41 protein-coding genes and 2 tRNA genes (1 of these 43 running past the window's edge) are annotated in these 57671 nt (G+C 62.2%); 13 read left to right on the forward strand and 30 right to left on the reverse strand.

Annotated features, from left to right (window positions below; genetic code table 11):
• From ACERK3_00005 to ACERK3_00020, 4 genes are all read left to right on the forward strand, one after another.
• The coding region (locus ACERK3_00005) for a hypothetical protein (GenBank protein MFA9476664.1) at nt 1–271 on the forward strand (271 nt) is incomplete at its 5' end.
• Nucleotides 268–1446: a galactonate dehydratase gene (gene dgoD / locus ACERK3_00010; protein ID MFA9476665.1), complete on the forward strand. Its 1179-nt coding sequence runs from the start codon at nt 268–270 to the stop codon at nt 1444–1446. The genes ACERK3_00005 and dgoD, both read left to right, overlap by 4 nt.
• On the forward strand, nt 1446–2255 hold the full coding sequence (locus ACERK3_00015) for an SDR family NAD(P)-dependent oxidoreductase (GenBank protein ID MFA9476666.1): 810 nt from the start codon (nt 1446–1448) through the stop codon (nt 2253–2255). Before dgoD ends, ACERK3_00015 begins: the two co-directional genes overlap by 1 nt.
• Entirely contained in the window at nt 2252–3694 is a 1443-nt protein-coding gene (locus ACERK3_00020; protein ID MFA9476667.1) for a hypothetical protein, read from the forward strand. Before ACERK3_00015 ends, ACERK3_00020 begins: the two co-directional genes overlap by 4 nt.
• A gap of 77 nt (nt 3695–3771) precedes the next feature.
• Here ACERK3_00020 and ACERK3_00025 read toward each other — a convergent pair.
• A tRNA-Thr gene (locus ACERK3_00025) sits at nt 3772–3844 on the reverse strand.
• Between the two features lie 194 nt (nt 3845–4038).
• On the opposite strand from ACERK3_00025, the gene ACERK3_00030 reads away from it, so the two are divergent.
• Entirely contained in the window at nt 4039–4677 is a 639-nt protein-coding gene (locus ACERK3_00030; GenBank protein MFA9476668.1) for a hypothetical protein, read from the forward strand.
• Nucleotides 4678–4839: 162 nt separating this feature from the next.
• Here the strand turns inward: ACERK3_00030 and metG are convergent, their stop codons facing one another.
• The gene (metG, locus tag ACERK3_00035; GenBank protein MFA9476669.1) at nt 4840–6522 is read right to left on the reverse strand and encodes a methionine--tRNA ligase; all 1683 of its coding nucleotides are present in this window, start codon (nt 6520–6522) and stop codon (nt 4840–4842) included.
• Between the two features lie 192 nt (nt 6523–6714).
• Here metG and ACERK3_00040 point away from each other — a divergent pair, with 192 nt between their 5' ends.
• The gene (locus ACERK3_00040; GenBank protein MFA9476670.1) at nt 6715–7890 is read left to right on the forward strand and encodes a DegT/DnrJ/EryC1/StrS family aminotransferase; all 1176 of its coding nucleotides are present in this window, start codon (nt 6715–6717) and stop codon (nt 7888–7890) included.
• Between the two features lie 43 nt (nt 7891–7933).
• Nucleotides 7934–8926, forward strand: coding sequence for a Gfo/Idh/MocA family protein (locus ACERK3_00045; GenBank protein ID MFA9476671.1), 993 nt, complete (start codon nt 7934–7936; stop codon nt 8924–8926).
• Between the two features lie 56 nt (nt 8927–8982).
• Here the strand turns inward: ACERK3_00045 and ACERK3_00050 are convergent, their stop codons facing one another.
• Both ACERK3_00050 and ACERK3_00055 read right to left on the reverse strand, forming a co-directional pair.
• Nucleotides 8983–9555 carry an NADH-quinone oxidoreductase subunit C gene (locus ACERK3_00050; GenBank protein ID MFA9476672.1) on the reverse strand — a complete coding sequence of 191 codons (573 nt, stop codon included), beginning with the start codon at nt 9553–9555 and terminating at the stop codon, nt 8983–8985.
• Nucleotides 9556–9750: 195 nt separating this feature from the next.
• Nucleotides 9751–10347, reverse strand: a complete 597-nt coding sequence (locus ACERK3_00055; GenBank protein ID MFA9476673.1) for a hypothetical protein — start codon at nt 10345–10347, stop codon at nt 9751–9753.
• A gap of 169 nt (nt 10348–10516) precedes the next feature.
• Between ACERK3_00055 and ACERK3_00060 the strand changes: the two genes are divergently transcribed.
• Nucleotides 10517–12952 (forward strand): alpha-L-rhamnosidase C-terminal domain-containing protein, encoded by a 2436-nt coding sequence (locus tag ACERK3_00060; GenBank protein MFA9476674.1) that lies wholly within the window; start codon nt 10517–10519, stop codon nt 12950–12952.
• Nucleotides 12953–12963: 11 nt separating this feature from the next.
• On the opposite strand, the gene ACERK3_00065 is transcribed toward ACERK3_00060, so the two are convergent.
• The 21 genes from ACERK3_00065 to ACERK3_00165 form a co-directional block, all read right to left on the reverse strand.
• The gene (locus ACERK3_00065; GenBank protein ID MFA9476675.1) at nt 12964–13188 is read right to left on the reverse strand and encodes a hypothetical protein; all 225 of its coding nucleotides are present in this window, start codon (nt 13186–13188) and stop codon (nt 12964–12966) included.
• Between the two features lie 571 nt (nt 13189–13759).
• Nucleotides 13760–15103: an FAD-dependent oxidoreductase gene (locus ACERK3_00070; protein ID MFA9476676.1), complete on the reverse strand. Its 1344-nt coding sequence runs from the start codon at nt 15101–15103 to the stop codon at nt 13760–13762.
• 47 nt (nt 15104–15150) lie between these two features.
• The gene (locus tag ACERK3_00075) at nt 15151–18738 is read right to left on the reverse strand and encodes a hypothetical protein (protein MFA9476677.1); all 3588 of its coding nucleotides are present in this window, start codon (nt 18736–18738) and stop codon (nt 15151–15153) included.
• 55 nt (nt 18739–18793) lie between these two features.
• Nucleotides 18794–19576 (reverse strand): DUF1559 domain-containing protein, encoded by a 783-nt coding sequence (locus ACERK3_00080; protein MFA9476678.1) that lies wholly within the window; start codon nt 19574–19576, stop codon nt 18794–18796.
• A gap of 166 nt (nt 19577–19742) precedes the next feature.
• Entirely contained in the window at nt 19743–21191 is a 1449-nt protein-coding gene (locus ACERK3_00085; GenBank protein ID MFA9476679.1) for a PEP-CTERM sorting domain-containing protein, read from the reverse strand.
• A gap of 85 nt (nt 21192–21276) precedes the next feature.
• Nucleotides 21277–22398, reverse strand: a complete 1122-nt coding sequence (locus ACERK3_00090; GenBank protein ID MFA9476680.1) for a LacI family DNA-binding transcriptional regulator — start codon at nt 22396–22398, stop codon at nt 21277–21279.
• Between the two features lie 124 nt (nt 22399–22522).
• Nucleotides 22523–24316, reverse strand: a complete 1794-nt coding sequence (locus ACERK3_00095; GenBank protein MFA9476681.1) for a fibronectin type III domain-containing protein — start codon at nt 24314–24316, stop codon at nt 22523–22525.
• 560 nt (nt 24317–24876) lie between these two features.
• Nucleotides 24877–28095: a hypothetical protein gene (locus ACERK3_00100; GenBank protein ID MFA9476682.1), complete on the reverse strand. Its 3219-nt coding sequence runs from the start codon at nt 28093–28095 to the stop codon at nt 24877–24879.
• Nucleotides 28092–29654 carry an ADP-ribosylglycohydrolase family protein gene (locus tag ACERK3_00105; GenBank protein ID MFA9476683.1) on the reverse strand — a complete coding sequence of 521 codons (1563 nt, stop codon included), beginning with the start codon at nt 29652–29654 and terminating at the stop codon, nt 28092–28094. Before ACERK3_00105 ends, ACERK3_00100 begins: the two co-directional genes overlap by 4 nt.
• A 90-nt stretch (nt 29655–29744) precedes the next feature.
• Complete coding sequence (locus tag ACERK3_00110; GenBank protein ID MFA9476684.1) at nt 29745–30590, reverse strand: type II secretion system protein; 846 nt, start codon at nt 30588–30590, stop codon at nt 29745–29747.
• 123 nt (nt 30591–30713) lie between these two features.
• Nucleotides 30714–31604 (reverse strand): PEP-CTERM sorting domain-containing protein, encoded by an 891-nt coding sequence (locus ACERK3_00115; GenBank protein ID MFA9476685.1) that lies wholly within the window; start codon nt 31602–31604, stop codon nt 30714–30716.
• Nucleotides 31605–31676: 72 nt separating this feature from the next.
• On the reverse strand, nt 31677–32927 hold the full coding sequence (locus ACERK3_00120) for a hypothetical protein (GenBank protein ID MFA9476686.1): 1251 nt from the start codon (nt 32925–32927) through the stop codon (nt 31677–31679).
• A gap of 237 nt (nt 32928–33164) precedes the next feature.
• Complete coding sequence (locus ACERK3_00125; GenBank protein MFA9476687.1) at nt 33165–34235, reverse strand: LacI family DNA-binding transcriptional regulator; 1071 nt, start codon at nt 34233–34235, stop codon at nt 33165–33167.
• A 382-nt stretch (nt 34236–34617) separates the two neighbouring features.
• The gene (locus ACERK3_00130) at nt 34618–35688 is read right to left on the reverse strand and encodes a glycoside hydrolase family 130 protein (protein ID MFA9476688.1); all 1071 of its coding nucleotides are present in this window, start codon (nt 35686–35688) and stop codon (nt 34618–34620) included.
• Nucleotides 35689–35849: 161 nt separating this feature from the next.
• A complete protein-coding gene (locus tag ACERK3_00135; protein ID MFA9476689.1) occupies nt 35850–38762 on the reverse strand; it encodes an FAD-dependent oxidoreductase in 2913 nt (970 codons plus the stop codon).
• 31 nt (nt 38763–38793) lie between these two features.
• Nucleotides 38794–40530: a hypothetical protein gene (locus tag ACERK3_00140; GenBank protein ID MFA9476690.1), complete on the reverse strand. Its 1737-nt coding sequence runs from the start codon at nt 40528–40530 to the stop codon at nt 38794–38796.
• A 99-nt stretch (nt 40531–40629) separates the two neighbouring features.
• The gene (locus ACERK3_00145; GenBank protein ID MFA9476691.1) at nt 40630–41355 is read right to left on the reverse strand and encodes a prepilin-type N-terminal cleavage/methylation domain-containing protein; all 726 of its coding nucleotides are present in this window, start codon (nt 41353–41355) and stop codon (nt 40630–40632) included.
• Between the two features lie 4 nt (nt 41356–41359).
• Complete coding sequence (locus tag ACERK3_00150) at nt 41360–42526, reverse strand: LacI family DNA-binding transcriptional regulator (GenBank protein MFA9476692.1); 1167 nt, start codon at nt 42524–42526, stop codon at nt 41360–41362.
• A 194-nt stretch (nt 42527–42720) separates the two neighbouring features.
• Nucleotides 42721–42793, reverse strand: a tRNA-Asn gene (locus ACERK3_00155).
• 154 nt (nt 42794–42947) lie between these two features.
• The gene (locus tag ACERK3_00160) at nt 42948–44108 is read right to left on the reverse strand and encodes a PfkB family carbohydrate kinase (GenBank protein ID MFA9476693.1); all 1161 of its coding nucleotides are present in this window, start codon (nt 44106–44108) and stop codon (nt 42948–42950) included.
• An 84-nt stretch (nt 44109–44192) separates the two neighbouring features.
• The gene (locus tag ACERK3_00165) at nt 44193–45728 is read right to left on the reverse strand and encodes an alpha-glucosidase/alpha-galactosidase (GenBank protein ID MFA9476694.1); all 1536 of its coding nucleotides are present in this window, start codon (nt 45726–45728) and stop codon (nt 44193–44195) included.
• A 132-nt stretch (nt 45729–45860) separates the two neighbouring features.
• On the opposite strand from ACERK3_00165, the gene ACERK3_00170 reads away from it, so the two are divergent.
• Nucleotides 45861–46712 (forward strand): helix-turn-helix transcriptional regulator, encoded by an 852-nt coding sequence (locus ACERK3_00170; protein MFA9476695.1) that lies wholly within the window; start codon nt 45861–45863, stop codon nt 46710–46712.
• A 36-nt stretch (nt 46713–46748) separates the two neighbouring features.
• On the opposite strand, the gene ACERK3_00175 is transcribed toward ACERK3_00170, so the two are convergent.
• Both ACERK3_00175 and ispG read right to left on the reverse strand, forming a co-directional pair.
• Complete coding sequence (locus ACERK3_00175) at nt 46749–47852, reverse strand: PEP-CTERM sorting domain-containing protein (protein MFA9476696.1); 1104 nt, start codon at nt 47850–47852, stop codon at nt 46749–46751.
• A gap of 172 nt (nt 47853–48024) precedes the next feature.
• Entirely contained in the window at nt 48025–49311 is a 1287-nt protein-coding gene (gene ispG, locus ACERK3_00180; protein ID MFA9476697.1) for a flavodoxin-dependent (E)-4-hydroxy-3-methylbut-2-enyl-diphosphate synthase, read from the reverse strand.
• Nucleotides 49312–49672: 361 nt separating this feature from the next.
• On the opposite strand from ispG, the gene ACERK3_00185 reads away from it, so the two are divergent.
• Nucleotides 49673–51772, forward strand: coding sequence for a sodium-translocating pyrophosphatase (locus ACERK3_00185; GenBank protein ID MFA9476698.1), 2100 nt, complete (start codon nt 49673–49675; stop codon nt 51770–51772).
• Nucleotides 51773–51870: 98 nt separating this feature from the next.
• Entirely contained in the window at nt 51871–53085 is a 1215-nt protein-coding gene (locus ACERK3_00190; GenBank protein ID MFA9476699.1) for a hypothetical protein, read from the forward strand.
• Nucleotides 53086–53154: 69 nt separating this feature from the next.
• Here ACERK3_00190 and ACERK3_00195 read toward each other — a convergent pair whose 3' ends face one another.
• Together ACERK3_00195 and trxA are read right to left on the reverse strand one after the other, a co-directional pair.
• Complete coding sequence (locus ACERK3_00195) at nt 53155–54393, reverse strand: M16 family metallopeptidase (protein MFA9476700.1); 1239 nt, start codon at nt 54391–54393, stop codon at nt 53155–53157.
• A 106-nt stretch (nt 54394–54499) separates the two neighbouring features.
• Nucleotides 54500–54832 carry a thioredoxin gene (trxA, locus tag ACERK3_00200; protein ID MFA9476701.1) on the reverse strand — a complete coding sequence of 111 codons (333 nt, stop codon included), beginning with the start codon at nt 54830–54832 and terminating at the stop codon, nt 54500–54502.
• A gap of 137 nt (nt 54833–54969) precedes the next feature.
• On the opposite strand from trxA, the gene ACERK3_00205 reads away from it, so the two are divergent.
• Entirely contained in the window at nt 54970–55734 is a 765-nt protein-coding gene (locus ACERK3_00205) for a YqjF family protein (protein MFA9476702.1), read from the forward strand.
• 15 nt (nt 55735–55749) lie between these two features.
• Here the strand turns inward: ACERK3_00205 and ACERK3_00210 are convergent, their stop codons facing one another.
• Nucleotides 55750–56784, reverse strand: coding sequence for a cation diffusion facilitator family transporter (locus ACERK3_00210; GenBank protein ID MFA9476703.1), 1035 nt, complete (start codon nt 56782–56784; stop codon nt 55750–55752).
• 100 nt (nt 56785–56884) lie between these two features.
• On the opposite strand from ACERK3_00210, the gene ACERK3_00215 reads away from it, so the two are divergent.
• Nucleotides 56885–57671, forward strand: partial view of a proteasome assembly chaperone family protein gene (locus ACERK3_00215; GenBank protein MFA9476704.1) — the 5' portion only. It continues 80 nt past the right edge of the window; the window shows 787 of its 867 coding nt (coding positions 1–787); it begins with the start codon at nt 56885–56887; its stop codon lies beyond the right edge, outside the window.

Consider the following 57671-nt stretch of genomic DNA (forward strand, 5'->3'; position numbering starts at 1 on the left):
CGAACTGGCGGACGAGTTTGAGCATCCGCGCTGGAAGCAGATGGGCGAAAAGGCTTCGGCGGCGGGCCACGGCGGAGGCGACTTTTTCGTGCTCGAAGACTTCGTGCTTGCCGTGCAGGGTGAGCGTGACAACCCGATCGACGTGTACGACGCGGTGACGTGGAGCAGCATCATCTGGCTCAGCGAGCAGTCGATTCGCACGAAGCAGGCGGTCGCCGCACCGGACTACCGCCTGGCCGAGGTCGCCGCGCCGGTGGAGGTAAGAGCTTGAAGATCACCGCCATTGAAACACACGTCTGCCATGCGCGGATGCGCAACTGGATCTTTGTGAAGGTGCTCACCGACCAGCCGGGCCTGTGGGGCTGGGGCGAAGCGACGCTGGAGTGGCACACGCGTGCGGTGGTGGGCGCGATCGAAGATATCAGCCATTTGCTCGTCGGCGAAGACCCGAGGCGTGTCGAGCACCTCTGGCAGATGATGTACCGCCAGCACTTCTGGCACGGCAACGGCATCGTTCGTGGCACGGCCATCAGTGGCATCGACCTGTCGCTGTGGGACATCGTCGGCAAGGCGCTGGGCGTGCCCTGTCATCAGCTCTGGGGCGGGCCGGTGCGCGATTACGTTCGGCTGTATTGCCACCTCGGCGGCGGCCGGATGGAAGACTTTTACGAGACAGCGCCGGACGATGCGAAGCGGTTTGCTGACCTTGCGCGGCAGGCAGTGGCGGACGGGTTCACTGCGTTCAAGAGCATGGCGGTGCCGGAGACGATGCCGCTGGAAGGTTTGAAGCCGGTGCGTTACGCCGAGGCGTGCGTGGCGGCGATGCGCGAGGCGGTAGGCGATGGCATTGACATCATGGTGGATTGTCATGCCCGGCCGTCGCCGGCGATGGGCATGCGCTTTGCGCGGGCGATGGAGCCCTATGGCTTGTACTTTTTCGAAGAGCCCTGCTGGCCGGAGTCGATTGACAGCATAGCCGACATTCAGCGGGCCGTCGGTACACCGATCGCCACGGGTGAACGACTGATCAGCCAGCATGCGTTTCGCGAGCTGTTGGAGAAGCGAGCCTGTCGCGTGCTTCAGCCGGACATTACACATTGCGGCGGCTTGAGCGAGGCGCGGCGCATCGCCGCGATGGCCGAGGCGTACCGCGTGGCGCTCGCCCCGCACAACCCGCAGGGCCCGGTGAGCACGGCCGCAAGCCTGGAACTAGGTTTCGCCACGCCGTCGTACATCATCTGCGAATCGGTGCATGGGGATGTGCCGTGGCGGGCGGACGTGGTCAGCGAAGGTTTTACGGTTGAAAAGGAGGGCCGACTCGTTCGGCCGAGCTCGCGGCCGGGTCTTGGTGTGGAGATTGATGAAGCTGAGGTGAAGAAGCATCCGTTTGAGCAGGAAGTATTGCAGCGGACGTTCTACCCCGACGGCAGCGTGGGAGACTGGTAATGGCGATCAATCTGACAGGCCAGGTGGCAATGATCAGCGGCGGGCTTGGTGACATCGGCCGAGCCACCGGCGAAGCGCTGGCCGAGGCGGGCGCGGCCGTGGCCGTGTCGGACATGGCCGATCAGCCTAAGGGCGAAGCGTGGTGTGATTCGATGGCGACGCTCGGACGGCGATGCCGCTACGACCGCGTCGACGTCACCGATTCGCAGGCGGTGCACCGGTGGGTCGACCGGGTAGAGCAGGCGCTGGGGCCGCCGACGCTGGCCGTGGTGAACGCGGCGGTGGTCGAGCCGGCCGATAGTTTGACGATCGATTCGGCGTCATGGGGACGACAGTTGGCGGTCAACCTCGACGGCGCGTTTTACATGGCACAGGCGGCGGCGAAGCGTCTGGTCGCGGCAAAGCGGCCTGGCGGAATCGTGTTCGTCGGCTCGTGGGCGGCACACCGGCCGCACCCGGATATCGTCGCCTACAGCGTGGCGAAGGCCGGGCTGCGCATGCTCATGCAGTGCATGGCGCTCGAACTCGCTCCGCACGGCATTCGCGTCAACGAGATCGCACCGGGCTACGTTGATGCCGGCCTCAGCGGCCGCCTCTTCAAACAGGAGCCGGCGAAACGCCAACGTGCTGTCCGGCAGACGCCCACCGGGCAGCTTATCGACGCGACCGAGGTTGCCCGGCAGATCGTGTGGTTGTGTGACTCGGCAAACCGACACCTGACTGGCCATGCGCTTGTGATGGATGGCGGTCTTTCGCTGGTCTCCTCCGCAACCGGCAATACGGCGACGAAGCCAGAAACACAAGAATGAATACGACCACAAGCAGTCGTTCCGACCCTTCTTCGACACCCGTGTGGCAACCCAGGGCGGCGGCGGTGCATGCGGGCGTGGCGCGATGCGACATCACGCCGCCGACGGGCATTTACGCGCGCATGTGGGGCGCTGCGGAACATGACTGCGCGGAAGGCGTCCACCAGCCGCTGACCGCAACGGTGCTGGCGATTCGTGGCAACGACGGCGGAGAGCCCTTGCTGCTGATCTCGCTCGACTGGGTCTTTGTGACGGGTGAGGAGGAACTGAGCCTGCTTCGCACGCCTCTATTGGAACTGCTCGGCGGCGATCCGGCAAGGCTGATCATCGCCTGCACCCACACCCACGCCGCAGGCATGATGACCCTCTCGCGTAGCAACCTGCCCGGCGGCGCGTTGATTGCGCCCTACCTCCAGCACACAGCCGAGCAACTCCGACGCGCCAGTGAACAGGCGTTGCAGTCCAGCCAGACTCAGCCGTGCACCTTGACCTGGTCTACCGGCCGATGCGATCTGGCGGCGAATCGCGACCTGCCCGCTGCGGATGGATTGCGTGACTTATGCGGGTTCAACCCGGCAGCCAAGGTGGACGACACATTGCTGGTCGGTCGGTTGACGCGCCAAGCCGACGACAGCATGCTGGCGACGGTGGTCAACTACGCCTGCCATCCGACGACGCTGGCGTGGGAGAATCGCCTGCTTTCGCCGGACTACGTCGGCACGATGCGCGAGGTGGTCGAGTCTGCCACCGGCGGAGCGCCGTGCCTGTTTCTCCAGGGCGCATCGGGCGAGTTGGCGCCACGCTTGCAGTATGTCGCCGACCTCGCGATCGCCGAGGGGCACGGACGTCAGCTCGGTCATGCGGTGCTCAGCACGCTGGCGGGCATGCTTCCGCCGCGTCGAAAGCTGGTGATGGAACAGGTGGTGGAATCGGGCGCACCGCTGGCGGTATGGGGGACAGCGGCGGATGAGCCGAGTGATGCCGTGTCGGCGATCTGCTTCCAGGTCGATCTGCCGACGAAGCCCATGCCGACGGTCGAACAACTGTGTGCGAAGCTCGCGGGCTGCACGGATCGGGCGCAATCGGAGCGGTTGCGTCGTCAACTCCGATTGGTCGAGCAGTTCCGCATGAACAAGGCGTTCGCCTGCTCGGTCTGGGCGTGGCGAATCGGCGACGCGCTGTTCGTGGCACAGCCCAATGAGGCCTACTCCGACCTGCAACAATGTTTGCGTTCCGCGTTCCCGCAACAGGCAGTGCTCGTGATGAACGTGGCGAACGGTTCGTGCGGCTACCTGTATCCGCGTCATCTGGCTGGACGAAATCGCTACGCCGTCTGGCAGAGCCCTTACACGGGCGAGGCGCTGGATGTGCTGGTAAACGAATGCCAGCGGCACTTGACCAATCTCGTTGTCGGCCCCGATGCAAGCACACGATATTGAAGCCAATTCGAGAACTCAGGCCAGCCCCATGCTGAGAAGCGATCGCCAACGTGTGTTCTGCCAGCAATCGAATTCAAAGCCACCGACCGGAGTCGAACCGGTAACCGCTGGTTTACAAAACCAGTGCTCTGCCAATTGAGCTACGGTGGCGAGGTGCCGGGCATTTCACCCGTTGCCGTCCATGTGGGCCAGCAGGAAGACGGCGAAGGCGCGGTTGGCGGCGTAGGGGCCGACTTGTCCCTTGCATGACGTGCCTGTCGCGTTACAGTGCGGACGTCGGGCCGATAGAGGATCGGCCTTCAGCGAAAACCGGTGGGGCGGTAACGAGTTTGGAGGCGTGAAGCATGAAGGGTTCTGTTCTGCGTAATGTCGGAATGTTGTTCGGATGGATGATTGCGGCCACGCTCATGGTCGGATGCACCGCCGACGAGGGCGGGGATGGCGCCGCGGCGGCCGGCGGGGATGTGCAAAGTGATGTGCAATTCGACCTCAGCGAGGTCGGCCTTCGCGGGATGCGGTTTGATGAAGGTGAAGCGGTGCTGCTGGAGGATGGCTTGACGTTCCCCGGCGCGCGGGTGGAGATCGCTGGGGTGGGCATCATGACGCTTGCCACCGAAAGCGTGAGCCTCGAGTCGTTTGACGACCCGGCGATCGAGTTCCGAGGTGAGCCGGTGCGGATGCTCTTTCGCATGCGTGGCGAGGTCAGCCAGGACGAGGCCGGCCAGCTTCTGTGGACGGTCGATCGTGTCACGCCGCGCATGCTCGACGGCGACGATCAGGCCTTGGGGACGAATACTGCCGAAGAGGCGCTCGAAGCGCTCCGCGCCAACGGCGTGAACGTGCCCGAGGTTGGCGATGACGGCAGGGAAGTCACGTTGACCGTCGAGGTCAGCGACGAGGATTACAGCGAACTCTCATTCACGTCCGACTGGGAGGCGTTGCAGCGTTTCACGGGCACGCGCAATACGGATCGCAACTTCTGATACGCGAATGCGGGGTCACATTTAGCCGCGGGGCTTGACCCGCGCTTTCGGCCCGCAGCGTCGAAGAAGGCGGTGCAAGCACCGCCGCTAAATGGTTCAAATGCAGAACCCGCGTTGTCGTCCTAACGTGTCGCCCGTGTCGCAGCGGCAAACGCCGACGGGTCAGGCCTTCGCCGGCTGGTGGCGGGGGAAGAGGGCGTCGCCCTTTTCGATCGGCGTGCCGGGGGCGAGTTGGCCCCAGACGATCCACTTGTCGAAATCACCTCGGCCGGTCTCGCTGAGCTGGTCGACGTAGTGGCCGCAGCCGATGCGCTGCCACAAGGCTTCGACCTTGTGCGGGATCACCGGCCAGAGCAGCACGGACGCGATGCGCAACGCCTCGGCACAGTTGTAGAGAATCGTTGCGACCTGCGGCAGGTTGTTCGGATCTTTCGCGAGCTTGAAGGGTGCGGTCTTTTCGATGTAATTATCGACCACCCGGATTATCAACATCGCCTCGCCTATTGCATCGAATAGATCCATTTGATTCATTGATGCGGTCAAGGCCAATGCACGTGTTTCCACCCATGGTCCATTCGGCTGCATAGTTGCACCCTTGGCCATCGTGGGATCAAGTTGAGCGAACGCCAATTCAATTTCAGGCCCCGCCGCCGGCAGCTTGCCGTCGAAGTATTTGGCGCACATGTTCGACACGCGGCTGAAACAGTTGCCGAACGTGTTGGCGAGGTCGCTGTTGTAGACGTCGATGAACTTGGCCTCCGCGAAGTCGGAGTCGGTCGTGCCCATCGGGCCGTTGGAGGCGAGGAAGTAGCGCAGCGCGTCGAGGCCGAAGGTTTCGACGTAGCTGTCGATCTTTTCCAGGTCGATGAAGTTGCCCAGGCTCTTGGACATCTTCTGGCCTTCCGCGATCCAGAACGAGTGGGCGTAGACGAGTTTGGGCAGGTCGATCCATTCGCTGCCTTGCTGACGGCGGAGGGCGAGCAGCAGGGCGGGCCAGATGACCGCGTGGAACCAGAGGATGTCTTTGGCGATCAGGTGTACGTCGGCGGGCCAGTACTTGCGGCGGTCGTCGGGGTCGTCCACATCGATCGTGCTCAGGTAGTTGAACAGTGCGTCGATCCAGACGTAGATGGTGTGCTTCTCATCGCCGGGCACGGAGATGCCCCACTTGGCGGCGGCATCGTCGACGGCATGGCGGGAGATGGGGACGTCGTTCAAGCCTTCGCGGATGCGGGCGGCGACTTCGTTTTTGCGGGCAACGGGTTGGACGTCGAAGGTTTGGCCAGCCACTTCGCCGCCATCGAGCAGCTTCAAGAGATCGTCTGCGTAGGCGGAGAGTTTGAAGAAGTAGTTCTGCTCTTTCTTTTTGACGAGCGGCTTGCCGTTGATGGGGCTTTTGAAGTCGTAGTCTTTGGCTTTGTTTTCGGGGACGTACTCTTCCTGGCCGGCGTCGTACCAGCCTTCGTAGTCGCCGAGGTAGACGTCGCCGGAGTCGAGCAGTTGCTTGACGTATTGCTGGACGCGTTGGGTGTGGCGTGGCTGACTGGTGCGGATGAAGTCGTCGTGGGTGAGGCCGAGGCGTCGGAAGGTGGATTCGAATTCGTCGGCGTTGCGGTCAGCCCACTGCTGGGCGGTGAGGCCGCGCTCGGCGGCGGCGTCGACGACCTTCGCGGCGTGTTCGTCGGTGCCGGTGAGGAAGAAGGTGTCTTCACCACGGAGGCGGTGGTAGCGGGCGACGACGTCTGCCACGGTGGTGGTGTAGACGTGGCCGATGTGTGGCCGATCGTTGACGTAGTAGATCGGGGTGGTGACGTAGAACGGCTTGTTGGTGGCGTGCTGTGGCATGATTCGGGGCATTGTAGGGGATTGCGCGTCCGCGGTGGAGCGAAGGGGGCACGGGGCTGCACACCGCTGGGCGATGGTGTGGGGGATGCTGCGGATTCCCACAGGTGGGGATCGCCACTAAACTGTTCGCCGTGTGTGTGAACCCGCTGGCTGTGCTTCGGGCAGTCGGCCATTGCCAATCGGAAATTGAATATGAGTGAAATTCCACTGAGTCAACCCGACATCACCGACGCCGAGATCGAGGCGGTGACGTCGGTTTTGCGGTCGGGTCGGTTGAGCATCGGGCCCCGGCAGGATCTGTTCGAGCAACTGGTTGCCGAGCGAGCCGGTCGGCAGCACGGTATTGCGGTGTCGTCGGGCACGGCAGGGCTGCACCTGGCGATGCTGGCCTTGGGCGTGGGGCCTGGTGATGAGGTGATCACCACGCCGTTTTCGTTTATCGCGAGCGCCAACTGCATTTTGATGGCGGGGGCGGTGCCGGTGTTTGTGGATATTGATCCGCAGAGCATGAACCTCGACCCGGCTCGGCTGGAGGCGGCGATCACGCCGAAGACCAAGGCGATCATCGCGGTGGAAGTGTTCGGCAATCCGAGGCATATGGAGAAGATCGAGCAGATCGCTCAGCAGCACGAGATTCCGCTGGTGGAGGATGCGTGCGAGGGGATGGGGGGCATCTGCCACGGTCGGCCGGTGGGCAACTTCGGGCGGGTGAGCGTGTTCGGCTTTTACCCCAACAAGCAGGTGACCACCGGGGAAGGCGGCATGATTGTGACCGACGACAGTCGTTTGGCCGAGGCCTGTCGCAGCCTGCGCAACCAGGGTCGGCCGAGCGGGAACTACCAGTCGCACGGCACGCTGAACCGAGGCGGCGTCTGGCTGGAGCACGAATCGCTGGGCTATAACTATCGGCTGAGCGAGATCGCCGCGGGGCTGGGCATCGCGCAGATGAATCGGCTGGACGAGATGCTCGACGCCCGCAGGCGGGTGGCAGGGATGTATATGCGTCGGCTGATGGACTGGGACGACCTGGTCATCCCCACCGTCGAGCCGAACTGCGAAGGCGATATGTCGTGGTTCGTGTATGTCGTTCGCCTGAACAGCTCGTATGGCAAGACCGAGCGCGACCGCATCATCACGGGCATGCGCCGGCACGAGGTGGGGGCGAGCAACTATTTCCCGTGCATTCACCTTCAGCCGTTCTATCGGCAGCAGCATGGCTTTAAGAAGGGCGATTATCCGATCGCGGAAAGCATCAGCGAGCGCACGATCGCGCTGCCATTTTTCAACAAGATGGATGAAACACAGGTGGAACTGGTGTGTCATACGCTGAAGGTGATGATTCAGCGAGAGCAGTTGCTCAAGCGGTAGCTTGCGCGTGCGATGACCGCATCGATTTATCGACAGGCAAGACATGAGCAACGCAGGTCAAACGGGTATCGGGCTGTTCGGCTTCAACGGCCATCAACTGCATGGCAAACTGGCGGACCATCCGCGAGCGAGGCTGGTCGGCATTGCCGGCGGCATGCCCGCGAGCGAGCCGAGCGACCCGCAGTGGCAGCAGGCAAAGCGGTATGAGAACCTCACGGAGATGCTCGCCGACCCGCAGGTGCAACTGGTCTCGCTCTGCTCGGCCCGACGTGCCGAGCAGGCGGAGCATGCGGTGCAATGCCTCGAAGCAGGCAAGCATGTTTACGCTGAGAAACCTTGTGCACTGGACGAGGCAGACATTGACCGCATCGTCGCCACGGCGAAGCGGACGGGGCGATTGTTTCACGAGATGGCGGGCACGGCGTTTGATCGGCCTTACCTGGCGATGTCGCGGGTGGTGCGTGAGGGGCGCATCGGCGAGGTGGTGCAGGTGCTCGCGCAGAAGTCGTATCCGTATCGCGACACACGCCCGCAGGACGAAGCCGTCGACGGCGGGCTGACCGTACAGGCAGGCGTGCACGCGACGCGCATGATCGAGCAGGTCGCCGGCCAGCGGATCAAGACCATCACCGCCGTCGAAACCACGCTGGGCAATCCCGTGCCCGACGGCGAGCTGCGCATGGCGTCGTCGTTATGTATGCGGCTGGCCAACGGCGGCGTCGCGTCGATGCTCGCCAACTACCTCAACCAGTCCGGTACGGGCGTGTGGGGCAACGAAGATCTACGCATCTTCGGTACGAAAGGCTTCGTCGAGTCAATCGGCGGCGGCACGGCGACACGCATCGTCATCGGCGATGACGTGCTCGAACTGCCCGACGCGGACGCGGCGCAGGATTACTTCGAGCTGTTTCTTGATGAGCTGATCGACGGCAAGCCGATGCCGATGTCGGTTGATGATGAGCTGCACCCGACGCGCGTGCTGCTTCGTGCCCGCGCGTCGCTGCTGGACGAGACACCGGTGTCGGCAGGGCGGTGAATGACGTTGTACCGTTCGGCCTCGGCTGATGCGTGGGCGCGCGGTTTGGGGGCGAATCAGGCGCTGTCGCGGTCGATGATGCGGTAGTCTTCGCGTTCGCCTCGGCCGATGACGGGGTAGTCTTTCCGCAGCGGGTGGGCAGGGTAGCTTTCCCAGAGCAGGATGCGTCGCAGGTCGGGGTGGTTGTCGAAGCGGATGCCGAACATGTCGAAGGTTTCGCGTTCGCTCCATTCCGCGCCGGGCCAGATGTCGGTGACACTGTCGACGTGGAGGGCGGGGTCGTCTTCGACGCCGTGCGTGTCGAGCGTGGGGTCGAGGTAGGTTTTGACGATCAGCCGACGGTTGTCGCGATAGCTGACGATGTTGTAGACGACGGCGAAGCGTCCCTTGGGGCCGCCTTCGACATCGCTTGCGGGGTAGTTGAGGTAGTCGACGGCTGTGACGTCGGAGAGGAAGTCGTAAGCGCACTGCTCATCGTTGCGAAGGAAATGCATGACTTCGTGCAAATCCTGCTTCTGCACGACGAGCGTGGTCAGGCCGCGAAACTCGGCGGCGTAGAGCTTGCGATCTGAAAACCGCTGCTTGATCAGCGGGAGCGTCGGGTGGTCGAGGTTGGGCTGGTTGGCCATCGTCAGGGTTCCGTGCAATATCGTTGATACGGGAGCGGCTCGAAACGGGGATTGTAGACGAAAAGGCGAACCGGGGGGAGGGGGGCTGGTTTCTGGTTTTTGGTTCTCGTTTGTGGTTTGAGCAAGCCGAGCCCTGAGCGAGACCGCGAGCGAAGGGCCGGATCGTGCGGCGATGGTCGAGATCGCTATGTAAAACTAGAAACGAGCGATCAGTGACGCGAGCAGGCGGTCCCACTGGTCGGCGAGGGCGGGCCATTCGTACTGCAACGTGTCGGCGAGGCCGACGCTGTCCTGGTTTTGCAGCAGGGTTTTGACTTCCTGAAGCTTCTCCAGCAACTCGTTGGTGATTTCCTGAAACGGTCGGCCATCCACCTCCAACTCGTTGAGATCGACTTCCAAAAGCACGGCGGTGTGAAGCACGGCCTGCTGGGCCTGTAGCCAGATCTCGATCATGTCCCGCACGTTGGTCATCGCCTCCGTGCCCTGGTCCTGCTGAAGATGCTCGGCGGCCTGCTCCTGAATCTGCTTGACCTCCGCCAGCCGGGGGCGGACCTGCTCGAGCGTCTGGCGCCCCAGCGTCTTAGGGTCTGCGGAGTAGAGCCTGACCTCGCGGTCGGCGACCGGCAGCGAAGCGAACTTGTCCAGTTCACTTGCGGCCACGGCTTCGCCGTCGACCTGTATTTCCACCACCACTCGGCCATCGGGCTGCACCTGCTTGCGCGCAGAAACCAGTACGCTGGCCAGATCGTCGCCCGTCAGGGCCGTTGGTTCGTCGTCGAGATAGATTGCCATGCCCGCATGATAAGCCATTGAGCAGTGGGGGCAATGTCGCGGGGGTGCGTGGCTCGCGATGCCGACACGTACCAATCGCCGCCGGCCCGCAGCGCCTGCAGGAGGCTTCGCCTTCCGGGTGGAGCCGTTTCATTTGCAACCTGACGATCATGACTTCAGACTAAAGCGTATGGATAACAACCGAGGAATTGCCGAGCACCTCACGTTCAAACATGTGCAACGCCTGTCGCTGCCCCCGGCCGCGCCGATGGGCGACAGCAACATTCACCGCCGATACGCCATCGAAGCCGCAGCGTGGGTGTGGCACTCGGCGTGCGCGATCGACGAACCGGCTGTGCTTCGATTCACGAATACGTTCACGCTCGACGATCCGACTGCGATCCGCCTGCACCTTAGTGCCGATCAGCGGTACGAGTTTTTCATCGACGGGCAGTACGTCGGCATGGGCCCGGACCGCTGCGATCTCGGCCAGTGGAGCTTCGCCTCGTATGCGATTGACCTCACCGCGGGCGAACATCACTTCGAGGTGCTCGCCTGGTGGATCGGTGCCGATGCGCCCACCGCGCAGGTCTCACGGCAGGGCGGGTTCATCTGCGCTGCCGAGGGGCTGGAAACACAACTGAACACCGGCACGGGACCATGGCAGGTGCAGCGACTGGCGGGCTGGTCGTTTCGTCACAAACAGATGCACGCCTACCACGCCATCGGCGCGGCCCAGACGATCGATGGTGCAGCCTGGCACGGCCCCACGCAAGCGCCCGAGCGAGCGAGCATCGTCGCCGGGCCGATCGAAACCAACGGCACAGGCATCGTCGCCGAGCAGTGGCATCTGCACCCCAGCCCGCTGCCGGACATGCTCCGCAGGCCGATCCGTCCCGGCCAGGTCCGCGCCGCCTGGGCTGGCGAATGCGACGTCGTTCATCCCGAGCATCTCGCTGACGAACAAACGCACCCCTGGCAGCAACTCATCGAGCAAGGCCAACCCGTCGATGTACCCGCACACAGCGTCGTGCAGGTCATCTGGGATATGGCGCAGTATTACTGCGGGTTCGCCAGCGTCACACTCAGCGGCGGCGAGGGCAGCGAACTCGCCTTCGAGTGGGCCGAATCGCTTTACAGTGTCGACGAACAGGGGAAGCGCTCACCCCACAAGCACCACCGCGACGAGATCGAAGGCAAGGCGTTCTTCGGCTTCGGCGACGCGTTCCGCAACGATGGCGGCGAGCATCGCGACTATCGCTCGTACTGGTGGCGTGCCGGCCGATACGTTCGCCTGACCGTTCGCACCGGCGACCAGCCGCTGCGCATCGACGACGTGTGCATCCTTGAAACCCGCTACCCATGGGAGCCGAAGGCGACGTGGCATAGCGATGATGCCGGGCTGGCCGACGTGTCGGCCCTGGCGGTGCGCGGACTGCAGATGTGCATGCACGAAACGTACATGGACTGCCCCTATTACGAGCAGATGATGTACGTCGGCGACACACGTTTGCAGATGCTTGTCGCACACGTCTGCTGCGACGACGATCGGCTGACGCGCCGCAGCATCGAGCTGTTCGACCACTCGCGATGGAAGACCGGTCTGATCGCAGAACGCTATCCCAGCACGCCGTTTCAACTCAGCGCCACGTTTTCCATGATCTGGGTCTCCATGGTCAAGGATTACGCCTGGTGGCGAAACGACCCGGCGTGGGTCAAGCAGCGCATGGTCGGCATGCGCTGTTTGCTGGAACAGTTTCTGCCGATGCTCAACGACGCGGGCCTGCTCGGCCGCATGCCCGGCTGGTCGTTCATCGACTGGGTGCCCGACTGGAACAACGGCTGCCCGGCCGACGGGCAGGCCGGGGTCTCGGCGATCAACAACCTGCTGTTCATTCATGCCCTGCGCGACGCCGCCGCACTGGAGCGGGCGATGGGTGAACCGGCGCTCGCCCAACGCTGGCAGGACATGGCCGATCGGCTGGGCCAGCGCGTGGTGCAGACGTTCTGGCATGAACCCGCCGGCTGCCTCGCGGACGATGTAACGCACGAGCATTTCAGCGAGCACGCCCAATGCCTTGCATTGCTCACCGACACACTCACCGGCGACAAGGCCGAGGCCGCGCTCGCTCGCCTGCTTGACGGCGAAGGCCTGGCTCGCACCACCGTCTACTTCTCGTTCTACCTGTTTGAAACGCTCTACCGGTTCGGCCGGGGCGACAAGCTGGTCGAACGGTTTGCATTTTGGAAACAACTCGTGGGGCAGGGCATGCGCACCCCGGTCGAGATGCCCGAACCCAGTCGCTCCGACTGCCACGCGTGGGGGTCACATCCGCTGTTCCACTTTCACGCGTCGCTGGCCGGCGTGCGACCCGCCGCCCCGGGTTTCGCGCGGGTTCAGGTCGCGCCGGTTTCGCTGGCCGGGATTGAACGGATCGAAAGCCGAGTGCCCCACCCCGCCGGCGAAGTGCATGTCTCGCTGCACATTGACCGTCAAACCAACCAATGCCAAGGCGAAATCACACTGCCAGCGCAAACGCCTGGCGAGTTTGTCTGGGCCGACCAGTCATTGCCCCTGAACCCCGGCCGGTGCACCGCAATCCACGTTGATGCGAAGCTGCAATAGTGCCGCGATGATCAACCACGGTCCGCCGTGGGCAACAAGTGCGCCCGCAGCAGCTGCCGGGCCGCTTGTCCGTCGCTTTCGCGGAGTCGGCCGAGCATTTCGCGATGATCTTGCACACTGCGTTCACCCTTCAGGCTGGCTTCGTGACCGACCGCTTCCTGCGGCGTGAGGATCGGCGGGTAGTGGGTCGGATCGAACGAACGACCGATTTCATCGCTCCTGAGTTTTCGGTCCATGGTTGGCTCTCCATCATTCTGCCTGCCGGTTGCCGACGCACCGGCCGGTCGGCTCCCGCAGGCGGGTTGCGCTCCGCTTCCGCAATTGAGCAATATCACCCACTCTAATTGCGCAAGCGTTCCGCTCGGCGAAAACTGCAAAGTTCTTCGGTGCGTCGGCAGAAAATCGTGTAGGGCAGCCCAGCAGGCGGATGAATACGGAATGGGTGAGCCACCCGTTTCGTGCAGGTCTGCTGTATGTGTTTGGCCGTTTACGTAGACGTCTTCTTCGCTGCGGTTTCGATGAGCAGCCGGATTGCCTCACACATGGCGGGTGGCAGCGTTTCCCATCTGGCCAGAAGGTCGTGGAGTTGGGCGTCCATGGAGCGTGCATCGGCTGCGCCGCTTTGTGCGCCGCCTTCGTCGAAAATCGGCGTTTTTCAGGGTTTGGCGCGAGGTGTTCGAACCCCCTAGGGGACGCTTCGCGGCGGGTCGGTGACGATCGGCCAGTCACCGGCCAAACTCGGTAGCGATGCACTGCTGGATTTTAATCCCGGGGTGGGACGGGGGACGGACACATCCACCACCGGGCTCATTGGCCACAGGCGGCGTGGCCGGAGGATTTACCGCTGGAATGCAGTCTGTACCGATGGAGGGCGCACTTGATCTGGGCTCCCCAATCCAGTTGGTGTGGAAGCTGATTCTGCTGCACACTCACGGCCGCGGCCACGCCCGCGGCCTCACCCATCGCCACGGCATTGCCGGTCACGCGGTAGCTGGAGTGAGCGATAAAGTCGCCGCTGATACATCGCCCCGCCAGCAGCAGGCCGTCCACGTCGCGAGCCAGCAGGGCGCGGTAGGGAATGTCGTACGGCTGCGATTTGAATGGCAGATGCTCGACCGCTTTCGTGCCGGCCCGGGCGGGGTTGGTGGCGTGAACGTCGATTCCGAACGTGACGCGACAGACGGCGTCGTCATGTCGTTGGCCTTGAACGAGGTCCTCTGTGCTCACCGTGTATCGGCCGTGGATGCGACGCGCTTCGCGAACCCCGATCTGCTCGGCGGTGGCAATGATGCGGGCATCGCGCCAGATGTCGCCGGTGTGTCGCAGCGTGGAGATGATATGGTGCAGTTCGGCCCGAGCGCGGAGCGTGGCTTCAGTGATCTGTTGGGCGTCGAGGGCGCTGACGCCGTACTCGTGGTTGACCATCACACCGAAAAGGTCGTCGCGAACAGGAAAGAGGGTCGGGTCGGCGTAGGAAGGCGAGAGGCCGTGGCGGGCCATCTCCGCGGCAAGGGCACGCTTGGCTTCGGATTTGCTCACGTTGCCGCCACGGCAGAGCCGGCGGGCATTGAGTTCGTCGTAACGCAGCCCTGCCACAAGACACATCAGCGACATCGGCTGCGCCTCGCCGGCGGCGTCCCGGCCAAGATCGAAGCCACAGCCCGCCTCTGCGGCGAGATCACCATCGCCCGTCGCATCGACAAACACCTTCGCCGCCCACGCCTCCCGTCCCGACTTGCTTTCCGTCAGCACGACCGCCAGACGATTCTCACTGTCGCGCGCGGCGGCGCACACCCGTGTGTGCAATCGCACGTCCACGCCGGCTTCGAGACACATGCGTTCGAGCAGATGCTTCATCACCTCCGGGTCGTAAGCATTGGATTGGTTACGTGCGTCGGCAGCATCGAGGCCGGCGAGAATCTCCTGCATCACCCCCGGCTTGTTGTCCTTGTCGAGAATCCAGCAAAGCAGACTCGACGTCCATACGCCGCCAAGGCTGCCATGCGTTTCAAGCAGGCGCACTCGCGCCCCCGTTCGCGCCGCTGCGATCGCCGCCGCCACACCCGCAGGCCCTCCGCCGGCCACCATGACATCGGTATGCTCCACCACCGGCACGTCACGGGCAGGCTCGTTGTAATACGTCGATTGCATGAACAGCCTTCGATCCTTTCACAGGGTGAACACAAATAGCAAACGTGTCATTCAAACGCTTCCCGAGATCGGCCCAGCCACGGTTCGTCAAGGCCGTGGACCTGCCACGGCATCCACTTAAGCGGGAAATAGGTCAGGCGCAGCAACTGCCCGCGATGCGTTTCGGGGATCGGAAATTTCCACCGGTCGACCGTCGTTGGAACGATCTGCCCCTCGGCATCAAAGATCGTACCCACTGGTGTGCCCCATCGCTGGGCGGCAATCACGTTGCCGTCGAGATCTTCCAGCCACACGCCGGCCGCCGATGCGGCGAAACGCGATTCGCGGTCGGGCCAGTCGAGCGTCATCTCGATCGCATCACGGTCGCGCGGCGCCCGTAACAGGTACTGATGAACGACCGAGCCGCCGCGGTCCCGGCGCGTGTCGAACGAGCGGTGTGCGGCGACGCGCAGGCCGGGCATGTTGACCGAAACCTCACCCATCGCGTCGTTGAAGACCTCGATCGTAATATCGTAATTGCCCGCCTGTCCGTCATCGGTGACGCGGAGGGCGTCGTAGTCCCGGCCGGTGAGTTTGCCGGCGGCCAGTTCGCTGCCGTCGGGTCGGCGGATGCGGTAGGCGATGGCGTCGCCACGTTCGTTGTCATCGTCGCGTCGCTCGATGCGGAAGTTGCGCGTGTAATAGATTTTCAACTCGATCGGCTCGCCATCGGGGTTGGGCTGTTGCAGGCGGAACGAGCCCGCCCGTCGACCAGTGAGCGGTGCAAGGTCGAACGTATAGTCGGGCATGAGCGGATCCGCACTGACGCCAAAACGTTGAGCCGTTCGCAAGAACGGGGCAATCCGCACGGCATTGTGGTCGAAGCCATGCAGGCTGACGAGTTGCCAGACCAGGTGCTCCATCGACGCTTCGATGAACTCCGCGTCGTCGGCTGCTTCGGCGGCGTGCGCCATCGCCTGGTAGTAAGCATTGCTGCGCGAGCCGTCGACGCGGCGCTGCCGACGATCGGCGAGCACTTCGCGGGCATGCTCAACCAGTCGCTGCCGTACCGCTTCATCACCCGTCATCTCGTACCAGTTGTGCAACGCCATGACCAGCTTGCCGCCCGCATACTCATCGCTAGGCCAGGGGCTATCCGAGGTGTAGAGCGTTTCAAATGCGTGGCGAAAGCTGTGCAGCCCGGTCAACTCGTAAAGCTCCGCCAGATGGTAGAGTGGCCGACTGAGTGCCCGCCACTCACGCACACCTCGATAACGCGTCATGAGATTGGTCCCACTTTCCATCGCAACGCGGTACGAGCGTTCGTCGCCCGTGAGCAGGTAATGCCAGATGACGCCGGTGATCCAGTAGTGGCCGGTGTGGTGAATGGTGCTGATGTGATACGCGCCGGCGTGGTGATGCACCATGCGGACGCCCGGGGCGGCATAGAGAATGTCGACGTCGCGGTAATGGCGTGTCTTGATCCATGCCCGGCGGTAGAGCGCAGGGTCGCCCGTGCGAAGGTATTGCCACCAGAGGTTGCGGGCGATGGTGGTTTCATTGTTCATCCAGCCGTGAGGCGTACCGAAGTCGCCGTAGTCCCACATCCCCGTAAGACCAACAACTTCACGGTCATGTTTCAGGCCAGCGAACAGTTGTTCGAGTCGGCGTTCATAGCCGGGGTACGCATGCATCGCCGCATCGCGCGTGAGGTATTTCCCGCCAAACACGCCGGAGTCGGCCATCCACTGCGCATCAGGCTGAAGCAGCAGCGGCATGGTCGTCCGCGTGTCCCCGGCATCGGTGGTCAGGCGCACGGCCGGCATCTGGTCACGCTCGCCGTGGTCGGCCTGCGCGGCGAACGGCGCGTAAACGAAACGCATCGTGTTGGACATACCGAACGGCAGGTCGACGTAACGCACATGCCGTGTGGGCCAGTGATAGACGCTCAGTCGGCCGGGCGCGACTTCGATCGCCTTGGGATTCAGTTGCCAGAAGTCTTCCACCGCCATGCTCACGCCGCCGGCCTGTACCCAGCCGGCGGCGCGCTGGCCTTTGTGCAGATCGGTGTCATGCTCACGATCGAGCAACACCACATCGCCGCCTTCGCCGAAGTAATTGCGCACCTGCGTCAGCGCGGCGGGCGCCTCGGCGGTCGCCGTCGCTTCGAGCACTTCGCCATTCAACAAGCCGAACCGCACGGGCACGCGCCCCTCGCCGTCGTGAAATACGGGCAGGTGCAGACCGTGGCTGCGTATGGCCGTGCTAAGCTGCGGCTCGGCGTTCTCGAACGTGTGCTCGATTTCCACATACGCTTTGCCTTTGAAGGCGTGAAGGCGAAGTTCGTACTCCAACAGCGTCGCCTGGCCGTCCTGGCGATAGTGTTCGCCGCGGATGTAGATCACCGCCCGCTTGGGGCCGTTAGACTCGATGCGCACCTCGGCAGGCGGGCCCCATGCCGAGCGATAAGGCGTCCCGTCGAGGGCGACGACCTCACTGCCAAACAATTCCACGTCACCCGTAAGTCGGCGGCCGTCGCGGTGTTCCACGGCCACACCGTCGAAGCGGTCCTTGCGCACCGCCAGGCTCATCACATCTGTGTCGATGCGGATGACCTCGCCATCGTCGTGAGCGAGCTGGTTATCCGAAGCCCCTCCGGCTTCGCCGTAGTGAAGCTCATAGGTTTGCGTGTCGTCGGCGTCGACCGTCGCTTGTAAATCGATCAACAAAGCGCGAACGCTGCCGTCACGATGCCAGCGGTCCAGCACACGCGTCTGCACAGGCACACGCGTCCCCGCTGCGTCAACGACCTTCACCAGTTGAGCATCAAACAACTCGCCGCGCGGAAACGGCACGCCGCCCCACACCGGCTCGTTCACCCGCGCCAACCCCGCCGACTCGCGCACCACCATCGCCACCACGCCCCGCCGCGACTCGCCCCCTTCGCCAGTCGGCGACTCGACCGGCCCCTCGATAAACGTGTGCTGACGAACGTGATCATGCGAGCGATGCAACGCATTGTCCGTCCGTTCCGGGTTGAACGCACTCGGCTGCGTGCGGTCGCGCTCAAGCTGCGCCGCATCCACCCACAATGCATCCTCCGACTTCGGCCGAACCCACACGCGAAACAGGTCCGGCCCCATCTCGCCCGTATACGCCCACGCGGCCTCTATTTCTTCGCTCGTCACCTCGCTGGCCACGGCGTGACGCTGCCATTGCTCATCCAACGTCACTGTTTTCGTCGTACGACCGAGCACCCACACGCCCGTTTCATTGCCGACGCGGACGTTCTCAATCCCAAGCTCGACCTCCTGCCCCGCTCGACTGCCTTTCAGGTGCACCGAAAAGACACTCTCCAATGCGCGGCGGTTGAGCACCTGCCACACATAAGGCCGCCGACCTTCCATCCGCAGCGACTGCTCACCATGCCACGCCTCATCCGCATCGAGCACCCACGACACGCTCGCGTCGTGGCGATACTCGCCGATCGTCGGATACACCTCACGCACCACGTCGGCATACTCGAAGCTCGCATTGGGCAGCATGTTCCGCCCCGATACGGACTCCGCTCCAAACGCGTCGGCCGTCATGCCTGCGTACGACAACAACGTGAGCGAGACGATTACGACGAAGGCCCGGCCGAAATAGTGAAACATGAAAGCGTTTCCAGAGTTCTCGAACAGCAGGAACGACAACGTGTCATCCCGGCATTCAATTGACCTTCAAGCCGTCCTGCCAGAAACGGGGCGTCGAGGTGTCGCGACGTAAATACCAGATGGGCAGTTCGCCCGATCCCGTCACACCGGGCCCGGTCAGATGTACCGCTCCGTCTTTTCGCAGAAAGTTCATGTTGCCATTGTGTCGAAACGCCAGGTACGGACGGTGCGTCGTGCCTCTGCCCAACTGGGCGTTTGTGATGCTGGCATAGACGCGCATCGCTACGCGCTCAGTCTCGGTTGACCTGCCCCGATCGATCGCCTCGAACAGCAGCGCCTGCCGGTTGTCCGTCCAAGGCTCGTCCATCCGGTTGTTCTCGGTCTGGAACGAAGGTTCGTTCAGGTTGACATAGCGATTGATAACGTAGCTGCGCGTCTCGTTGGGGGTAAGGTCTTCAAACACCTTCCCCGACGGGCAGTAGTAGCCGGCGTGGCTGCCGATCCGGACGCCATCGATTATTTCCTGGGTGTAGTTCATATAAGGGGACAACGAAAGGTCCCACACTTCGCCCACGGCATCGTCACCGGAAAGCCCGTTCCAGTAAGGCACCCATCGCTGAAAATCGTCCGCATACATGTGAAACGCCAAACCGATCTGCCGCTGGTTGCTTGCACACGCGATCATTCGCGCCGTGGCGCGGGCCGATTGCAAGGCAGGCAACAGAATGGCAATCAGTAAAGCGATGACGCTGATGACCACCAATAGTTCGATGAGGGTGAACCCTTTACGCCTCACCGCCGCCGAGTGAATCACGGGTTGGGATTGTCGAGTGATCATGATGTGACCCTTGGTTCTGCTATCCGGAGACATGTCTTGCATTCCTTAAGGTTGTGCCAAAACTGCCATGAAAACAGAGAACGAAGCGTTGCATACGAGACCTGAGGCACCACGATCGTCGGCCATGCCCGCGTGCCACTCAACGCGGGCACTGCGACGCAAACCATTATCGCATACGCCGAAGCAGCAACATCGCACCCAGCCCCGACAGGCCAAGCGTGCCCGGCTCGGGGATGTAGTGCAGGTAGAGATCGTCGCCCTCCACTTCCCAGACGAAGTAGCCACCGGTGGTGGAGAAGTCCAGCCCGTTGCTGTCCTGACTGACGTTGATCGTGTCGAAGACATCCAGCGAATCCACGATCGCGGGGCTAACGCCTTCCACCACCAGCCAGCTCTGGCCGTTCTGCCAGAACGCGCTGGTGAAGTCCACCGTCGAGCCGTCTGCGTTGAACACCAGATTCGAAGTCGCGCCAGCGACGATCGCCAGCGACCCGCCGACGATGTCCACGCCGTCGAAGTTCACGCCGCGATCGCTGGCCGAGTCGGCCATGAGTTCCCAAGTGAACGTCGAGCCGGCGTCGAGGGCCAGGCCCTGCGTAAACGTCTGCACGCCGGCGCTGTTGCCTGCGTTGTAATTGCCGCCGTCTTCCACCGTCACCGCGCCGCCGATCGTGCCCGAGCCGCCGAGCGTGCCGCCGGCCTGAACCGTCACGTCGCCGGTCGCGGCGGAGTGGTCGCCGTCGATCACCAGCGTGCCGGCCGAGATGGTGGTCGTGCCGGTGTAGCTGCTCGTGCCGGTGAGCGTCTGCGTGCCCTGGCCGGACATGACCAGTGAAAGCTGCCCGCCCGTACCGTCGACCAGCCGTGTGCTGGCGGTGTAGTCGTTCTCGGCTTCAATACGCAGGGTGGCTTCGTTAAGTTGGCCGGAGGTCTGCAACGACCCATAAATAGTGGCGTTGTCCCCTTCCGCCTGGGAGATACCGCTGACAGTAGCAGTGCGGACACGGCCGCTGCTGCTGGAGTTGTTGTTGATGAGGTAGATATCCTGGGCGTGCGAGCCGCCGAAGGTAAGCAGGCCCAGTTGATAATCATTGAGAATGTTCAGCCGAAGCTCGGCGTCGAAATTCTCGTTGGTCATGTTTATGCCTTCGGTGACGGTGAGGTTATAGACAAACCGTCCACCGTCGTTTCGCCCGAAGCTGATCCGACCTCGCGTGAGGTCAACCGTTCCGACAGTCACATCCATCTCGCGGAAGGAAAGGGTGTTGCCGTTCTCCGATTTGGTGAGCGTGCCGTTGATCGTCAGCGAATAATCACCATCATCGGGGTTGACGAAGTGGACATGCTGATTGCCAGCGTCGGTGTTTACGGTCAAGTCGTTAACGGTGTAGTGGCCATCCACCGCCATGTCGAGATTGGCCGAGCCAGTAAGCGAGATGATGGCGTTGACGTCGTTCGCGTTGGGGAAGCCCTGGCCGGGTATGTGCCAGTCGTCGCTCCACGTTCCCGAGCCGGTGCTCGTCCAGATGTAATCATCAGCCACCGCCGGTGCGGGCGCAATCAGAGCGAACACGAGCGGCAGAAGATTTCGTTTGCGTTGAAACAGATGTGCCATGTCATTCATCCCCATTAAGAATCAAAACAGTTACGAGCGAAAAGAATCCAGCGCACCTTCTGCCGAACGGCGAGGCGCCTGACGGCTATTGGGATTCGGGCACCGGACCGGCGGACTGACGTTCGACGACCTGCGGACTGAAGAACTTTCGCATCGACTCGGCATCGTCGGCTCGCTGCTCGCAGCGGTCGATCAGCCGGCTGGCTGCCCATTGCCCCATCTCGGTCAACGGGTTGGCGACGTTGGTCAATGACGGCGAAAAGTAGGCGCACCAATCGCGATCCCCCAGGCCGATGAGGCTGCGGTCGCCCGGGACAGCCAACCCCATCTGCTGCCACTGCGGGACTGCGCCGAAGGCTGAGCGGTACACGCCGGCAACCAGGGCCGTGGGCGGCTCGTCGAGCGACTCCATCCACCGCACCGCCTGAGCACCTTCCGCCTGAAGGTAGTCCGTCGCCTGTGCATCCACCGCTTCGCGCTGCCAGCGATAATCAAATATCCACTCGCGACGGTGCGGCAGCCCCAGCGCCTGAACCGCGTCGAGAAAGCCGGTGCGTCGTTCGTAGCCGGCGAAGTCACCCACCGCCAGTTCATCCGGCGGCACGCGTGTGTTACCGATGAAACCGATGCGGCGATGCCCCTTCTCAGCAAGATACTCCACGGCAGCCCGGGCGGCGGCGCGATGGTCGAACATCGCCACGTCCAGCCCCGGCGCCTCGGCCGTCGTGTCGAACGCCACCACGCGCGGCATGCAGCGAACCAGTTGCGAAAACCACTGGGGGTCGGCAGGTGAACGCACGACCAGCAGACCGTCGAAGCGCCCTTCGCGACACTTCGCCAGGCAATGCTCCAGCGGATCGGGCCCGGCGGTGTTCAGCAGCAGCATGTCATAGCCGGCCTGCTGCGTCACGGCGTCGACACCCCGCAAAATGGCCGACTCATACGAACCGCTCATGTTCGCGAACGGCTGGCCGGGCCAGATGTACAGACCGAGCGTGCGCGTGGAGCGGGCGACCAGGCTGCGAGCCGCGAAATTGGCGCGATACCCCAGCCGATCGGCAATGGCCCGTACGCGCTCAGCGGTGGCCTTGCCGACCATGACATTCCCGCGTGAGCCGTTGAGCACCTTCGATGCCACGGCGGCGGAGCAGCCGGCCTGCTGAGCGACATCTTTGAGCGTCGGATTGGGGGGAAAAACATCAGACATTATAAATAATTCGCTTAATTAAACTAATTATGCGATTAATTTACCCCGACCCCTCTGACTCGTCAAGGAAAATCCAGCCGATTCCACCTCTTTTGTCCGACCGGCCGACCCCTCCAAGCTACGGTCATTCGCGCGGGTGAGCGATGTAGTGGTCGATGAGTTTGCCGTCCTCGGTGATGACCTTGAAATCCTGGAACTGGCCTTGCACCGTCGCCAAGATCAGATGGCGAACCGACGCGGCCCGTTCGAGATACCAGGTTTGATCGACGTCATGCACTTCGCGGACGCCCACGCCCCATGCGCCATCGCCGAGATAGACAATGCCATCGGGGTTCGGCTCATCGTTGCGGATGGGGACGGTTCGCTTATAGGTGTGATCGTGATTTTCAAAGACGACGCGGATGTTGCCCGCCTGCTCGAACAGCGGGAGCCAGTGGCGGCGGACCCGTCGACTCACCCAGGCGTCATAATCGCGGTGGGACGGGTAGGCCGGCACATGGTAGACAGGAAAGACGTGGCGAACGTGCTCACGCTCGGCGAGCGTTTTCTCAAGCCATTCGGTTTGCGTGCCGTCGATGGGACCCGAGTGATCGGTGTCGAGGAGGACGATGCTCATGTACTGCCCGAAATCGAGCACGCCGTAGCCAGGGTGACCCGGAAAGGCGAAGAGGTTGTAGAAGTAAGGGGCGATTTTTTCGCGGAAGGCGTCGGTATCTTCATACGCCTCCTCACCACGGTCGTCGCCCCGGTAGTAGTGCCCGCGCACTTCGTGATTGCCGATGGCGACGATGATGGGCACGACCCGGCCGTCGTCGGTCACAAGCGTTTCGGTGAGCGTGTCGAAAAACGAGTGCCAGCGGTAGAGGCGGTCCTCCCGACCGTCGGCGTAGGCAAGGTCGCCGCCCCAGACGATGAAATCGAGATCGTAGGCGACGGCCTGGCGGTTGGTTCGGCCGAACGTAGCGTCGCGGTGGTGGGTGTCGCCGCCGGCGGCGAAGCGGATCGGGCGATCATCCGTCGCGGGCATGGTGCGGAAGTGATAGAACCGACTGCTGTTGCCCGCCCCCGGCCGATAGATCCGGAAGCGATAGTTCGAGCCGGGTTCGAGGCCTGTCAGTTCCACCATCTGCACATGGCGGTGGGAGTAGGTCATGGGTCGCCTATCGCCCTCGGCCCGGGAGAGCTCGCCCCCCTGTGCCAGGCCATACTCGATGATGACGTCATCGTGACGCTCGTCGGTATGCCAGTGAATGGTCATCGTGGTGGTCGGGTCGCGCTGCCAGGTGAGATAGAGCGCCACCGGCGCCTGTACCGCGTCGGCCACACTCAGGCGAACGCCGAGACAAATGTCCGAGCTTCGCTCGGAACTGTTGGCCACCATCACGGCCAGCACGTTTCGGCCCTCGCGTAGCAACGACGCATCAATGTCGAAAACGTCGTGCTCGATTTCGGGATTCGTATTATCTGTGGCGGTGGTGCCGTGGCCGACGTCGCCTTCAGGCATCAGCGCCGATCGGCCGATCTCTTCACCGTTGAGGTAATAGACGGCGGCATCATCGATGATCTGATCGAGCCGAACGCGGACATGCTCGGCATCGCCTTCGAAGGTGAAGGTCTTGCGGAAATAGTAGGTGACGAGATTCGGCTCAAGCTCGGTCTGCAAAGCGGGGCCGGGCCATCGTTCGCCGCGCCCTTCAGGGGCATAGCCCAGTAGTGCGGGTCCTTCGCGCCATGCGCCGTCGTCATAGTCAAGCTCACGCCATTCGACACCGAGGTCGGTATCGCCGTCGTGAAACTGCCACACCGCATCGAAATCGACGAGCACCTGACTGCCCGCCGACAGGTCGGCCCGCACCGGTCCGACGCTGGCGTACATGCAGACAATCACCATCAGAACCATTGGCAGACGTATTTTCATGAATGGCCTCCAAGCACCTGAGTAGCGACGGGCGCACTCGCCCCGAGAAACGGTTAAGCTCGCAAAATCGTAAATAGAGCGTTTAATTAAGTTAATTTCCCCGATATTACCTTGCTTATGCCGCACGTCAACCCCCCCGCCGGCCGGTCGCCAAGCAATCTCCTCAGCACCGGAGCGACCAGCGACAGCCTTCGACCTCGCCGCCGCCCTCCCGGTGGACGCGGGGCCGTCGTCGAAACCGACAGATGTTCTTCGAGGATGACGAGCGTCGTGCGATCGCCAGATTCCGTCAATGACCGTTTCGGCAACCACGCGCGAGGGCCATCTCACGGTCAGGGCGATGGTTCGTTGGTGGACAGAAATGTGCAGCCGAGTGATGTTCAACCCGAGCGGTCTGCGGCATAACCGTTCGTTCGCGGTCCATCATTGGCTAGTGCGGGTTCAGCTCAAATGTCGCGTTTAGCCCCGCCGCCTACGGCGGCCCCCGGAAGCGCCCCCGCGTGGCTGCGGGGGCTTAACATGAAGCATATGTCGGTCGCTACATTTGGATTAAACCTGCTCTAGTTGCATGAAACGGCTGCGGAGGCCTGCTTGGACTCTTCGGCCACACGTTTCGCCTCGACAATGCACAAGCGGGCTTGTCCGATGTTGCCGAAGCCGACCAGGGTGAAGTCCGCTCGCCATTGCGGGGGTGCGTTGCCGTCATTGCTCCAGCGGGCGACGTCGGTCACAAGATCGACATCATCGCGCCCGCCATAGGCGGAGAAGCTGTTCGGGTCGACCGCGGGGAGTTCGCCGTCCGGGTGATGGTGCGGCCCCAGCAGATTGCGTAACGAGCCATACAGCGTGATGCTCAGCGACCGACCCTTGCTGCGGATCGCCTCGGTGATGTCCAATTCATAAGGCGGCGCGAATACGTGCCCGACACATCGTTCGTCAATGTGCACCGCCGCCGCCGCTGCGTCCAGACGTTCCAACTGAAGCAGCACGCGCTCGTCGTCGTCCGCGTCCACCGGTGGCAACGTCAACGCGAGACTGAGTCGGCCGGCGTAGAACGGCATTCCCTGCGTGACCGTCTCGCCGGGCGTGAGCGACGTTGGTTTGATCAGCCGAAGCGACGAGGCTGCGGCGACATGCACCGGCACGTCGGCAGGCAATCCCCATTGCTGCCATGTCACCGGCCGCGGCGGCGCGGTGAGCAACGCCGCTTCCACGGCAAACGCACCCACGAGGTAAATCGCCTCGAGTTCCGTGCCATAGCGGGCGAACGCGTCTTCGATCACTGTGGGGTCGCCGTGCTGAAATGCGGCGCAGCACAGTTCGATCACATTGTCGCCTGGCTCAAGCAAGCCCGTCACGTCAATGGCGTGCCAGCGCGGGTCACGCCACCAGCTTCGCCCGTCGTGTTCGACCGTCTGACCATTGACGATAATTTCATAACGGCTCGCATGCTCCACGATCAGTCGCATCGGCTGGTCGGCGTCCAACGCGGCGACGCTGACACCGTATCGCAGCGACACGGGCCCATCGTATTTCAACGCATTCAGCCGTTCTTGAATGGCCAGCACCGGCACGGCATGCGCCGACCACGCGCCGTCGCCCGCGCACCACCGCGCGGTGTCCAGCGGCAGCGTGTTTTCATCAAGCCGATCGACTTGCCAGGCCTCACCGGGCAGGTCGATCTTCTTGCGTACAGGCGGCGCCGTCAGTCGCAGGCCATGCGGCGAGGCTGGCTGAGGTGAAAGCCGCAGCAGCCGGGTCTGCATGGGGGCGAGGTCCAGCGTCAACTTCAACGTGTCATCGAAGCGTTCGGTTGCGACCGCACGCTGCATGCCATCGATCGGGTCCAGCAACGCAGCCGAGCGCCAGTCGCCCGAAAAGTGGCATGTCGCCCCATCCACATGTTCCACGCGATGCAGGTTCGTCAGCATCACAAGCCTGTCGCCATCCTCCAGCTCACGCACATGCGCCAGCACACCCGCGCGAACCGTCGGCTCCACGTCCTCCAGCGCCACGGCCGGTGCGACCTGTGCGATCACAGCCGCCGGCAGATGATCCAGCAACACCTCCGGCACGGCCGCCAGCCATGCGTCAAGTTCCGTGCTCGGTTCACCATCAACCCATCGCGGCGCGTCGCCGCACCGCAGCACCCGGCCGCCCGCCTGCTCGAATGACTTGAGCAACGTCAGCGTCGTCGGCGACATCGTCACCATCGTCGGCAGGACCACGCTCGCGTACCGCATCGCGCCCACGCGCAACACCGGCGTCTGCTCATGGTGTTCCACCGCAGCCGAGTCTGCCAGGATCGTCTCATCCCCCAGATCGAAACCAAGCTGCGCCCCCAGCAACGCGTCGACCACCGCCTTGAGCTGCGCATCCAACGCTTCGATCCGCTCACGCACCGGCGTCGGCGTCTGCTGAAAGACCACATCGCGCACGGCCTGCGGATCGTCGGGCGTCGTCTCGCCCTGCCACAACGCCTGCGTCGACTGCTGCGGGTGAACCACCAACGTCTCCGCCACATACCGGCCCTGGCTCATCGCCACGCACAGTCGGCTAAGCGGTTCGTCCACCGCTCGATTCACTTCCCACCACGGCTGCTGATAAAACAGGTTCGGCGGATAGTCGCGCTTGCGGCAGCCGGCCAGCGTGTACAGCGACAGGTGCGGGTTGAGCAGGTTCACGCCCAACGCGATCTGCTGACAGCCGATCCACCAGCGGTCGGCAAAGGTCATCCCCTGGCCCGACATGCCATAGAGCTCGCTGAGCATCCGCCGTTTGCCCTGCTGGTTGACCACGCTCTGGCACTGCTTGGCGGTGATTCGCTCGCTCACCTGCCTTCCGAGGTGATCGATGCCGGGGATGCCCTGGTGGCGATAGTTGGGCATGACCGCGAAGCCGACGCGCTGCTGGTCGTACATCGCATGTTCGTTCATGAAGTGGCCCGTCAGGGCGAGGCCGTGCTGCTCACACCATTGGCCGATCTGCTGGCTGAAGTGACGTTCGAACAAGTCGTTGATCGTGCGGAAATAGTGCAACCGGAACCGTGGCGCCGCTTCGCCATCGACAAACAACAGGTGCAGGTGATCGCTCGGGTCATAGCCGTGCATCGCGAAGAAGCGGTCGAACAAGCCCGGCGTAAACGGCAGGTGGCCGTCGGGCAACCGACTGTGGTGTGACAGCGGCGCAGGCTCGTCGGTGAACTGGGCGACGATGGTGTCGCCGTAGTCCTGCGCATAGCGAACGTGGTAAGCGTTGTAAGCCTCGACGAGGAACCGCGCCATCGCCTCACGGCTAAGCGTGTTGGCATAACTCACACCGTTGAACCAGGCGCTGCCCATCGGCTCAATGAACTGGTAGACCTGCACACCGCCCCGTGGCGGGCCGAGCGGGTGAGCGCCCTTCGGCGGCGTCTGCCCAATCGGCCGAGCAAACAGGCAGTGGCTGCGAAACCGCTCGTCCGCCATCGGCACACTGCCGCCGGCGTAACCGCTGGGCCACTTGTCCTCGTCGTACAGCCAGACTTTCATGCCCCGCTGACGACACTGATCCACCACCGCATCCACCGCCGCGAACCAGGCCTCGCCCATGTATGGCGTCGTCAGCCCGATGCGGCTGTGCACAAACGCCCCGCCCCAGCCCGCCTCGTGCATCAGGTCCACCTGTCGGCGAACCTCCTCCGGCTCCATCTGCTCGTTCCAACTCCAGAACGGCACCGGGCGATACGCCGCCGGCGGATTGCGAAAATCACCAAGCCAGTGGCGTTGCTCGCTTATCATCGATCAACTCGATCGGTAGCGCTGATGGAAGCGAAACTCCCTGCTGACGAGATCGCACGCATGGAGTGATCCTGCCCCCCAGACTCGATCGCCCCCTGCCGCTCGAACACCCCCACCAGCCAGTCCCGCTCCACCGGGGCAGCGTCCGTGTCGGCCAAGCCTACGCACCACGTCAACGGCTTGCCCTCGCCTGGCCGACGCATCACCGCGACAATCTCATGCTCCCCCTCGGCCAATTCAACGGTCGCGATCTGGCCCTTGGGCGCACGGTGCATCGCCGGCACAAACGCACCGCCCTCGCCAGCGAGCAGTCCCTTACCATCCAGCCATACACGCATCGGCTCGGGCGTGTTGAACAACACATGCACCTTTCGCGCCTGCTCAAGTGTCACGCAGTAACGCAGCCATACCTGTTCGCCTTTACACTCGGCCGAAGGCCACTGCACATACTGCCCCGGTAAATACACAACCTCCGCGTTTGCAGGCATGCAAGGCCCAGCCTCCAACGTCGGCAACGCCGCGCCATCCACAAATCCCATGTCCACCCGCACCGCCAGGTGATCCGTTGCCTGTGGCGCATCATCCACCGCCGGCCGTCGACCCTTGAGCCGATTGCGAAGGTCCAGCACCTGGTCGGTAAACCCGTCAAGCGTTTTCGGGTGCGTCACGCCTCGGACCGATTCGCTCAAGACCAGTTCCTGGCCAATCGGCGTAAGCCATTGCTCCTCGATGCTCTCGGGATCACAGATGCCCAGCAACGCCCCAAGCGTCGCGCCCGTGCAGTCGGTGTCCTGCCCGCAATTAACTGCGATACAGATCGACTTGCCAAACGCCCCGTCCCCCGCCACCCAGCCCAGCACGATGTACGCGACGTTGATCACCACATCCGTGAAGTTGTCGTTCAAGTATCGTTCAGCAAGCCGTCGCTGCACCGCCTGCCAGTCGCCCGATTCCGCCCACCATTGCCGTGTGTCGGCGACCGCCTGGTAAAGCTCCGTGTCATCAGGCAGAAAGGCGATGGCCCGATCAAGCAGCCGTTCGCGGTCACGTTCGACAAACGCAAGACTCTCCCATGCTGCCAGGAATGTCGCCGCCGCGATGCCTTCGTCCGCATGATCCATGCACGCATCTTCATACGCATAAGCCGCGGCAAGTTCGGGGTCGTCCGGCGCCAGACACGCCCACAACTCCGTCCGAATCGCCGCGCCCATCCCCCGCGTAAACGGATTGTCATAGCTGCCGGTCGCCGGCGGCACGAGGCCCAGCTTCAGATTGCGTTTGCAGATGCCATATTCATCCGGCGACATGCCGATGTGCTGCCACGCCTCCGTCAGCACATGCCGATCCACGCGTGGCTCAGCCATGCGGTCGAGCAGATACGCATAGACCACCTGCGCATCAAGGTCATCGTTAGGCAGCATCTCCGTCGGCACCGGGTCGTAGTACGTCAGGTCCAGCGTATGCCGAACCCCCTCGTACGGCATCCCCAACGTGCCACCCACCGACTTGCCCAGCCAGCAGGACATCACCCGACGACGAAATTCGGAGTCAGAAATCATGCAATCCTTCTCACCATGTATCAATGCCTACGGCCTAATAAACAACAAGCCCGATCGCGCGTATACCTGCATATCCTCTCGCTGCTACGATCAGAACCAGAAAAGACGGTCCTGAGTGAAGTACTGCGACGCGCGTGCATATATCTCTCGGACCTGTTCGGCAGCAGCCAGGTCTCCAGCGACAGCCATGCCGTCAGGCTCCAGTTGCGGCACACGTTGAACATGCCCGTCCACAAAGAGAAAGTTGTCACCGCCCGCATCATAATGGGGCCAACGCGGCTCGTTGCCGCCGGCAGTCAGGTCCCGCAATCCACCGGGGAAACTGTGAAAATTCATGTTGGCAAGCATATCCGCGAGCACCGGCGTTTTCGTCGGCTCGGTCACTTCTTCAACCCTAAAAGGGTGTCTTTGCCGCTCAGCATAGAAACCGGTCAGAAGCGAATTGACGCCATAAGTTGGGCCATGATACCTGCCACTGCTATGCCTCTCGCGTTGATCGTTCGGACATAGCCACACGCTCGGCGCGGCAAGACGATTCCGCCCTGCCGGGCTTCCCTGCTGGTTGGTGGGAGGTTGGTCCATGTATCCAACAGCCAACAGGTTGATCCAATTGTCCGGCTGATACCACGACGTGACGCCACCCAGGTTATCCGGATAGTTTCCGGTCGTCGGGAAGGACCCTCTCGAATCCGCGGCGTACGCCGCAAAGGCGATGCCCAACTGCCTCTGGTTTGATCCGCAGGCAATCGCCCGGGCGGAGTCGCGCGCCGCGCTCAGTGCCGGCAGGAGAATCGCAACCAGCAAGGCGATGATGGAAATCACCACGAGAAGCTCGATAAGCGTAAAACCACGCCGCGAGGTGAACGTCGACCTTACCGGGGGATTGGTGCGGCCAGATCGCTCTATACCTGTATCACTTCGAAAAGAACTCATCATCGTATCCTCACTTCTTCAGTCATCCGTTGTATCTCGTGCACACCGAATCACAGGGTTCCCCCGGCAACTGCCGCCAAAACCGCGGAAGGCCCGGCAGAGCCTTCCGCGGGTCATTTCCCATCATTACCCGTTCGCGTGCGCCAACTCACCGCCGCGAGTTCGAAGGCGTCGGCTGAGCATCATCAGCGAACCGAGCGCCACCAGGCCAAGCGACGCCGGCTCAGGAACAACCGTAAAGTTGTGATAGTCAACGACGACACCCTGTGTATCCGCACCACCACTCATTCGGCCACGTAAGCCGAAGTATTCACCCGTCAATGGTGTTGTGTCTGTAAAGGACAAGACGGATGAGGTGGTTACACCGTCGGACACAGTATATTCAAGCGTCAAATGACCAAGTTCGTTGTAGGTTCCATGGACGGTCAGCGTGTAATCGTTGTTCGAATCAAAAGCAAATGTACCACTGAGCGTGCTCTGGCCTCCGCCACTTATTTGCATACGCCCAATATTGCCAACCTGGTTGCCTAGCCCGTACACCTGATAGGTTGCCCAATAGAAGTTGTTACCGGCGCCGTGGCTCGCACTACCTTCTATGCCCGTCAGGTTCTCACCAAACAACACAAGGCCAGGCAGCGCTTCTTTATTGCCTGCGCTTGCCGATTGCGACACCAAGTTCAGTGTTGTCGAAACAGTAAAGCTGGACAAACTGCCAGCATCCATATTGGTCACCTGCCAAGCCGCCGAACCAATCGGATTTGACGCTGGCGGCTGGCTATCCACTTGAATATCCCAACGCATAGCATCGCCTTGGATGTTGAACGTATTTTCAACGCCGTCATAAGCGTTGGCATGAACAGTTGCATTGGCTGGGGCGTCCCCGTTGTTGTAGCCAGTAAAATCGTCGTTATAAGGCTGAGAAATTGGCGCCGCATAGGCCTGCGTTCCGCAGGCGACACCGGCAGCAACCAATAAACTGAAACTTAAACCATTCACGATTCTTTTGATTCCGTACATTTCATTCTCCAATGTAAAAAGGGGTACAAGAACATGTGAACCGAACCGACGCTTCTCATGTGAACATTGCGATTAAGGCTTCTGAACAATACGGAACAGATCGCCCGTACCGCCGGGCAGGACGTAATGGCTCAAAGTATGGTTGTCCAAGGGCACGGCTTCATACTCGCCGGTCTGCCGGTTCAGCCGTTCGACGCCATCGACACGCGGCCGAAACCGCAGGGAAACTGCTGCGGCGGTCTCGGCGGCCGACAGATCAGCGCCGTGGTTGCCGTTGACGATCATGAAGTAGGCATTGCCATCGTCATCGCGGAACGTGCCCAGCACAGCCCCGCGCCGGTTGGACGACTGCACATCCAGCACAAACGGGTGTTGCCCGCGCTTAAACGCCGTGACGCCGATCGGCAGCACATTATGCCATTCGCCATCGCGATACCGTCGGCCGGGCACGAAATGCACGGACGTGCTGGTGAGGTCTTTGACCACTTCGCCGATGTGCTTCAACTCAGGCACGATGTCGCGAATGTACTCAGCCGACGGCGTGGGCTTCTCTTCATAGTCGAGCATGCCGTGGGCATACGGCTCGTACGACGCGATGTATTTCCAGTAGAACAGGCCCGAATAGCCGTAGGCGAGTGAAACGAACGCCTGAAGCCGGATCTCCGACTCGCTGGGCGAGTGGAACGGGCCTTCCGTCCAGGCGAAGGCCTGAAGCCAGTTCCAGTAGGGCACGTTCGAAGCCAGTGCCTGGTCCCGCACACGTTCGAGGTTGTCATAGAAAAAGTCGGCTATGGTCCCCCGGTAGAACGGATACATGTTGAACATCATCATGTCCGGGCGGAGTTGTTCCGCCACCGTGTCCATGTAGTTCACATAGACTTCGGGATCATCTGCGAACTCGGGGAAGTCCTTGCCGCGCAGCGCGTGATAGATCAGCGCGTCGGGCGCTGCCTGCCGGGCATGCTCCAGCACCGGGCCAAGTTCTTCCAGTTGCTCGATGCGGTTTTCGTCGCCGATGGAATAACCGATCGGCGCCACCCGCTCACGCAGGAATTGTTCCGCCTCGATGAACTGCTCCTTCTCGCCCGGCCGATACCAGGTGAACCAGTGCACATCCAGACCGGCCTCGACAGCCGGGGTCATGACTCGCTCAACCCGCTCTTCGGACATGTGCGAAAGGCGGATGCCCCCGAGATACGCCGTGAAGCCGAACGACTTGTACTCTTCCATGTCGGCGGGCACATCGTTGTACGCGCCGATCTGAAACTGGTGCGCCCGAACCCAGTCATGCCCGGGCGTCGACTCCGCCTGAGTGCTTGACACGACCAGCATCACCGTAGCGACTGCTAAAACACTTTGCGCCTCTATTCGAATCATTCCATGCTCCTGTTCATCACAATGCCGTTTACACTCACACCCGTCACCGGGATTCCCTGACCACCGATTGTTGGAAGATGCACCAAGGCGGCAGCATTTCCGTTCATGAAACATGTTGCATATTTGCTTAAAATTCATTCCGCGTGTCGTCGCAGGAAAACTTGCGACAGCCACGACGCTTTCTTAATTGCTTTCCGAAGGGGGAGCCGTGGTCGCACCTCGCTTGAAGGTGACTGGATAGTAGCTGTCCTGGGAATCTTCCCGGGTTGAGCGATTGCCTTCGATCCACTCCAGCAGCAGCCGCACACCATCGCGGCCGAGTTCTTCCATCGGTGCGTGAAACGTTGTCAACGCCGGGCGGTAATAGGGAAAAACATCGTCCCCACCCGTGACCGACAACGCCTCTGGCACGCGAATGCCCAGCGCGTCAGCCGCTTCCATGACGCCCAATGCCACCGAATCGTTCACGCCCGCGATCGCCGTCGGCGGCTTCGGCCGACTCAACAACTGCTCCGCCAGAGCACGCCCGCTTTCCAGGGTGAAATCGCCTTCCACCACCTCCGGCTCAACGCCGAAACGCTCACACGCCGCCTTGAAGCCCTCCAATCGAGCCGTACTTGCCATCACCGTCGCAGGGCCGCTGAGAAAAGCGATGCGCTGATGCTTCAGCGAGCACAGATGCTCCGCCATCATCGCACCACCGGCCCGGTTATCCACCAACAGGCGAGGAAGCCCCTTCCCTGCCGACGAACCGTTCACGATGACCACCGGCCAGTTCCCCTGCTGCGCCAGCTCACCGATAAACGCCTCATGCTGAGGGGTCGCCCCCCAGATCAACATGCCGTCGATGCTGCGGCTGCGAAACAGCGAAATGTGCTTGCGCGACCGAAGAAACCTGTCATCAACCGTAAGCAGCAGGATTTCCTGCCCCGCCGCCGCCGCGGAGACACTTAACGCCGAAAGCGTTTTACCCAGATTCACATCCGAAAAGCCCACGGTATCCTGCGGCACCACGAAGGCAATGGAATTGGAACGGCCGGCAAACAGACGAGTCGCATGAATATTGGGCTGGTAATTGAGTCGCCGGCAGGCCTCAAGCACCTTCTTACGCGTATTCTCGGCGATGGGCACGGTGGTGACCCGCTTGTTTACGACCCGACTGACCGTACTGGGCGAAACCCCGGCCCGCCGAGCGATCTCACGGATCGACGGAGGCCGGTAAGTCGTATTTTGATCGCAAGTTAATTTACTCACGGGATCCAGGCCCTGAAAAACAACTAGTTGTATGCAACACGTTTCACTAGCTAATTTACCGCCTCGGCCAAACCCCGTCAAGTTTTTTTCACCTGAATCATGGTTCAACTCGAAGACCCCTTTCTACGAACAACCAGCTCAGCAACCGTTAGCGCATATCCCCGTCCACGCGTAGCGACTGGGCGTGCTCTATCGCGGCTTCAAATTAGGTACGACGGGCGCCACACAGCATCCCGCAGGGGCTGTCGTGCCACCCCAGGTCGCTACGTACAAATCGAATCCGCCCTAAGCGATGACCTGGGCGTGTCAGCGGAGGCAGGCCTGGAATGTGTGGGCGACGCTGTCCACCCGAGATTTTTAAGCCACCTTTGCGTGGCCCGCTTCAATCACTCAACGCTGCGCCGAAGCAGAATGCCAATAGATCATCCACATGGGCCTTGGCCAGGCATTCGACCGTGTCTGCCGCGCCATAGTAGATTTTCACCTCGCCGTCGTCTTCGAGAATCATGCCGCCGGGGAAGATTACGTGGTTGCGAAAGCCATCGGTGTCGGGCGTCGCGTTGTGGCCGGTTTCATAGGAAGCTTCTGGCGTCAGCAGCGGGGCCGGGGCTACGGCGACAACGCGCGAAGGATCTTCAAGGTCCAACAAGGCCAAGCCGGCGTCGTAACGCTTGGTCCACTTCGCCTCCCAGCCGTTCTTGCCCCGGCTTTCGTCGCGGTTGACGGTATGAATCGCGGTCAGCCAGCCAAGCCGTGTCTTGATCGGCGGGGCCCCTGGGCCGATCTTGTCGTTGGCGTGTGGCAGGTCCTCTACGCCAAGGACACAACGTTGCCCGCCCCAGTATCTAAGATCGGGCGAGCGTGCCAGCCAGATATCGAATCGGTCGCGACCGCGACGGCTGTAGACGGGCATGGGGCGTTCGAGTCGCACGTAATGACCGTCGATTTTTTCCGGGAACAGCACCAGATTGCGATTGTCTGGCGAACTGATGCTGAGCAGTTCGAACCGATCAAAATCGTCGGTCACCGCCACCCCGCCGCAGACGCCGTGCGCCGTGTCCACAGCAAAGCACAAGTGCATACGGCCGTCGATGACGGTCAGACGCGGATCGTAAAATCGGTAGATCTCCTCGTGCGTGTCCCGATGTGGCATCAACGGCCGCATCAGGTCACGGGCCTGTTCAAGCGTGATGCACGGCCTGGGCTGAACCTGCCAGTTGACGCCGTCATCACTGAACGCAAGGCCGAGGTTCGTGCCGTCGAAACGCGTATCGCCCCATCGGCCGTAGTCGTTGCGAAAGACCATGACGTACCGGCCCTGATACTTCGCGACACCGGCGTTGAACACCAGCGTGGCGTGGTATGGCACGTCGTCGGCCGAAAGGATCGGATTGGCTGCGTGGCGTTTGAGCGGCGTCGCAGACACCGCCAGCTTCGAAAGAATATCAACCATGACGTTCTTTTACCTCTCACGCCGATGCAATCTCACAGGACGACATGACTCGTCAACGCCTGCCGCGCAGACGAATTCGGCTCCCCGCGTGGACGCTGCCGGCTGAAATGCTTCGTGAGGCGGGATCATAATACGATTGCCAAGTCGGGTAAGTCTCAAGATCAACGCTGGTCGGCCATGGCGGGATCGATTCCCGACCGCGACACCAGCCGACGCATGGCATGTCTGACCGGCGTTCGCTCGTCTTCAAGCAAAGCGAGCGCTTCGGCATGAGGCTCGAGGCCGAGCGCCGTCCGCGCCCGAGCCACCGCAAACTCCAGTTGCCATCGGTAGTCTTGAGTCGAGTTCCAGATGATATCGGTCCCCGGATTGGAAGGGAGCGGTGTATCGAACGATTGGCCGCGAAGGGCCGACTCCGCCAATGCCCCGTTATATCTCGCCGGGATCCCTCGCTCGGCAGTGATCGGCCCACGGCGTAATGCATCGAAGATCGGCTGAGCCGTTGCGGCATCGATCTCGCCGCGCGATGCCAACGCTTCAATCGCCAAGGCAAGCGAGGTGCGCGTGACCAGAGCATGGCCGGGAACCTCGGCGAGGTCACGCAGGGCGTCAACGCAGCGGCTCGAACCACAGTGGCGAAGCATGCAGATCGCGGCGAGCCAGTTCGGAACCAGCCGTAGATTTTTGAGAGGCTCGAACCCTTCCAGCCCATGGGCATGGGCTGACTTCCAACTGCCGTCATAGCCATACTCGCGCTGCCGAATCGCTTCGATCAGCCGAGGCTCCGCTCGGTTTTCTCGCCACAGCGCACAGATCCCCGCCGCGATCCAGCTGACCTTCGGATCGTCGTGATCCAACCGTTGGCGAACCTGCTCACCGATCTTTGATTCGTTGCGATACAACCACCACATCGACTTGCCTGGAACGCCCCGGTCCATTTCATCCAACGCGAGTTCAAGTTGTCGATTCACCGCGACATCGTCGAGACTGTCGAAATCCAGCACCTTCCCGAAGATCGGCGGCTCTTTTCCCTCGGGCGGGGTCAGCGCACCGGACGCTTCGAGTTGTCTTTGCAACTGGTCAAGCGGAACCGCCCGACTGGCCAGGCCGTGCTGGCTCGACAAGGCAGCGGCGTAGCCGGATGCCTCGCCGATGCGCTGCATATCGCGCTGCATCCGCATCGCGTGGTGCGCATCCTGGGAAACGCCCACGCATCGCGAGGCCAGCCACACGTTATCCAGACCACGCGGCAGCAACATGCGGTAGCTGATTTCACAGGCCATCGGCGTCCGCCAGTTTCGGCACAGCCAAATCCAGAACAGCGCTTCGTCCGACTCAAATTCAAAATCAACCGCGTGGTTGTCGTAGTGACATCCGGTGTAACCGATGCGATCTTCAAACGACCGCCGCTGAATCAGGTCGTCCAGTTGCAGGATGTAATCGGTCTTGATCTGTCGGCCCTGACGCAGCCCGATGGCTGGGGCAATGTACGTTGGCCGTTCCAGATTGTCGTATCGGTCCAGAAGATACTGCTGGATGCCCTGCACACGCGCACGCGTGAGGTCTTCAGGATCCGTCGGGTCACACCAGCCGGCGTCAAAGTTAACCAACTGCATGACGACGCCGTGTCGCTGCTGCTCGCGCAGTTTGCCGGACGATTGGGAATACGCGTGAAGTTGCCCATCGACCGCCCGGCCCAGGGTAAAGTCGGCCCCCGCCATCGCCGCAACATCGCCGTCGCCCGTGCCGTCGACCACGGCCTTGCAGCGAACCTTGACCGGCCCGGCCGTGGTCGCCATCAACAGCGACACGACGCGTCCCGCCTTACATTCAACGCCGTACACCAGGCTGCCGCAGCGCAGATCCACCTCAGCCTCCCGAAGCATCTGGTTGAGCACTACCTTCTTGGCTTCGGGATGGAACGCGCCGCTATACAACGGCTTGCCGACCGCAGCCATGAAATCGCGCACACGCTCGTCCAACTGCTGCTGGAAACCACCGGGCACACCGTAGTAGTAATAGTGAATCCCCCCGCCCGCGCCGATGCCGCCGGCGAAAGCGTGCGGCTCCAGGCATACCGTCTTTACACCGCGAGAGGCCGCGGTGATCGCCGCGATCGTGCCACCAGTCCCCGCCCCGACCACGGCTACGTCGGCATCGATAACTGCTTCAGGCTCAATCTCGGAAATTGGACGTCGAATCGCATCGGACGACGCATCGGCTTCAGGCAGGCTGAGCACGGCATCGGCGGCCCGGCCGCCCAGGTCGAACCGTGACGCGAGCGTGTCCATCGGATCGCCTGAGTAACTCGCCGAGGCGCATGCGACGTTAAGCGACGCCAACGTCTCGTCGCGTGTTTGGACGGAGTCGTAGATGGGCAGCGGCTCGACGCTACAGTGACTCATGACCGCCTGCCGGGCGCTGTCGTCCAGGCCAACCAACTGTTCGCGAAGGTGCTCCCAACGGTCCGAAGGCAACGGCATCTCTGTAGCCAGATACCGCTCGGTGGGCCAAGCGGTCGGTTTCAGCGGCGTGTTCTGCCACTGCTCCGATTGGAAATACATCCACGTTCGCCCCACTTTCGCCTCCCGGCGTTGCGAGGCCCGGCTCAAGCGTTGGAGCATGAAGCCGTCTTCGGTCGCATCAATCCACCGGCGGCCGACCACTCGACGCAACCCAGCTTTGGTCGCCACGATCAGGCCGATCACCGGACCGTCGGCCGAGGCCTGCTCTCGCTCAACAGCCACGGGATGAGCGTAGTACAGCACCGGCATCTTCATTTCAACGAGTTGATTGGTGGCAACCACTTCGGTGATCGCGCCGTCCATCCACCCATGCTGAACGCCGCCGCGATCACTGACAGCCTGATGGAGGTCACGCCACTGGGCCCGCTCGCTCTCACCGGCGTCCGCGCAGAAGCAACGCCCGGCTTCCCAGACCAGGTCCCCCCGCGGGCCGATCAGCAGTACGGCATACCCCTGATGATGCAAGCGAGTGGCCGCACTGAAGCCAGCCATCCCACTGCCTACCACCACGACGTCATATATACGCTCGAAGATACGCTTATTCATCATTGCTCAGCAGATCTATTCAAAAAGTCGTTCTTCATTCCCCGGTCGTCAGGGTCGCACGAAAGCTGGTGATACTCTCGGGCGGCAAGCTGAGTTCGGCACCCTGCGCATCCCGCCGCTGCACATGCCAGAACTTCTCCTCCCCTGGCACTTCCGGCTCCTCGAGCTTGTCCGGGTCGCAGGTCATCTGCTCCGTCCATTTCAGAGCGAGCGGCGTTTCTCCCGCCTTGAGGCGGACCGTCATCGGCTCTTTGCGCGTATTGACCAGAACACCGCCGATGAGAGAGCGATCGGGGTTGGCACTGATGAACCACTCCAAGTCGCGCTCGCCTTCGGCAAACAGTGCCGAGCTCATCGGGCCAAGGTCCGCATCGTGAACCAGCAACTCCGGGCATTCGATGACGAGTTCGTTGAGCATGCGGTTGACAGGCCCGAAGGGGCCGATGTCAAAGCGCGGTCGCCCGTCGGCACTGCGGTATTCATCGCCCCCGCCTTCAGGGCGTTGGAAGATCCACGCACTGCCTTCATTCGATGAATTCTCACCAGCCGTGCCCGGCGTCCAGTAACCCAGCCCGCTCGTGAGCACAAACTCATGCGCGGTCGAGTAATCCACGCGGGGATGGCTCAACATTGTCATCGCGAACTTTGCGTTATTGAGCGCTCCGGTCTTGAACGTGCGATGCCTCGTGCCCCCCGTCCCGGTGTACCGCCATTCCGTCAGGAGGTACTGCAAGTGGTCCGTGTTGGGAATGTCCGCCAGGATGTCGGAGACCATTTCAAGGCCGTCGAAGTTCGCGCTGTAAGAACTCGAAAATCCATAAAGGTGAACTTGCAGATGCGAGAGTTTTTCAATGTCGTCCCCGAGTGCGGGCAGCACGTGCTCATGCCAGGTAAACCACCTCTCACGCGACGGCTGATTGGAAATGAACGTCTTGATCCATGGGTCATCCGTGTCGCGGATCATGACGGGTACCGCCAACTGGATGTCCGACTGGAGGTCTTTGCCAGCGTGAATGATCTTCCTGGCGTATTGCGCGTAAAGCTCCGGATCCCAAGCGCTCCAGGTTTCATTGCCAATCTCCCAGGCGACGTATAGATCTTCGTAGCCGTTATCGATCACCCAACGCAGTTTCCGGGTGAAGTTCTCGACGGCGCCATCGAAGTGTTCCGGACGATCCTTGAACCGAATCACCTGGCCCGTGTCAGGGTCGTAGTACATATAGTCATTAATGGCGCCGATCAGTGGAATATCATTTTCTCGGCAGAACTCATGCCATTGATACGGACAGTACCAGATGGGATCGCCACCCTCACGCGAAAAATCGTCTGGAGCGTCTTCGATGCCGTACTGCTGCACAATCGCTTCGTAGTCGGCTGGCTGGACATGATCTATATCCAGATCACTGGTTTTCTCGTGTCGCTCAAGAAACCGCAGCTTCCGCTCGGCGATCATGAGCTGCTCCGCTGCTTCCTCGCTGAACCACGCATTGACTGAAGAATGCCCATCAAGAACGCTGCGCCCATCCATCCGCATGACCGGCCGACCGATGTCTTGCATAAACCGGCCGAACTGCCCGCTATCGAGCATCTGCTGAATGCTGTAGTGATAACGGAACTGCTGGGCGTTGGCGCCAAGGTAGGCGTGACGCAAGTCCTTCTGTGTATGCTCGACATCAACGGAAATCGTTCGTTGTTCGGCGTGAACTGCCGCGAGCGGTGCGTGCCATAGAACGATCGTCACGGCCAACAGAAAACATGTAAATCGATACATAAGATGTCTCCAGCTAACGGCGTCGATAGCGAAAGGCTGTTCATTTGCACGCGTTCACGAAAACGCGAGTATTCAGCATGCCTTGCCTGGAGTAAGTCCTTAATCCTCCGTTCGCCAAGGCGGCGCTACGAAATTGCTGAATGGATTATCAATGGGCATATCCCCGATCTGCGTTCGCTCGACACGGCCGTCGAAGTAGAGCACATTGATCGTGTTCCCCAGGTCGCCGGCTGCTAGCCCGGCCGTATGCCGCCCGTCAAGATTGAACGTTTCGGGCAATTCCCCAGGGATAAAGTGAAGGAGGCGACGTGCGCCATCTGCTGTGGCAAGCAAGCGCCCCGGAGAGTCCATGTCCGCGTAGCGAAGCCTCCGCATGCTCCCAGGGTCAGCAGCGTAGTGATACTGCTCGCTGATCCAAGCGCTGCGCCCAAATTGAGAGAAATAATTGTCAACATAATTGATCGGCCGATCTGACGCCGGGCAAGCGAAGATGCTTGGCGGCAACTCTCCATGAATGAAGCGATTGCCACTGTTGTATTGCAGATACTTCTCGGCAAGCTCGGGTTCCCAGGAGCGTCCCCCCGGGAAAATGGTTGGAGGCACCCAATCATTGTTGTCGTCTGCATAGATCGCCATGATCAAACCAATCTGGCGCTGATTCGACGCACATTGAATCTGCCTCGCCGAAGCACGAGCCGCCTGCAAGGCAGGGAGAAGGATGGAGATCAGCATCGCAATGATAGAAATCACAACCAGTAATTCGATGAGCGTGAATGCGTTGCGCCCCGACGCGATGCGCGACTTGGTACCGTCCTGGTGAAACATAGTCTTAACCTTTCGAATGAGGGTTTTGATAGCGTCCAGAGACGTGAGCTAATGTCGATCGACTAGACCTGCTGGGCAACGTGTCCCCTTCGATCCATTTCAGTGGAAGCACTTTTGAAGGCTGTGCGCCCCCTCCGCTATTCAGCGCATCAAGCATGAGTTGTGCCGCCAGTTCACCGGCGGAATAGCGGTCGTACGCGACCCGAGACAGGTCGGGCCACACCGCATGCATCTTCGGCGTCAGACCGTCGCAACTGACCAAACCAAAATCCTCGCCCACCCGGCGGCGCAGATAGCTGGCCGCACGCGTAATAATGCCCGCCCGAGTCTCGTCCAACGCCACCATGGCAACGCCGGGCTGCATGTACTCGCTCAGGTAACCTTCAACCAGTTCAGGAAAGCCCATCACGCGATCCGAATTGACACGGACCCGACGGATGTCATCTTCCAGATCGACTTGCAGCTTCTCAAAGCCGACGCCCCGCTGCTCGCAGGTCATCCGCAGCCCTTCCTCGCGGTGAGGCAGGCTGTAGTGACTCCGCTGCAGGTCGTAAGTGCGGGTCAGCAAAACAGCACGTTCGTACCCGCGTCGAGCAATTTCCTGGCCAACCCTGACGCCCACCCCGGTCTCGTCACGTGTGACACAACCGACCTCGTCGCGCACATTGGTGTCGACCCACACCACTTGCCGAAACAACGCTTCAACTTTTTCACGCAGATCGGCCGGCACCGCACCGAGGACGATCACACCATCGACGACCTCCTCCTGCAACGCCCGCGAGCCAGTGCAGATGGCATCCCGCACATCTTCAATTCGAATCAGAGAGGTGATGTAATCGGTCTGCTCAAGCGCAAAATTGATACCCAGAATCGTTGAATACAGTTCGGGGGCAGTGTGGGGGTCGGCACGACTGTTGACGATCAACACGCCCACGTGCTGGGTTTTTTGACGGACCATCGCGCGGGCTGCCGCATTCGGTCGGTAACCCAGTTCGCTGGCCACCCGCCGGATCTCTTCACGCAACGCGTCGCTCACGCCGATGGTACTCTTCCCGCCCGATAGCACGGTACTGACGACAGGCCGAGAAACGCCAACCTGCCGGGCGATCTCAGAAGCGGTCACTCGCTGTTTGTTCTTGCTGCGCATGACGAGAAAAGTGAAAAGGAACAAGTGGATTACATGTGTAATATAGGTGTTTCGAGCCGTTTGTCAATGCTTTTTATGGAGATTCTGCCAGTTGCCTCGTGACTTTGTTTTGTGTGAACTTCGCCCCAGAACGGCCTTGAGCACGGCTTACGGGCGTGGCTTCGGGCCGGGCGTCTCGCGCAAAGAAAAACCCGCCTCGGTTTGAGGCGGGTTTGAAGCTCCCCGAGCAGGGCTCGAACCTGCAACCTAGCGATTAACAGTCGCTCGCTCTACCAATTGAGCTATCGGGGAATCGAAGCGAGCCCATAAGAATAACGAAGTTTTTCCGCCGATCAAGCCGCGGTCGGCCATTGTTGGCCAACCCCTCCTTGATCGGCGGCAAATCGCCGTTGCCAGCCGCCTGACTGCCGCATACCGCTGACGATGAGCAGGCAGCAAAACAGGCTCATTGCTCAGGGCTGGGCAACGCATCGCAGAAGACGGCGAGCTGGTCGAGCGCCGGGCTCGCGCCGTTGCGGACGTAGTAGCCGCTGGTGGCAGTGCCGGTGCACAGCGCCTGCTCGACAGTCAGGTCGGCAAGCAGGCCGAGGCAGAAGCCGGCGTTGAAGTTGTCGCCCGCGCCGGTCGACAGCTTCGGGTTGGCGACGAACGGGCCATAGAACGCCGCGGTGGAGACGGTCTTGCCATCATCACCCAGCCGAGCCGCCGCAGCGCCCCGGCGAGGATGAACGACGACACAGTGCAAGCCGAGCGTTTCGCGAATGTCGGCGGCGGTGCTCTGGATCGCGGCCTCGGCGTCACCATCAATGGCCACGCCGAGCACAGCGGCCACCTGCCCCGCCTCCTTGAGGTTCATGCCAAGCACGACGTCAGCCAGCTTGTTCAACTTCGAGCACATGCTCAAAGCGTGTTTGAGGTCGTCGGTCGTGCGCTTGGCCGGGTCCGCGAGGTCGATGAAAATCATCCGCCGACGCCCGTCCACTGTCGCAGGCGCGTTGGGCAGCACGCGCTCGATCAGATCGCACCAGATCGTTTCCTGCTTCGGCAGCATGGTCCAGTTGACCATGCCGATCAGTCGCGAGCTGGTGACGAGTTGATCGAACTTGTCTCGGCCGATCGCCGCGTGAATCTGCTCACAATCAAGGTTGGCTACCGACTCATATTTGCCCAGCATCAGCTTGCCGTCGGCGAATTCCAGCGCGTCGGTGTAGCCGGGCTCAACGACGGAATACACCTCGGCATGCTCCGCGAAGGGCTCGAACACCTCATGGATCGTCGGCTCGCCCAGGGCCCCCACGTAGCGGATCTTCAGTCCCGCCGCCGCCATCGCATTGCCCATGATCGGCCCGTTGCCGCCGAGCTTCTGCAAGGTGGTGACCATCTCAAAGTTGGCACTCTGGCCGGCGGCGGCGCTGATGCGGCCGCCGAAGTCGGCGATCGTCGCGATCGCGTCGTAACGGTCCAGGTCGTGCCGCTTGTCGACCACCTTGATAATCGAGTCGACAAAGCCGTCGAACCCGATCAAAACGGGCGTCGCGGCAGCGGCGGCGGCAAACTGGCGCAGCCCGGCGGCGGCGCTGCGGGCAATCTCAGCACGATCTGGCATAACGTTCGGCTCCATGACACAGTTGCGATGCGGGCGAAAGCGTAGCAAAACCCGCGTCGCGGGGCCAAACGGCCGCGGCCGCGATCAGGCGTAGCCCGGCAGGAAGTCCTTTTCAGCCTCGAACATCTCCAGCGTCATCTGCTTGATCTCGTGCGGGCAGCAGACCGCCGCGGTCAGCGGGTCCAGCAGCAATGAATGTACCGCTGCCTCCTTGCTGCGCTCGATGCAGGCGGTCGCGCCGAGGTCGAACATGGCCATATTGCTCGCACAGATGTGCGCCATCTGCGCCGGCAGCGCCCCGTAGCGGGTGGGGTTGACGCCGTTGCCGTCGATCATGCACGCCACTTCGACCGCCCCATCGCCGGGCAGGTTGGTAATGAGCTTGCCCGCTTCGCCGGCGTTTGCTTTGCCCGGCGCGGCGGCGTGGTTCATGACGTTGCCGTGGATGCGGACGGGGCTGTCCTTCTCCATCGCCTCGATGATCCACGATGCGTACTCCCACGAACGCTTGAGCTCGAAATCCTCTTCACCGCTGACCAGCTTCATCCGCTGCTCGTCGGCAAGGGATCGCCAGTTGGGCCAGTTGCTCGCGTAGAATCGGCTGCCACCTTCGTAGCCGAGGCGAAGCAGCTTTCGCCCCTCGTCGTGCTTACGGTAATAAGGCAGGTACTCGCTGAGGTGGCCAGAGCTTTCGGTGATGAACGCGCCGAAGTGGAGGCACATGTCTTTGCGGGTCAGGTCGCCCTGCTCGTATTCAACATTGACCTTACCGCCCCGGGTGTCCTCGCTGTCGAAGCGAACCTTACCCTGCTCCGCTTCCGCTCGGCCGGCTTTCAGCTCGCGGGCGAACTTTTCGTAGAGCACCGCTTCGTAAAGGTTACGGCCCTTGTGTTCGAGCTTCGTAAACCAGGCAAGGTGATTGATGCCGGCACATTCCCATCGCATCTCGTCGTAGGGCACGTCGGCGTATTTCGCCAGCAGATGGCTCGTGCCCTGCACGCTGTGACAGAGGCCGACGACGGGCACTTCCGGCACCGCCCTGCCCGCTGCGAGCACCATCATGCTCATCGGGTTGGTGTAGTTGAGCATCAGCGCGCCCGGGCACAGTTCGCGCATGTCGCGGAGGATGTCGAGAAAGACGGGAATCGTGCGCAACGACTTGAACAGCCCGCCGGGGCCGATGGTGTCGCCGATGCATTGGTCGATGCCGTACTTCAACGGTATGTCGTTGTCGTGCTTGACGCATTCGACGCCGGACACTTCGACGCAGCAGACCGCGTAGTTCGTGCCGGGCAGCACCTCCCGGCGGTCGGTGGAGGAACGGACCTTCCAGCCAGCCTCTTTGCCCAGCTCGCGGATGAGGCGTTCGACAACCTTGTGCATCGTGCCCAGGCGATCCTGGTCGATGTCGACGAGGCGGATCTCGCCGCGGTCGTTGCCGGGGATCAGCAACACGTCACGGCAGAGCGTGGGGCAGAAGACCGAGCCTGCGCCAAGAAAGGTCAGATTGATCGGCCGCTGAAGTTTGCCAGGCAAGCCGAGTTGCGAGTCGGCTTCCTTGGTGTGGGCGGCGTGCCCCTTGGCGTCGGCTTGTTTGGCGGCGGTGTCGGTGGCGGTCATTGGAAACATCTCCGGTTGGCGGATACGGGGGCGGACGTGGCCGACTCCCTGTTTGTGATCGATATGCTATTTTGCCGTCTGATTCTACAAACACCAGCGACAGAATGTGATTCGACAGGTACATTTTGTGATATGGAACTCGATATCTATCAACCGCTCGACACCGAAGTGCTGTGGCGGGTCAGTACGTTCGGCCGACAGCGGGTCGCCGCGGGGCAAACATACGCATGGGACAATGCCGCCCGCCTGCCCGTCGGCCGAGTGGTGGTGCAATCAACGCTGGCGGGGACGATCCGCTACCGCGACGCCCACGGCGAGCAGCGCGTCGGGCCCGGCGACCTGATGCTGGTCACGTACGGCGAATCAAGCGCCTACGGCTCGTCCGACCGCCCCCTCGACGAACCCTACGCCTGCCACTGGGCATGCCTCGACGGTGTGGGCCTCGTCGAGCACGTTCAGGCGTTCCGCAAGCAGTTCGGCAGCGTGATCCCGCTGGGCCTGCACCACCCGCTGCTGACGGAGGTGGATGAGTTGATCGCCATGGCACGGCCGACCGCGGGCACGTCCGCGATGGACGGCGCAGCGATGGTGTACGGGCTCATCATGCGGCTGTTCGAGCACGCCGAGCAACAGCGGATGCAGCAGCTTTCGCCGGTGCAGCGTGCGGTCGATTTTCTCGTGCGCGAGCCCTGCCGGGTGATGAGCCTGGAGGCGGTCGCGAGGCGATATGGCTGTAGCCGGGAGCACCTGAGCCGACTGTTCCATGAACGGACGCAGCAGACGCCGAACACGTACATCAATGCTGCGAAAACGCGCCGCTCGCTTCGGCTGCTCCAACACACCGACCTGCCGTTAAGCGAGGTCGCCTCACAAGCGGGCTTTCCAAGCGTGAAGACCATGCGGCGACACGTCCGCACAACCACGGGCCAAACGCCACAACAAACCCGCGAACACGCGACCATGCGCGTCCCCGTTGCCCGATGAGTCAGCCTTGCCAGCAAGGCGAGGCCGTGCGCTGAATCAAACCCCGGCCTGCATCCGACGTCGCCGCAGCAGCAGCGTCGCAGTGCCGAACAGCAGGATGCTCACCGTGCCCGGTTCGGGGATGACCGACCAGCCGATGTCCGCGAGGAAGGCGGCGTCGAGTTCGGTGAGGTACCGCCGTTCGCCGGCGGCGAGCGTCGGCCCCATCACCGTGTACTGAAGATCGCCATTGACGAGGTCGTAGCTTTGCAGGCTTGATGCGATGTGCGAGCCGTCGGAACTGACCGCGCCCGCTCCCGAGCCGAGCAGATCAGCGACGCTGCTGCCAAGCCAGGTGGTCCCGTCAACGAGGTTGTCCCAACTCAGCGACGAACCGATGCCCAACACGTGCAGCAGTTCGTGCAAAGCGACGGTATAGAAGTCGAACTTTCCCACGGCGACGTCAGTGGTGTGGTCGAAGTGCCAGAAGGCTTCCAATTGCCCCTGTGTGTCGGTACTGCCGCTGTTGTTGGTGTCGCTGTCAAACCAGATGTGGCCGACGGATACGCCATAGTCGACGGCCATTTGGAATGTTTGACCCTCTGCGGTGATAGCTGCCGTAAGCGTTCCGATATGAGGGCCGCCGTCGCGGAGCATGTTGTCGCTCGCACTGGCGTTAAAATTGTCTACGGCGATCCCCAGATCGCCAACAGCGGCAGGCGAGTAGGAATAAGGTACTGCCCCGCCGGAAGGCCAAGCTCCCCCTGGCCCCCCTTGCCCGAGGGTGTTGCCGGTGAGGTTACGAACCCCAGCAAACACGCGCACTTCATCGGCCGCCATCGGGCCGGAAGTCGTCGTCGAGGAACCCGTCGCGGGGTTGACGTAGCCAAAATCCCAATTTGCGGAGACCGACGCTTGGTTATGCTCGCCCTGATCGCTGGAACTGGTCGCGTTCAGCGGCGTCTGGATGTAATTGCTCAGGTCCGCCGCCGCCGCTTCCAACGCTGCCTGTGCGCCGCTGTGCGTGCTGATGAACGTGTCGTGCGTGTAGTCGACAACGATCGTGATCGCGTGAGCGGCGGTCGCTGACCACATGAGCGTCACAACGACCGTCAACGCGACAAGCGAAGTCCGTCCACCACGGTACTGAGACATAGGCATCTTTATCCCCCTTGCGGAAATGCAAGATCAATTTTCGAAACGCTTCTTCTCCACCGTCTCGATAGGCGACGACAGATGATTGACTGCTGGAAGTATATCGGCCGGCAATATCGCGTCAACGACTTTTTTACGCCCGGAAACACCAACGGGCCGAGCCAAGCTCGCAACCGCGTCACTTACTGATCGTCAACGGCGTGATCCCCGGCACCTTCTCAACGTCGCCCTTGGCGATCTTGTCAAAGCCGCTGCCGAGTTCCCCGATCGGGTCCGGCGGCGCGATCTCGACAACCTTCTCACCCAGCTTCGCTTCGCCTGCCTTTACCTTCGCCTCGAACTTCTTGCACTCGGCCAGCAGCGCAGCGAGGATTTCCTCCTCCGGCACGTTGGCGACCTTCTGCCCCTGCACATAGATGATCCCCCGCCGGTCGCCCGCGAAAATCGCCACGTCCGCCCCTTCCGCCTCGCCCGGGCCGTTGACGATACACCCCATCACCGCCACCTTGATCGGCAGCTCGATCTCCGCCTTCAGCGTCTCGCGCACTTCCTGCACCAGCGTAAACAGGTCCACCTGGATTCGGCCACACGTCGGGCAGGCGATCAGGTCCACGCCCTTACGCTCGCGCAGCTCCAGGCAGTAAAGCATCTCCAGCCCGTCTTCAACCTCGTAGACCGGATCGTTCGCGTAGCTGATGCGCACCGTATCGCCGATGCCGGACGCGAGCAGGTGGCCCAACGGCACAACGCTGCGGATCGTGCCCGTTTCCTTCGGGCCCGCGTGGGTGACGCCCAGGTGCAGCGGATGATCGAACCGCTTGGAGATTTCGGTGTAAGCCGCGACGACGAGCGTCGGGTCCGGCGACTTCGCACTGATGACGATGTCGTAGAAATCGCGCTCGTAGAAGATTTCCAGGTATTCCTCGAGCTTCGCGATCATGATGGCGAGGAAGTGGCCGTGCTTATCGTTGGAGAAAACGCCGCCGAGCTCTTTCATGCGTTTCTGTTTGTCTTTGCGCTCGATGATGGAGCCTTCGTTGACGCCGATGCGGATGGGCAGCTTCTTTTCCTTGCACGCGTCGATGACCTCGGCGACCTGTTTCTTGTCGGAGATGTTGCCCGGGTTGAGGCGGATTTTGTGCACGCCGGCCTCGATCGCTTCGAGCGCCCGCTGGAAGTGAAAGTGCACGTCGGCGACGATCGGCACACGCACCTGCGGGATGATCTGCTTGAGCGCCTCGGTATCTTTTTTCATCGGCACCGCCACGCGGACGAGGTCCGCGCCAGCGGCGGCCATGCGGTTGATCTCCGCGACGCAGGTGTCGATTTCATAGGTATAGCCGGCCGTCATCGTCTGGATGGAGACAGGCGCGGGCTGCGTGCCGTGGGCACCGCCACCGATTTTAACGATGCCGTGCTGTTCGTCGCCGAGGGTGACCTGTCGTGTGGGGCGTCGTTGGATCATGGGTGCCAAGCTTGAGGTACAGGGTTCATCGGTTCACGGATTCAGTGCGACAGTATAGGTGATCCACCCGCCGTTCGAACAGTGCCCCCAGGTGCGCCCCCGCCAAGGGAAAAAGATGCTTGGCAAACTATGCATGAAATCGAAGCCGCATGCCGATAAAGTGTTTCACTTTCGTAAGAAACAGACTTAAGGGCTCCTGTTCGCATCGTCCACACAAACCCGATACCTTACGCGACTTGAACTTGCACATGGCACGGCACGGCCCACCGGCTTGGGCGCGTCGTGGCCCACAATCCTGACACGGTCCCCGAGTCGATCCAGAGCCGGCCGATCGCTTCTCCAGCACAAGTCGAATTCCGCCATGCTCGAAAATCTCGCCATTCTCCCGCCGCTGATGGGCATCGCCGGCCTCGCCGCAGCCTACTTCGTCTACCGCATCATCATGGCTCACGATGGTGGCGAGGGTCGCGTCGCTTCGATCGCCGACCAGATCCACCGCGCCGCCATGACGTTCATGGCGCGGGAACTGCGCGTCATCACCATCTTCACCGTCCTCATCGGCGTCCTGGTCGCCTACTTCATCGGCTGGCCCACGGCGGTCGCCTTCTTCGCCGGGGCCATCTGCTCCTCCGCCGCCGGCCTGATCGGCATGTACACCGCCACCAAGGCCAACGTCCGCACCGCCGTCGCCGCTCACAAGCACGGCCGCGACCGCGCCCTCTCGCTCGCCTTCTTCGGCGGCTCCGTCATGGGACTCACCGTCGCCGCCATGGGACTCGTCGGCATCGGCGGCCTCTTCCTCCTGTTCATCGTCTGGGGCGTCGCCGGCGGCGAAGGCGACAAGAGCGCCTACGCCATCGAAGGCTTCGCCATGGGCGCGTCCATCGTCGCCCTGTTCTACCGCGTCGGCGGCGGCATCTTCACCAAGGCCGCTGACGTCGGCGCAGACCTCGTCGGCAAGGTCGAAGCCGGCATCCCCGAAGACGACCCCCGCAACCCCGGCGTCATCGCGGACAACGTCGGCGACAACGTCGGCGACGTCGCAGGCATGGGCTCGGACATCTTCGAAAGCTACTGCGGCTCGCAGATCGCCACCATCATCATCGCCGCCACCATGAGCCTCACCGCCGCCACCGGCCTCGTCACCCGCGACATGGAGGAAGAGGCGATTCGCATGGCCCTGATGTTCCTCCCGCTGGCGCTGACGTCCATCGGCCTGGTCTGCTCCGTGCTTGGCATCATGGCCGTCCGCTGGGCGTCCAAACTCGACCCGGCCACCGCCCTCCGCGTCGGCACGCTCGGCGCTGCCGGCCTGTTCATGATCGCCGCCTTCGTCGCGGTGCAGATGCTCGGGCTCAGCTGGCGGGTCTGGGCGGCCGTGTTCATCGGCGCGCTCGGCGGTGTGATCATCGGCAGCGTCACCGAGTACTACACCGGCGGCAAACCGGTGCGCGACATCGGCAAGTCGTCACGCACGGGCGTCGCGACGGTCATCATCAACGGCATCGCAGTCGGCCTCGAATCGGTCGTCGTACCCATCCTCACCATCGCTGGCATCATCCTCGCCTCCTACATGTTCGCGTTCGAGTACGGCGTGGGCATCGCCGCCGTCGGCGTGCTCGCCACGGTGGGCATCACGATGGCGATCGACGCCTACGGCCCTGTCGCCGACAACGCCGGCGGCATCGCCGAGATGTCCGCCATGGGCAAGGAAACCCGCGACATCACCGACGGCCTCGACTCGGTCGGCAACACCACGGCCGCCATCGGCAAGGGCTTCGCCATCGGCGCCGCCGGCCTCGCCGCCCTGACCATGATCAAGGCCTTCATGAACGTCGTGCAGGAAACGCACGGCGTACGCATCGGCGAAGCCGACTACATCTTCACCCTCGACCTCGGCAACCCGATCGTCCTCTCGGGCATCTTCCTCGGCGGACTGACCGCGTTCCTCAACGGCTCGATCACCATGAAGGCCGTCGGCGGCGCCGCGTTTGAAATGATCGAAGAGATCCGCCGACAGTTCCGCGACATCCCCGGCCTGCTCGAAGGCAAGGCCGAGCCCGACGCCGAGCGATGCGTCGAGATCGCCGCAAACGGCGCCATGAAACGGCTGATCTTCCCCGCCATGCTCGCCGTGGGCATGCCCCTGCTGGTCGGCTTCGGCCTCGGCGCGCAGGCGCTCGGCGGCATGCTCGTCGGAGCGCTGATCTGCTGCGTCGCACTCGCCCTGTTCATGGCCAACGCCGGCGGCGCGTGGGACAACGCCAAGAAGTGGATCGAAGAAGACAACGAAGGCGGCAAGGGCTCGCCCGCACACGCCGCCACCGTCGTCGGCGACACCGTGGGCGACCCGCTCAAAGACACCTCCGGCCCGTCGATGAACATCCTCATCAACGTCATGGCCATCTGGTCACTCGTCATCGCCCCCCTGCTCGTGCCCGTCGCCGGCTGGCTTCAGTAAACCGCGACGTCCAACATCCCGCCCTTGCCCCAACAGCCCCACGTTGCCGCGTGGGGCTGTTGCTATGATGGCTGCACCTTCACATACAGGGGCGCAACATGCCATACGCCATTGCCGACGCCGACGCGACGCAAACCATCGACCTGCACGACGGCGGCGCACGCTTCGTCCTGCCCACGCGACAGCTCGGCGTCTTCCGCTGGCTGGGCGTGGCCCTCGTCGGCGGAGCGCTGCTGTTCGGGCTCATCCCCCTGGGCTTCATCATCACCATGGTCCGCGATGGCGAAGCGTTCTACTTTCTCATCGTGCCCCTGTTGATCCTGCTGCCGATCGCCTTACCCATCGCGCTGGGGCTGTTTCTCTTCGCAGGCCATTCGGAAGTCGAAGTCAACCGAACGCAAATGATCTACACCGAGCGCTGCGGGGCGCTGCGCAAGCGATGGCGTCGGCCGTTGCAGGACATCACCTCATTGCGCGTCGTCGGACTGGACGACCCCGCGTTGCAATCGCAGTCGATTCGCCCCGCCTCTTCAGGCCAGTTGCCCTCAGCGCTAAGCCATCTGTCAGCGCTCGTGGTTCGCACGGATAACCAGAAGCCGATGCACGTTGGCATCGGCTACAGTCGTGCGTTGCTCGAACCGCTGGCCGCGGCGGTCAGCGAACGCGCCGCGACGTTCGTCGGCTCACCCCTGCGAATCGAAACCGGTGATGACGCCGACAACCTCGCGTTCGGGCATGACGGCCAGCGCAATCGCCCGCTCACACTCGACGATCTGCCCGCCCCCCCTGCCAAGGCGACCGCGCTGCTCGAGCGCAACGACGTCGGGCTGACCATCCTTGTCCCGCCCGCAGGCCTGCGCGGCGCAAAGGGGCTCTTCGGCTTCAGCCTGCTGTGGTGTGGCTTCATGGTCGTATTCACCGGGCTCACGCTATCAGGCGAGTTGGACCTCGGCCAAACCGAGGTCTGGGCCTTCGCCGCGTTCGCCCTCGGCTTCTGGGCGATCGGCATCGGCATGTTCGTGTTCGCCCTGAACATGGCAAAGCGAAAGGCGATCATCGACATCATCGGCGACACGCTCGTCATCAGCCGACAGAGTCTGTTCGGCACGAAACAGCACGAATGGACCGCCGACCAGCTTCGCGACATCGTCGTCGGCCCCAGCGGCATGGAAGTAAACAAGCGGCCGATCATGAACCTTCAGATCATCCCCCACGAAGGCAAAACGCTCGGCCTGTTCAGCGAACGCGCGGACGATGAGTTGGAATGGATCGCCAAAGCGCTAAAACTCGGCCTGCAGATCGGAAGGAATTGATGATCGCTAATTGCTGATTTCTAATGGCTGATTGGGGAGCCTCACAATGCAATCAGCGATTAGCAATCATCAATCAGCAATTCCATTCGGCCCGAGGCGGACGATCGTCCGTGGGCTGAAAGGAAACTCGACGAGCAATTGACGAACGTCGTCGCCCGACACGGCCATCAGCCGTTCGATCTCGTCTTCCAGCGTCGCGTAGGCCTGCAGATACTGCCAGCGCGTGCCAAGGTCGCGCATTCGGCCGCCGGGGCGCTCGCTCTGCAACGTCACCTGCGTGGCAAGCTTGTTCTTCGCGCGTTCGATCTCGTCGTCGGCGACATCGCCGTCGCGGGCGAACGCATCGATGGTGGCCAGCAGCTTTGCCTCGACCTGCGCCGCCTTGTCCGGGTCGCATGACGCGTACGCCATGTACCCGCCGGCCTGGTCGTACGGAATGAACGAGAGGTCGGCCTCGTCCGCCTCGCCCGGATCAACCAGCGCCCAGTAAATACGCGACCCCTCCGCATCGCCCAGCACGTCGGCGAGCACCTTCGCGGCGTATCGGCGGTCGTCCTGCGCGTTGGGGCCGGGACACATCAGGGCCATGTAATGTCGCGAAAGCTTCTTGTCGGTCAGCGACCGCTCGCAATCAACCGCCGGCGGCGCGTCGTAGCGACGCTGAGCGCCGCTGGGCTGCCATTCGCTGGTCAGCTTCTCGATATCTTTCACCAGCGCGTCGAAGTCGATCTTGCCCGCGGCGCTGACCACGATGTTGTCCGCACTGTAACGATGCGAAAAGTAGTCTCGCATCTGCTCCGCGGTGAGCTGCTTGACCGTGTCGTTCGTGCCCAGCACGCGGAAGCCAAGCGGGTGCTGCGGGAAGTAAAGCTCCAGCAGCGTGTCCTGCAACCGCCACTGCGGGCGGTCGTCGTACATGCCGATCTCTTCGAGGATGACGTTCTTTTCCATCTCGAAGTCGTCGGTGCGCAACGCCGGGCGCAGAATATCGCCCAGCAGGTCGACCGCGCGCGGCAGGTACTCGGGGAGCACCTGCGCGTAGTAGACCGTCTGCTCGTGACTGGTGTAGGCGTTGTAGTCCGCGCCGATCTCGTCAAACTCGCGGTTGACGTCGTCGGCAGATCGGCGGTCCGTCCCCTTGAACATCATGTGTTCGAGGAAGTGGGACACACCCATGAGCGGCGCGTCTTCATCGCGAGCGCCGGTCTTGACGAAAAAGCCCACCGCCGCGGTGTGCGCCGCGTCATTACACTCGGCGATCACGCGCAGGCCGTTGGACAGTTTGTGGTTCTTGAAAGTCAGGGGCATGCGAATTTCGGATTTCGAATTTCGGATTTCAGGATTTGGGAAGACGACTTGAACGACGCGTTGCCGGTCAAATTCGAAATCCCAAATCCGAAATTCGAAATATCTTTCAACCGGCGACCTTGTCGAGTTCGCCCTTGAATTCCTGCTTGGGCGTTACGCCGACGAATTTGTGCACGACTTCGCCGCCCTTGAAGAGGATGACGGTGGGGATGGCGCTGATGTTGTACTTCATCGAAACATCGCGGTTCGCGTCCGTATCGAGCTTACCCACCTTCACCTTGCCATCGTATTCGCTGGCAAGTTCGTCAATGGTCGGCGCGAGCATACGGCAGGGCATGCACCATTCGGCCCAGAAGTCGACGAGGACGGGCGTGTCGCTGTTGACAACCTCGGCCTCGAAGTTTCCATCGGTCAGTTCCAGCACGTTGTCGCTGGCCATGTTGGCATCTCCTGCGTTCGGGAAAGCGGGGCAAGCCCGCTAAAGGGGAAACAATCGCCATTGATTCTAGGGCGGACATGGCTGATCATCAACCAAACGATCCGCCCCGCTCCCGCGTGCAAGGCGTTTGCCCGACCATGACCACACCGCAAATCATCCATCGCGTGACGCGCCAAACCAACCATCGGCCGTGGGCGATGCCCGACCGCCCCTGGGTCATGGCGATGCGATGGCACACGCTGCTGTTCGCGCACTGGCCTGTCGATGCCGCGCGACTGCGGGCCGTGCTGCCCGCTTCGGTCGAGCTTGACACCTTCCAGGGCCACGCATGGCTGGGCGTCGTGCCCTTCGGCATGAGCCGCGTCCGACTGCACGGCCTGCCCCCGGTCTGGCCGGTGGCGAGCTTCCTCGAACTGAACGTCCGCACATACGTCACGGTCAACGGCAAGCCGGGCGTCTGGTTTTTCAGTCTTGATGCCGCCAGTCGGTTGGCTGTACGCGGCGCACGGTGGAGCTACGGCCTCCCCTACTTCGACGCACGCATGCATTGCCAACGCGACGATGACGACTGGGTGAGCTACCAAAGCAATCGCACGCACCGCGACACCCCACCCGCCGCGTTCGCCGCCCGCTACCGCCCTGTCGGCCCGCCTGCCAACGCCGCGCCGGGCTCGCTCGAACAATTCCTCTACGAACGCTACTGCCTCTACACCGTGGACCGCCGCGGCCGACCGATGCGTGGCGATGTGCATCACGAGCCCTGGCCCGTTCAACCTGCCGAGTTGCAGACCGAGCAATTGGACATGACGCGACTGGCTGGCGTTTCGCTCGACGGCGAGCCGACGCTGCTGCATTACGCGGATCACATCGACGTCATCGCCTGGCGACCCGTGTCGGCCTGAACGCTTGCCCCTGCGTTACGCGTCATCGCCCGAGCGATCGCTGCGCGGCAGCGTGGCGGCGGGGTCGTCTTCGGTGAGGTTGGCTTGGTCTTCAATCGGTTCGAGATGCGCGGTGGCGTTGGCCTGGCCGAGCGCGTGCTGGATGCGTTGCTCGATGCGTGAGGCGAGGTCGTGGCCCTGATGGATGGTCATGTCGCCGTCGACGTGCAGGTGCATGTCGACCCAGTGGAAGCCGCCGGAGAGTCGATGGCGGACCTTGTGGTAGCCGGCGATGTGACCCTGGGCGATTTCTTCGTCGAGGATGCTGGTGATCGTCTGCGTGTCGTGCGGGCTTGCGCGATCCATCAGGCCGTGGAACGACTGCCACAGCAGCCGCCAGCTTGTGAAGAGGATGGCCGCCGCGACAAGGATGGCTGCGACGGAGTCGAGTTGCTGGTGGCCGGTGTAATGCACCAGCAGCAGGCCGACGAACACGCCGATCGTCGATGCGACGTCGGTCATCAGATGCTTGCCATCCGCGACGAGCACCTGGTTGCGATACCGGATGCCGGCCCGCCAGACATACACCGCCAGCGCCCCGTTGAGCACCGCCATGCCACCGAGCAGCCACAAGCCCAGGCCGAGTTGTTGCAACTCGGCGGGGCTGATGAGTCGGCGGACCGCTTCAAAGCCGATCAGCACGCCGGCAACGAGGATCAGCCAGCCTTCGAGCCCGACAGCCATAAACTCGATCTTGCCGTGGCCGTACGGGTGATCGCGGTCGACCGGCCGCGAGCCGTACCAGATGCTGTAGAGCATGATGCCCGCGGCGACAACGTTGATGATCGACTCCAGCGCGTCGCTGAGCACCGCGATGGAGTTGGTGAGAAAAAAGATGCCGAACTTGATGGCGGTAATGGCCAACCCAGCGATAAGCGCAATACGGGCGACGCGCATCGCCTGCTTCGTGTTGCTGGCCGGGTCGGACATGGCGGCACTGTAGCCAGCGGGCGCGGGCACGACAACGCCGAGCGCGCACCGCCCGCCGCCACCGATCCGCTGCGTTTGCATCGATCGCACATTTCGCCATGATCGGCAGCGTTCGGCCATCGCGGCGAAAGGGGTAGAATGTCAGCCGCAACCTTCACATTGGTCACCCTCGGAGTCCGCCATGTCCTGCCCGTCACTGCACCTTGAACGCGAAGCGTTCCCCGCCAGCCGTATGCTGCTCGGCTTTGCCGGCTGGATGGACGGCGGCGACGTGTCCACCGGCACCGCCGAATGGCTCATCGAACAGCACAATCTCGAACCCATCGCCGAGATCATGCCCGACGACTTCTTCCTCCAGAACTTCCCCGGCTCGATGGAAATCACCGCCATGTTCCGCCCGCATGCCGTCGTCGAAGACGGCATGATCAAAAGCTACGAACCGCCAACCAACACCGTCTACTGGTCCCAGGCCCACGACCTGCTCGTGCTCATGGGCAACGAGCCCCACCTGCGCTGGGAGGCGTTCGCCGACTGCTTGTGGGAGGTCGTCAAGCAGGCAGGCGTGCGCGAGATGTACTTCGTCGGCTCCGTCGCGGGCGTCGTCCCCCACACCCGCGACCCGCGCATGCGCTGCACCGTGTCCGACGAATCGCTCAAGCCTCGGCTGGAAAAGCTCGGCGTGCGATTCACCAGCTACGAAGGCCCCGCCAGCTTCGCCACCCACCTCATGCAGGCCGCGCCAGACCACAACGTACAGATGACCAACCTCGTGACCGAAATTCCCGCTTACATCCAGGGGCGAAATCCCAAAGGCATCGAAACCGTGCTGCGCCAGCTCGGCACGCTTACGGATCTGAGCTTCGAGCTTGACGATCTGCGAAGCCTCGGCGATCACTGGGAAAAACGCATCAACGAAGCCATCGCCGAACGGCAGGACCTCGCCGAGCACATCGGCAAACTTGAAGAAG

It is taken from the genome of Phycisphaerales bacterium AB-hyl4 (assembly GCA_041821185.1).
In the GTDB taxonomy this organism is placed as follows: domain Bacteria; phylum Planctomycetota; class Phycisphaerae; order Phycisphaerales; family Phycisphaeraceae; genus Natronomicrosphaera; species Natronomicrosphaera hydrolytica.

Bases quoted from the DNA above. Each gene is read 5' to 3' on its own strand.
- ACERK3_00015 (MFA9476666.1), top strand. From the start codon at position 1,446: ATGGCGATCAATCTGACAGGCCAGGTGGCAATGATCAGCGGCGGGCTT.
- ACERK3_00020 (MFA9476667.1), top strand. From the start codon at position 2,252: ATGAATACGACCACAAGCAGTCGTTCCGACCCTTCTTCGACACCCGTG.
- ACERK3_00030 (MFA9476668.1), top strand. From the start codon at position 4,039: ATGAAGGGTTCTGTTCTGCGTAATGTCGGAATGTTGTTCGGATGGATG.
- metG (MFA9476669.1), bottom strand. From the start codon at position 6,522: ATGCCACAGCACGCCACCAACAAGCCGTTCTACGTCACCACCCCGATC.
- ACERK3_00040 (MFA9476670.1), top strand. From the start codon at position 6,715: ATGAGTGAAATTCCACTGAGTCAACCCGACATCACCGACGCCGAGATC.
- ACERK3_00045 (MFA9476671.1), top strand. From the start codon at position 7,934: ATGAGCAACGCAGGTCAAACGGGTATCGGGCTGTTCGGCTTCAACGGC.
- ACERK3_00050 (MFA9476672.1), bottom strand. From the start codon at position 9,555: ATGGCCAACCAGCCCAACCTCGACCACCCGACGCTCCCGCTGATCAAG.
- ACERK3_00055 (MFA9476673.1), bottom strand. From the start codon at position 10,347: ATGGCAATCTATCTCGACGACGAACCAACGGCCCTGACGGGCGACGAT.
- ACERK3_00060 (MFA9476674.1), top strand. From the start codon at position 10,517: ATGGATAACAACCGAGGAATTGCCGAGCACCTCACGTTCAAACATGTG.
- ACERK3_00065 (MFA9476675.1), bottom strand. From the start codon at position 13,188: ATGGACCGAAAACTCAGGAGCGATGAAATCGGTCGTTCGTTCGATCCG.
- ACERK3_00070 (MFA9476676.1), bottom strand. From the start codon at position 15,103: ATGCAATCGACGTATTACAACGAGCCTGCCCGTGACGTGCCGGTGGTG.
- ACERK3_00075 (MFA9476677.1), bottom strand. From the start codon at position 18,738: ATGTTTCACTATTTCGGCCGGGCCTTCGTCGTAATCGTCTCGCTCACG.
- ACERK3_00080 (MFA9476678.1), bottom strand. From the start codon at position 19,576: ATGATCACTCGACAATCCCAACCCGTGATTCACTCGGCGGCGGTGAGG.
- ACERK3_00085 (MFA9476679.1), bottom strand. From the start codon at position 21,191: ATGGCACATCTGTTTCAACGCAAACGAAATCTTCTGCCGCTCGTGTTC.
- ACERK3_00090 (MFA9476680.1), bottom strand. From the start codon at position 22,398: ATGTCTGATGTTTTTCCCCCCAATCCGACGCTCAAAGATGTCGCTCAG.
- ACERK3_00095 (MFA9476681.1), bottom strand. From the start codon at position 24,316: ATGAAAATACGTCTGCCAATGGTTCTGATGGTGATTGTCTGCATGTAC.
- ACERK3_00100 (MFA9476682.1), bottom strand. From the start codon at position 28,095: ATGATAAGCGAGCAACGCCACTGGCTTGGTGATTTTCGCAATCCGCCG.
- ACERK3_00105 (MFA9476683.1), bottom strand. From the start codon at position 29,654: ATGATTTCTGACTCCGAATTTCGTCGTCGGGTGATGTCCTGCTGGCTG.
- ACERK3_00110 (MFA9476684.1), bottom strand. From the start codon at position 30,590: ATGATGAGTTCTTTTCGAAGTGATACAGGTATAGAGCGATCTGGCCGC.
- ACERK3_00115 (MFA9476685.1), bottom strand. From the start codon at position 31,604: ATGTACGGAATCAAAAGAATCGTGAATGGTTTAAGTTTCAGTTTATTG.
- ACERK3_00130 (MFA9476688.1), bottom strand. From the start codon at position 35,688: ATGGTTGATATTCTTTCGAAGCTGGCGGTGTCTGCGACGCCGCTCAAA.
- ACERK3_00135 (MFA9476689.1), bottom strand. From the start codon at position 38,762: ATGATGAATAAGCGTATCTTCGAGCGTATATATGACGTCGTGGTGGTA.
- ACERK3_00140 (MFA9476690.1), bottom strand. From the start codon at position 40,530: ATGTATCGATTTACATGTTTTCTGTTGGCCGTGACGATCGTTCTATGG.
- ACERK3_00145 (MFA9476691.1), bottom strand. From the start codon at position 41,355: ATGTTTCACCAGGACGGTACCAAGTCGCGCATCGCGTCGGGGCGCAAC.
- ACERK3_00160 (MFA9476693.1), bottom strand. From the start codon at position 44,108: ATGCCAGATCGTGCTGAGATTGCCCGCAGCGCCGCCGCCGGGCTGCGC.
- ACERK3_00165 (MFA9476694.1), bottom strand. From the start codon at position 45,728: ATGACCGCCACCGACACCGCCGCCAAACAAGCCGACGCCAAGGGGCAC.
- ACERK3_00170 (MFA9476695.1), top strand. From the start codon at position 45,861: ATGGAACTCGATATCTATCAACCGCTCGACACCGAAGTGCTGTGGCGG.
- ACERK3_00175 (MFA9476696.1), bottom strand. From the start codon at position 47,852: ATGCCTATGTCTCAGTACCGTGGTGGACGGACTTCGCTTGTCGCGTTG.
- ispG (MFA9476697.1), bottom strand. From the start codon at position 49,311: ATGATCCAACGACGCCCCACACGACAGGTCACCCTCGGCGACGAACAG.
- ACERK3_00185 (MFA9476698.1), top strand. From the start codon at position 49,673: ATGCTCGAAAATCTCGCCATTCTCCCGCCGCTGATGGGCATCGCCGGC.
- ACERK3_00190 (MFA9476699.1), top strand. From the start codon at position 51,871: ATGCCATACGCCATTGCCGACGCCGACGCGACGCAAACCATCGACCTG.
- ACERK3_00195 (MFA9476700.1), bottom strand. From the start codon at position 54,393: ATGCCCCTGACTTTCAAGAACCACAAACTGTCCAACGGCCTGCGCGTG.
- trxA (MFA9476701.1), bottom strand. From the start codon at position 54,832: ATGGCCAGCGACAACGTGCTGGAACTGACCGATGGAAACTTCGAGGCC.
- ACERK3_00205 (MFA9476702.1), top strand. From the start codon at position 54,970: ATGACCACACCGCAAATCATCCATCGCGTGACGCGCCAAACCAACCAT.
- ACERK3_00210 (MFA9476703.1), bottom strand. From the start codon at position 56,784: ATGCAAACGCAGCGGATCGGTGGCGGCGGGCGGTGCGCGCTCGGCGTT.